Here is a 44815-nt window from a genome sequence, read left to right on the forward strand (position 1 = left end):
GAGGGCGAGCGCCGCGCGCTGCTATCGCGCCGCGGCCGCCCGCCCGGCATGAGGACTGTTGATGCAAGAAATATCCACTAAGCCGTACCTGTTGCGTGCGCTGTACGAGTGGTGCACCGACAACGGCTATACGCCGCACATCGCGGTGCGGGTCGACAACCGGACACGTGTGCCGCACCAGTTCGTGCGCGACAACGAGATCGTGCTGAATATCAGCTTTGAGGCGACCAGCCAGTTGCAGATGGGCAATGACTGGATCGAGTTCAGCGCGCGGTTCTCCGGCAAGTCGCACAAGATTGAAGTGCCGGTCTCGAACGTGCTGGCGATTTACGCGCGCGAGAATGGGCAGGGCATGGCTTTCCCGGTGGATTCGGCGGGCGGCGAAGCGACGGATTCCGAAACCGATGCTGAGCATTTGCCGGCGGAAGAGGCGGGTGAGCGGGTGCAGGCTGCGGTGAAACCGGAGGCGGAGGGTGATAAGGGCACGCAAGCGAACGCGCCGTCGGAACCTGAAGCACAGACCGACGAAGACCCGCGTCCCGACGACGACGGTGCAAAAGGTGGAAGGGGTCACCTCAAGGTCGTGAAATGAAGTAGAATCGCGGTCTTACGCCGGCTTAGCTCATCTGGTAGAGCAGTTGATTTGTAATCATCAGGTGGCGGGTTCGAGTCCTGCAGCCGGCACCAAACAATACAAAAAGGGTTACAGGCATTGCTCCTGTAACCCTTTTTGCGTTTCTGCGCGTCGGGTTCACCTACTACCTACCGCACGCCGCCCGAATCTCCCGGCTGCTCCTCGCACAAATACTCAACAATTCTCTCCGCCGCTTCTTCCGGCGTCAGCTTCGTCGTATCGATATGCAGCTCCGGCTGTTCGGGCGGCTCATACGTCGAATCAATGCCGGTAAAGTTCTTGAGCTCACCGCGCCGCGCCTTCTTGTACAACCCTTTCGGATCGCGCTGCTCGGCAACCGCGAGCGGCGTATCGATAAACACCTCGACAAACTCACCGTCCCCCACCAGCCCACGCGCAGTATCCCGTTCCGCCTTGAACGGCGAAATAAACGACACCAGCGTGATCAACCCGGCATCGACCATCAGCTTCGCGACCTCACCGACGCGCCTGATGTTCTCGACACGATCAGCCTCAGTGAACCCCAGGTCCATACAAAGGCCATGCCGCACGTTGTCCCCATCGAGCAGATACGTATGCCGGCCCAACGCATGCAGCTTCTTCTCGACGAGGTTCGCGATCGTCGATTTACCGGCGCCCGATAGCCCCGTGAGCCAGACCACCGCCGGCCGCTGTCCTTTGATCCTTGCGCGCGCATCCTTATTGATCTCCAGCGCCTGCCAGTGGACGTTCTGGGAACGCCGCAACGCAAAGTGCAGCATGCCGGCGCCCACCGTCGCGTTCGATAGCCGGTCGATGACGATAAAACCTCCGGTATCGCGATTCTGCTGGTAAGAATCAAACGCGATAGCCTGATCGACGTGCAGGTTGCACACGCCGATCTCATTCAACTCCAGCTTTTTCGCCGGCAAGTGCTCCATCGTATTCACATTGACCTTGTATTTCGGCTGCCCGATCGACAACCCGACGGTCTTTGCGCCCAGCTTCAACAGGTACTTGCGGCCGGGCAGCATCGGCTCGTCGCTCATCCAGACGATGTTGGCCTCGAACTGGTCGGCGACCGACGCGGGTTCGTCGGCGGCGCACAGCATGTCGCCGCGGCTGATATCGATCTCGTCCGCCAGCGTGACCGTGACCGATTGCCCGGCAACGGCCTGCGCGAGATCGCCATCGAACGTGACGATCCGCTCGACGGTGCTCTCACGTCCGGACGGCAAGACCCGCACCCGCGCGCCAGGCCGAAGTGCGCCTCCGACCACACGACCTGAGAACCCGCGAAAATTCGCATCCGGTCGGCTCACCCACTGAACCGGCATACGGAACGCACCCGAGCGGGCAGCATCATCGCCGATCTCGACCGTTTCGAGGTAAGCCATCAATGTCGGTCCGCGATACCACGGCGTGTGCTGACTCGGCGCTGTAACGTTGTCGCCTTTGAGCGCCGACATTGGAATCGCAACCACCTGTTCGATGCCCGTCGGTGCCGCGAACGCGCGATATTCGTCGACGATGCGATCAAACACGTCTTTCGAGTAGTCGACAAGATCCAGCTTGTTGATCGCGAGCACGACGTGTCGAATACCGAGCAGCGACACGATGTAGCTATGGCGACGCGTTTGCGTCAGCAACCCCTTGCGCGCATCGACGATCAGGATCGCGACATCCGCGGTCGACGCGCCGGTCACCATGTTGCGGTTGTATTGCTCGTGGCCGGGCGTATCGGCGACGATAAACTTGCGTCGATCCGTCGAGAAGAAACGGTACGCAACATCGATTGTGATGCCCTGTTCCCGCTCCGCCGCGAGCCCGTCGACGAGCAGCGCAAAGTCGAGTGCGCCGCCTTGCGTGCCGATCTTTTTCGAGTCGGCTTCGAGCGCCGTCAACTGATCGGCAAACAGCATCTTCGACTCATACAGCAGACGTCCGATCAGCGTGCTCTTGCCATCGTCGACGCTTCCGCACGTGATAAAGCGCAGCAGCCCCTTGTGCTGATGGGCTTCCAGATATTGCTCGATATCCTCGGCGATCAGGTTCGATACGTGTGCCATCAGAAATAGCCTTCCTGCTTTTTCTTTTCCATCGAGCCGCTCGAATCGTGATCGATCAGCCGCCCCTGACGCTCGGAGGTTCGGGTCAGCAGCATTTCCTGAATGATCTGCGGCAGCGTCGTCGCGGTGCTCTCGATCGCGCCGGTGAGCGGATAGCATCCGAGCGTACGAAAGCGGACGCTGCGCATCGTCGGCTGCTCGCCGGGCTTAAGCGGCATCCGGTTGTCATCGACCATGATCAGCAGACCGTCGCGCTCGACCACCGGTCGCACTGCGGCGAAATAGAGCGGCACCAGCGGGATGTGCTCCAGATAGATGTATTGCCAGATATCGAGCTCGGTCCAGTTCGAGATCGGGAACACGCGCATGCTTTCGCCGTGATTCTTGCGGCCGTTGTACAGGCGCCAGAGTTCGGGGCGCTGCATCTTCGGATCCCATCGGTGCTGCGACGAGCGAAACGAAAAGATCCGCTCTTTCGCGCGCGATTTTTCCTCGTCGCGGCGCGCGCCGCCGAATGCGAGGTCGAAGCCGAAGTGGTCCAGCGCCTGCTTCAACCCTTGCGTCTTCCAGATATCGGTGTGAATGGCTGAACCGTGATCGAACGGATTGATGCTTTTTTCCAGCGCTTCCGGGTTCTGCCACGTCAGCAACTCGAGACCCAATCGCGCCACCGCCTGATCACGGAACGCGTACATATCGCGGAATTTCCAGGTGGTGTCGACGTGCAGCAGGCGGAACGGCGGCTTCGACGGATAGAACGCTTTCATCGCCAGATGCAGCAGCACCGAGCTATCCTTGCCGATCGAATACAGCATCACCGGATTCTCGGCATCCGCGACTGCTTCGCGCATGATGTCGATGCTCTCGGCCTCGAGCCGCTGCAAATGCGTGAGGGTATTTGCCGCCTGCGTGCGCGATATCGCGTGATGTTCCGCCAATCGTTCGTTCATGAGCTTCACAACGTCTGGAGGGGTAAGGGTACGTGGTCTAAGGAAAATACTTTGTGGGTCCCGATTCGATCTTGCGCTGTCCATCTTACGCCGGGCTAGTCAGACCGCGCCGGTCGAAGAGAGCTTACGTTTGGCCCTAATTCCTGAAATAGCCTTACATGCGGGTTCGCCTGCGCTAACCCTTGACCGCATTGCTGCATAATGCGTTGCGTTGCTCCGGTATAGCCATGACCCCATCCTCCGAAATTCCTCCGTTTCCCGTCATCAGCTGGCCCGAGGCCGATGGCCCGCAATCCGCCCGCTGGCGCTCCGAGGCCGGTGTGCCGCCGCCAAAGCGCGTCGTTATCGCCGACGACCGCACAACGGCCGATTCCGCCTACCGTCTTGCCTGCGAGGGCACGGCTTTGCTCTGGCGCGGCGACTTCCAGAACGCGCGTCAACTCTTGCAAGCGATGTCGCGCCGCCTCGAACGCAAGCCGCCGAAGCGCGCGACGTCGCCGCTCGACGCGTTCAACCTGCATCGACAGGCGCAATCGCAACGCGCGCGCACGCTCGGCATGCTGCTGATTCCGCTCGATGCCGATTACACAATCCCGCTGCGTCGCGCGCCGAATGTGCAGGACGCGTGTGCCGAAACCTACGGTCCTGCCGGTGCGGACACATCGGTGGTCTCGTTGCGTGAGGTGCTCGGACTGATCGGTGCGCACGAGTGGCGCAAGAAGGGCGTCGAAATTCCTGCGCTCGGCGAGCGCATTCACCCGTACTACGGCGTGTTTTCGCCGGTGCGCGGCGAATATATCGACCTCGTTGCGCGCACACCGTTGCCTTCGCAAGGGCTCGCGTTCGATGTCGGCACCGGCACGGGCGTGCTTGCCGCGGTTCTTGCGAAGCGTGGCGTCCAGAAAGTCGTCGCTACCGACCAGGACCCGCGTGCGCTCGCGTGTGCCCAAGAGAATCTTGCGCGGCTCGGCTACGCGGACAGCGTCGAGATTCTCGACGCGGATCTGTTTCCGCCGGGCCGCGCGCCGCTAGTCGTGTGCAATCCGCCGTGGCTGCCGGCGCGGCCCGCGTCGCCGATCGAGTACGCAATTTACGACCACGAAAGCCGCATGCTGCTTGGTTTTCTGAATGGTCTTGCCGATCATCTGGAGCCGGGCGGCGAGGGCTGGCTGATCCTGTCGGATTTCGCAGAACATCTCGGCTTGCGCACGCGCGACGATCTGCTCGCGGCAATCGATCGCGCGGGGCTTATCGTTGCCGGACGCGAAGATATCCGGCCGCGTCATCCGAAGGCCGCCGATGCGTCCGATCCGCTGCATGCGGCGCGTGCGGCGGAAGTGACGTCGCTATGGCGGCTGAAGGCGCGTTGAGCTGAGCGCGCTGAGTCGCGGGAGGTGGCAGCGAAAACCCGTCAGCGTCCCACACTCGCAAGGTGATTCAACGCGCCAAGCCCCGCTGCCAGTCCGCTCGCGAAACACGCGGTCAGCAGATAGCCACCGGTCGGCGCTTCCCAGTCAAGCATTTCGCCGGCGCAGAACACGCCGGGCAATTCGCGAATCATCAGGTGCGAATCGAGCGCCTCGAAGGGCACGCCACCTGAACTGCTGATCGCTTCTTCAATCGGCCGCGCGCGCACCAACCGTAGTGGCAACGACTTGATCGCATATGCGACGCGTTCGATATCGAAGAAATCCTTCTTCGACAGGCACTCATGCAGCAAGCCGAGCTTCACACCGGTAATGCCAATGCGGCTTTGCAGATGGCTCGACATCGAGCGCGAGCCACGCGGCCGCACCACCTCGTCGATCACACGCTCAGTGCTCAGCCCCGGTGCGAGATCGAGCCGGATGACCGCGGCGCCATCGGCGGCCACGCGCTCGCGAATGACGGAGGAAAGCGCATAGACGAGGCTACCTTCGATGCCCGTGGTTGTGATCACGAACTCGCCTTGCCGGCGCAGCACCTGGTTGTCGGCGTCCGTCACGGCGATCGCGACCGCCTTCACCGGCTGGCCGGCGTAACGCTCGCGAAACGGTTCGGTCCAGTCCGCGTCAAAGCCGCAGTTCGACGGACCGAGCGGAACGACCGGTACGTTGCGTTCGGTCAGCAGCGGCACCCACGATGCGTCCGAGCCGAGCCGTGGCCAACTCCCGCCGCCGAGCGCGAGTATGACCGCATCCGTGTGCAGTACCTGTTCGCCGCTGGGCGTAAGCAGACGCAGCGCGTGCCGCGCGGGGCCGTTTTCCGTACTCCAGCCGACCCACTTGTGCCGCATATGAAAGCGCACGCCGGATTCGCGCAAGCGATGCAACCATGCACGCAGAAGCGGCGCGGCCTTCATGTCGGTCGGAAACACACGCCCCGAGCTGCCGACAAAGGTATCCACGCCGAGTTCGCTGGTCCATGCGCGCAACGCGTCGGGCGCGAAGCGCTCGACGAGCGGCGCAATCTGCGCGCTGCGCTTGCCGTAGCGTGTCATAAACCGCTCGAGCGGCTCCGAATGCGTGATGTTCATGCCGCCTTTGCCGGCCATCAGAAACTTGCGGCCGACGGAAGGCATTGCATCGTAGACGTCGACCTGCACGCCGTGCTGCACCAGCGCTTCGGCGGCCATCAGTCCGGCGGGCCCGCCGCCGATCACGGCGACGCTATGACGGTCGTACAAAATCGACATGCGTGGCAAACGATCGAGAGAGTGATATTGAACGGATGTTCGGTCACCGGTTACATGGTTCCATGGGAGGCCCAGGTCCGGCGGCGCCCGCATTTTCCCATAGGTCCGTGATGCGGCCGAAGCATCCGCAAGACGAGCGTATTGTGCAACGTTCGCCTTTCGAAGCCCTTCGTCGACTTCCGTACGCGCGATGCATCCTTTTATCGCACCACGACCTATAATTTTTGACACCCCTGTTCGACGCGCTTCGCGTCAGATCCCCGCACGCGCATTGCCTGCTCGCCAATCGATCCGCTTGATCGATCGGCTCGCCTGTCGAATCACCGACGCATGAGGCGCGTGCGCCTTCATTGATGTGAGGAGTATTGCCATGAGCCGCGTATACATCGATTGCCGTGAATACCCGAGCGACATCGCATGTTCGGTCGCGCTATGCGCCGACTCGGAAAAAGAACTGCTCGAAGCCGCGGTGCAGCACGCGGTCACGGTGCACAAGCATGCGGATTCGCCCGAACTTCGCTCGCAGTTGAAGACGATGTTCCACGCAGGCACGCCGCCCGCCGACATGCAACGCAACGCGTGACAACGCGCCGCGCCCGGACGCTTCAGGTCACGACGCCGACTTGCCACGGCACGAATTCGTTTTGCCCGTAGCCGTGCAATTCGCTTTTCGAGCGCGTGCCCGACGCGCAGTCGAGCATCATCTGGAAGATCGCTTCGCCTAGCTGATCGATTGACGCGGTGCCGTCGATCACGCCGCCGCAGTTGATGTCCATATCGTCCTGCTGGCGCTCCCACAGCGCGGTATTGGTCGCGAGCTTCAGCGAGGGCGACGGCGCGCAGCCATACGCGGAACCGCGGCCAGTCGTGAAGCAGATCAGATTCGCGCCCGACGCGACCTGGCCGGTCGCCGACATCGGGTCGTAGCCGGGCGAATCCATAAACACGAAGCCTTTCGCGGTGATCGGCTGCGCGTATTCGTAGACGTCGACGAGATTCGTCGTGCCACCTTTTGCGACCGCGCCGAGCGATTTCTCGAGGATCGTTGTCAGGCCGCCGACCTTGTTGCCGGCCGACGGATTGTTGTCGAGCGCCGCATGGTTGCGCGCGCAATAATCCTGCCACCACGCAATGCGCGCGAGCAGCTTCTCGCCGACCTCACGGCTTACCGCACGCCGCGTCAGCAGGTGCTCGGCGCCGTAAACCTCCGGCGTCTCGGACAGGATCGCGGTACCGCCATGCCGCACCAGCCGGTCGACTGCCGCGCCCAAAGCGGGGTTCGCCGAAATGCCCGAATAGCCGTCGGACCCGCCGCACTGCAGCCCGACGTTCAGATGCGATGCCGGCACGGGTTCGCGCATCACGCGGTTCGCATCGGCGAGCATCTCGCGCACCATCGCGATGCCGCGTTCGATCGTCTTGCGCGTGCCGCCGCTGTCCTGAATCGTGAAGCTGCGCAGCTTCGGTTGATCGTCTTTCAGACCGCTGGACTCGAGCACACCGCCGATCTGGTTGGCTTCGCAGCCCAATCCGACGAACAGCACCGATGCGAAGTTCGGATGCACCGCGTAGCCCGCCAGCGTGCGGCGAAGAATCTTCATGCCTTCGCCGAGCGTGTCGATCCCGCAGCCCAGGCCGTGCGTGAGCGCGATCACGCCGTCGACGTTCGGATAGTCAGCGAGCGCTTGCGGGTTCACGTCGCGGCGAAAATGATCGGCGATTGCGCGCGCAACCGTCGCCGAACAGTTGACGCTGGTCAGCACGCCGATAAAGTTGCGCGTCGCAACGCGGCCGTCGGCGCGGCGGATGCCCATGAAATGCGCGGGTTCGGCGACGTAATCGGTCGGATGCACGTCGACGCCGAACTCATGTTCGCGCGCAAATTCGGCCATGCTGACGTTGTGCACGTGCACATGCTGGCCGCGCGCGATCTCGCTGCGTGCGATGCCGATGATCTGGTTATAGCGCTTGACCGGCTCGCCCTTTGCAATCGCGCGTGTCGCGACCTTGTGGCCGGGAGGAATCAGCCCGGTGACGACGAGGTCCTCCGCGTCGATGCGCGTGCCCGGCACAAGCTGTCGGGTCGCGATGATCACATCGTCGTTCGGATGAAGACGGATGATGGGATGAGCAACGGCTGATTCGGTCGACATCGGGCATGCCTCGAAAGGGGGCGTCTCGTAGGGAGCGGCCATCGTGTTACGCATGGGCGTTTCCATGCGCAACACGTAGCGCTTCTTCTGCAAACGATTCAAAGAATAGCCGATTGACGACGCGTACGCCGGCCGGCAAATCGATGCGGAGGGAATCGGATGCGGCGTACGCGCGGTGGCCGGATGTCGCGATGCCACGCCGTGCAGGATGGATGCGGGTTAGCGGAACGGACAGCGGGCCGCGTCAACCTGCGCGTCAACTAGTGCTTTGGCCCGCGCTTTGGTCGGCACATTAGCCCGCGCAACAACCCGCGCATTAACCAGGATAAGCCTCATCGACCTTCAGACCCGCCAGCTTGAAGATCACGCGCAGCGTCTGGGGTTTGATGTCACGCCGCGACGCGAGCGTCGTCATCACGAAGTCGAGCACTTTCGCGTACTTGAGCAGGATCAGAACGGTTTCGAGATCGACGCTGCCATCGCGCATCTCTTCAGCCAGGCGCAGCATTTCGACCGAGATGTCGCGCGCCATTTCCAGCTCGAGCTGCTGCTTCTCGGTCCATTCCGGTGTTGTCGTGAGCTTGGCGAGCAGTTCCTGAAACTTTTGTTCCGCGTTTCCGTTGGGTATCGTGTCCATTGCCGCCTCTTCTGATCCGAGCGCGCTTCCTGTGAACAGTCGCGGCACGCTTCAGGTTAGGTTACGTTCGGCCCCGTCGTGCTACGCATGATCGCATGCAATCGACAGGTACGACCTCCCCCATAGCTACCGGTTCACCGCGTCGTTCGAGCGGTCGGCAGCTTTCATTGTTATATCGCGTCGCCGGGCTGGCCTGCCCGAGCGCAATGCGTGACGCACGCTGTGCGGCTTATGCAGCGCCCGCGATGGGGTCCAACGCTGCATAAAGCGTTCCTTGCGGTTGTGCGCACACCGTTTCTAGCGCGATGACCAACGAGGTTGTCCGCGCTTTTCGGTAAACTGACAGCAACTTCTTCCTTTTTCCGTCACCTGTCGCACGTTTTTCATGCAATCGGTGGCACGTCACTTCGATGTCGAGTAAAACCTACGAAATCCGGCCGAACCAATCCGTCGAACTGCTAAAAGAACTACATATCCTGACGCGCGACGGCAAGATGAATCAGGATAGCCGCCGCAAGCTGAAGCAGGTCTATCACCTGTACCAGTTCATCGAGCCGCTGCTGAACGACGTAAAAGAAGCGAAAGGCTCGGTCTCGCTCGTCGATCACGGCGCGGGCAAGTCGTATCTGGGCTTCATTTTGTACGACCTGTTCTTCAAGGATCTGCGCGATAGCTCGCACATCTATGGGATCGAGACGCGCGAAGAACTCGTGACGAAATCCGGGGAACTCGCGGCGCGGCTGGGTTTTGCCGGGATGTCGTTTCTGAATCTGTCGGTGGCCGAGTCGACAGTGTCGGACCGTCTGCCACCGGCCATCGATATCGTCACCGCACTGCACGCATGCAATACCGCGACTGACGACGCGATCCGCTTCGCGTTGCAGAAGCGCGCGAAATATGTGGTTGTGGTGCCCTGTTGCCAGGCGGAGGTAGCCGGCGTGCTGAAGCGAAACAAGAGCAAATCGCTAGGCGACGCGTTGACCGAGATCTGGCGCCATCCGCTGCATACGCGTGAGTTCGGCAGTCAGATCACCAATGTGCTGCGCTGCTTGCAACTCGAGGCGCATGGATACCAGGTGAACGTGACGGAGCTGGTCGGCTGGGAGCACTCGATGAAGAACGAGCTGATCATCGCGCATTACAAAGATTTGCCGCGGCGCCGGCCGGCCGAGCGGCTGCACGAGGTGATGCAGAGATTCGGGCTCGATGAGCTGCGCGAGCGGTTCTTCGTCGACGCTTGAGCGGAAATGCGAGGGCCCGCGGCGCTCGTGCGGCTGCGCGGTACTCGTCAGTCGGTTTCGCGTTCCATCCATCGCCGCCAGCCTTCCGGTCCGAGCCGCCGCAGCGTCTGCTGATTGCGTTCGTAGATGTCGGCCGCATCGGGGAACGCATCGACCGCGCGTTCGATGCTCGCCTCGCGCAGCAGATGCAGGATCGGATAAGGCGAGCGGTTCGTATAGTTCTCGATGTCGTCCGGCTCGCTGCCTTCGAACCGATAGTTCGGATGAAAGCTCGCAATCTGCAGCGTGCCTTCCAGACGTAGTTGCTTGAGCAATTGGTCCGCGAAGTACAGGCAGTCGTTGTATTCGAGAAAGTCAGCGAGCGCGAACGGGAGAATCAGCAGCGTGGTGTCGATGACTTCAGGGTTCGCGTCCGTTAGCGTGCGCAGTTCGCTTTCGAGGTCGGCCAGCACGCCTTCGATGTCCGTCGCGTCGCTGATTGCGTAGCGAATCTGGTCTTTCACGTGGACCGCTTTCGCGAACGGACACAGGTTCAGCCCGATCACCGCGCGCGTCAGCCAGTGACGGGTCGCGGCGATGATCGATTCATCGGGATTCATCGGATGTGGCACGGGTAACGGCAGGCAGCGGAGAAAACGGCATAGCAGGTAGCGCGGCGAAACCGCTATTTTACCGGTGCATCCGCGCAGGCGGCCGCGATCAGTTGCGCGGCGACGACCGGGGCCGCCGCGATCGGTCCGCAGCCGGGGCCGTACGTCTGGCTCGCCGCGTAGACCCCTTCGATCAGCAACGCGAGCGCGTCGGCAAGCGCCGCCGGGTCACGCGCACCTGCCTGCACGGCCAGTTCGTTCAGTCTTGCGTTGAGCTTTGCCTTGTTGCGACTCACGCAGACCCGCGCGGGATGCGATGCGTCGGGAAACTCCGCCGACACATTGACGAACGGACAACCGCGATATTCGACTGCCGACGCGCGCCGCGCGAGGTCGCTGAAATATTCGTTCAGCTCCTTGACCGGTTCGCCGGGATACTTCTCGAAGTTGCGCTCGAAGCGAACGAAGAACTCGCGGTCCGCGCGCTCGAGGTACGCGACGACCAGATCGTCCTTCGACGAAAACTGCCGATACAAGCTCATCTTGTTGACGCCCGCCCGTTCGACGACCGCATCGACGCCGACCGCACGCACGCCTTCACGATAAAAAAGTTCGGCTGCGGCGCGCAGCAAATGCTCTTGCGCTTCGGCTCCGGCGGTGTGCGGGCGGCGTGCCGAGCCCGCCGGCCGGCGCGTCGCTGCCGTGGCCGGTGAACCCGCTTCAGGTGGCGTCTTGCCGTGCGGTTTGACCGCGCGTGAATCGTTCATGACAGTCCATGGATGCGAATGACTTGCCTTGACATGTTACTGACCAGTCACTACCATCGCAACACATTGTGACAGGGCAGTCACAAACGCTTTACGCGATTCGTAACAATCTCACCCTAAATCTATCCCGGCGGCGCGTGGGTCCGATATCCGCAGCGGCGTCCGTCGAAACGGAGAGCAACGGATGAACTGGGCTTCAAGACTTATCGGGGGACGCTTCCACTACGGCTGGCTGGCGGTCGCGGTGACGTTTCTCGTGCTGCTGGCGGCGGCCGGGACGCGTGCGACGCCGAGCGTGATGATGGTTCCGCTCGAGCACGAATTCGGCTGGAGCCGAGCGACGATCTCGCTCGCGATCTCCGTGAACATCGCGTTGTACGGTTTGATGGGGCCGTTTGCCGCGGCCGCGATGCAGCGCTTCGGTGTGCGGCCGACGCTGCTCACTGCGCTGGCGGTGATGGGAGCTGGTGTCGCGCTGTCGTCGACGATGACCGCGCCATGGCAAATGGTGCTTGTCTGGGGCGTGATGGTTGGCGGTTCGACCGGCGTCGCGGCGCTGACGCTATCGGCCACCGTGGTTAACCGCTGGTTCAGCGCGCGTCGCGGGCTGGTGATGGGCATTCTGACCGCGAGTTCGGCGACCGGTCAGCTGGTCTTTCTGCCGATGCTCGCCGCGATTGCCGAACATCACGGCTGGCGGCCGGTCGTATGGGTGGTCGCGATCGCGGCGGGCGTCGTGTTGCCGCTCGTCGCGTTCCTGTTGCCCGAGCGCCCTGCCGATCTGACATTGCGCCCCTACGGCGAGCCTGCCGATGCACCGCTGCGAACCGATCATTCGAAGCAGAACCCGCTTGCGATCGCGTTCGGCACGCTCGCGTCCGCGAGCAAAACGCGCGACTTCTGGCTGCTGTTCTTCAGCTTTTTCATTTGCGGCGCCAGTACCAATGGCTATGTCGGCACGCATCTGATCGCGATGTGCGGCGACTATGGTTTGTCCGAAGTGCAGGGCGCGTCGCTGCTTGCCGCGATGGGTATCTTCGATCTGTTTGGCACCACGTTGTCGGGCTGGCTGTCGGACCGCTTCAATTCGCGCGTGCTGCTGTTCTGGTACTACGGGCTGCGCGGACTCTCGTTGATCTATCTGCCGCACGCATTCGGCATCGATTTCTTCGGCCTGCCGCTGTTCGCCGTTTTCTACGGGCTCGACTGGATCGCGACGGTGCCGCCCACCGTGCGTCTTGCGACCGATGTGTACGGCAAGGAAGCGGCGCCCGTTGTGTTCGGCTGGGTGGTCGCCGGGCACCAGCTCGGTGCGGCGTTTGCCGCGCTCGGCGCGGGGATGTTGCGCGCGAGCCTCGGCACGTACACGGTCGCGTCGATGATTTCCGGCGGGTTGTGTCTGATCGCCGCGGTCATTGTGTTGCGTATCAATCGACGCCCGCGCGAGGCCGCAATTCAGGCGGTCTGACGCACGCGGCATGATGTTGCAGTGATGCGCTCTCGCAGTTGAATCTGTCATTAAGCGAGTCGAGTAGCGGTATAGCGCCCAAGTCCGGGTTATCCTATCCGGCCGTTGGGCAACGACCGATCGTTCATGTACTTCGACTGCGAGACGCCGATGATCAAAAAAATCGCCGCTACTGAAGTCCCGATTCACGAACTGCTGGCGAGCCGCTGGAGCCCGCGCGCGTTCTCGAGTGAGCCTGTGAGCCACGAGCACCTGCACGCGGTGCTCGAAGCGGCGCGCTGGGCGCCGTCGTCGTATAACGCGCAGCCATGGCGCTTCGTCGTGTTCGATCGAAGCGTCGATGAAGTCGCGTTCAAGAAGGCATTCTCGACACTCGTGCCATTCAACCAGGGCTGGAATCGGCCTTTGCCGGTGCTGATCGCCGTGACGACGCAGACGTTGACTCACAAGGGCGACGTCAATCGTTGTGCGTCGTATGATGCGGGCGCTGCGGCGATGGCGCTGGTTCTGCAGGCGCATGCGCTTGGCCTCGGCGCGCATCAGATGAGCGGTTTCGATGTCAAGGCGTTCCGTCAGGCGTTCGAGATTCCGGGCGACGTCGAAGTCATTGCGATGATCGCGCTCGGTCATTATGGCGAGGCCGAAAAGCTCGATCCGGTGCTGCGTGAACGCGAGAAATCGGTGCGTGCGCGCTTGCCGCTTGCGGAGATTGCCTTCGCCGGTGCGTGGAAGAAAGCGTTCTGAGCGCGTGACTGCGCGGCGTGGCGTGCGTGGGCATGGCATGCGCGTCTGACGAATAGCGCACGGCGAAACGGTTGCGAATACGCTAACGCGATGTCAGTCGCTTTCGTTATCACCGACCGCCGATAGCGGCGCGGCCACGCTTTCGAGTGAGCGCCGCTCCGCGTCGACACCCCAGATCGCGGCGATCAGTGCCGCAATCAGCATCAGCGCCGAGCCGACCAGATAGCCTGAAAACACTTCGCTGCGTTGATGCGTGTCGATCAAGCGTCCGAAGAATGCGGGTCCCGCGATGCCTCCAAGTGCGGTGCCGAATGCATAGAACACCGCGATTGCGAGCGCGCGAATTTCGAGCGGGAACGACTCGCTGACGGTCAGATACGCGGAGCTCGCGGCGGCCGAAGCAAAGAAGAAGATCACCATCCACGAGATCGTCTGCGTCGTGACGGTCAGCCAGTGCTGCTGGAACAGATAGCCGCTGATGGTCAGCAGCACGCCGGATAACGCATAGGTCGCCGCGATCATCTTGCGCCGGCCGATCACATCGAAGAGCCGGCCCAGCAGCAGCGGACCCAGAAAATTGCCTAGCGCGAACGGCAGCAGATACCAGCCGACATGGTCGCCGGGCACCCCGTAGAAGTCGGTGAGCACTAGCGCATAGGTGAAGAAGATCGCGTTGTAGAAGAACGCCTGCGCGGTCATCAGTGATAACCCGACGAACGCGCGTCGACGATGCCGGACGAACAGCGTGCTGAACACTTCACGTAACGTCGTACGTTCGCGCGTGCGCAAGCGTAGGCGGTTGAGTGCGTCGTCATCCGTGAGCTCGTGTCCATGCTCGCGAAAGCGCGCCTCGATCGCGTCGACCACCGAGTGCGCCTCGTGCGCTTCGTTGTGTGTCAGCAGCCAGCGAGGGCTTTCGGGAATCCATGCGCGCATCGGCAGGATCGCGAGCGCGAGCAACGCGCCGATCAGAAAGCACGCGCGCCAGCCCCAGTCAGGTGGCATCAGCCCGGGGTCGAGCAGCACGATCGAGCCCGCGGCGCCGAGCCCCGCGCCGACCCAGAACGTGCCGTTGATCGCCAGATCGGTCCAGCCACGCACGCGTGCCGGCGTGAACTCCTGGATCGTCGAATTAATCGCGGTGTACTCGCCGCCGATACCCGCTCCGGTCAGGAAGCGGAACAGCAGAAACGTCGCGAGGTTCCACGACAGCGCGGTCGCCGCGGTTGCGGCGAGATACAGCGCGAGCGTGATGAAGAACAGTTTGCGCCGGCCGAGGCGGTCGGTCAGCCAGCCGAAACCAAGTGCACCGAGCACGGCACCCGCGATATACGCACTGCCCGCGAGGCCGACTTCCGTATTGGTGAAGCGCAACGCCGGGCTCGCCTTCAACGCGCTCGCGACGGCGCCGGCCAGCGTCACCTCCAGTCCGTCGAGCAGCCATGTGATGCCGAGCGCAACGACGATCAGCGAGTGAAAGCGGCCCCACGGCAGACGGTCGAGCCTGGCCGGCAAATTCGTTTCGATGATCGCGGACGCTTCAGCGCGGGCTGTTGCGGCGGGCGGGTCGGACATGACGGCTGTCTCCTGTTTTTCGCGAACGGGGCAGCCGATGGCTGCAAGCGCCGGCCACGCGAGGCGGTCGGTGAAATTGGCTGGGCACTATTCATCATTCAAATGAAGTGCCACCGGCGCTGCGCAGACTCGCATTTCGTGCAAATTCCGTTCCGCGTTTTCCCGCGACTGACGCGATGCAAGCCCGCGCTTTGCGCAGCCGGCGGCGTATGCGGGTCCGCCGGAACCGCAGCGTGCGTCGCCTGGCGCCGCCGCTTGAGCCCGAACTTCGGCATAGGTTGCCGCGCGTTGCGCTTTCGTGCTAAAAAGCCCGTCCTTCCCCTTGCTCGCGCCGGCGTCGGTGGCGGCACGCCGCCTCCAGCCAGCGATGTCCTCATGACCTTTTGCGCGATTGACTTCGGTACGTCGAATTCGGCTGTCGCGGTGCCCGACAACGGGGCGCTGCGGCTCGCGCCGGTCGAAGGCGCGTACACCACGCTGCCGACCGCGGTGTTCTTCAATGTCGACGAAAACACCCGCGAATTCGGGCGCGCCGCGCTCGAGGCGTACATCGACGGCTTCGATGGCCGGCTGATGCGCTCGATGAAGAGCATTCTCGGTTCAGCGCTCGCCGAAAGCACGACCGACCTCGGCGACGGCACCGCGATCAAATACACCGACGTGATCGGAATCTTCCTCACGCATCTGAAGCGCCATGCGGAGGCACGCGCAGGCGTCCCGCTCGAACGCGCGGTGCTTGGTCGCCCGGTGTTCTTCGTCGATGACGACCCGCGCGCCGACCTCCTCGCCCAGCAGCAGTTGGAAGCGGCCGCGCATGCGGTCGGCTTTCGCGACATCCGCTTCCAGTATGAGCCGATTGCGGCGGCATTCGATTACGAATCGCATCTGACTGAAGAAGGGCTCGTGCTGGTCGCGGACATCGGCGGGGGCACCTCGGACTTCTCGCTGGTGCGCGTCGGGCCGCAGCGGATGGCGCGCGTCGAGCGCAAGGACGACGTGCTAGCGCACCACGGCGTGCATGTGGCGGGCACTGATTTCGACCGGCGCGTCGAACTGACGACGATCCTCACCGAGCTCGGCTATCGGTCAATCGATCCGGAGGGGCGCGAGGTGCCGAACCGCGTTTACTTCGATCTGGCGACGTGGCATCTGATCAACACCGTCTATGCGCCGAAGCGCGTCGGTGAACTGGCGCTGATGCGCCATCTGTACGCGGACACCCGCCATCACGACCGGCTGATGCGCGTGGTCGAGCAGCGCTTCGGTCATGCGCTGGCTGCGCGCGCTGAGGAGGCGAAGATCGGCGTCGCGGCAGGCGGCGAGACACTGATCGATCTTGAGCTGGTGGAAGACGACCTGCGCGTTGCGTTTGACGAGGCGCAGCTGATCGAAGCAGGCAAGGACGAAACGCAGCGCATCGTGCAGGCCGCGCGCGACACGGTACAGGCAGCCGGTGTTGCTGATCGGGACGTGAGCGCGTTGTATTTCACCGGCGGCTCGACCGGCCTCGGGTTTCTTTCCGGCGCGCTTTGCGCGGCATTCCCGGCTGCGCGGCCGGTGTTCGGCGATCGGCTCGCCAGTGTTGCGACTGGCTTGGGGATCCACGCACAGCGGGTGTTCGGCTAGGCGTCAGCCGCCGTCTCGCTGCCGAACTTTCTTTGCGCTGCATGCATAAAAAACCCCGCTGAAGCGGGGTTTTTTTATGCCCCGAGGGATTTCCCTCGGGAAAGCGCGGCTTATTAGGCCGGCTTGATGTTCGCGGCTTGCTTGCCCTTCGGGCCAGTCTTCACTTCGAACGTAACCTTCTGGTTTTCTTGCAGCGTCTTGAAGCCTTCGATGCGAATTTCAGAGAAATGCGCGAACAGATCTTCGCCGCCGCCGTCCGGGGTGATGAAGCCAAAGCCCTTTGCGTCATTGAACCACTTGACGGTACCGGTTTCCATATTACTTTTTCCTAAGAGAGGTAAATAAGGCCGAAGCCTGATAGGGGGTGCATGAAAATCAAGGAAGGGGTAATAGGACCAACCGGAGTACCGTGATGGGCGAACTACGAAAGACCAATTCACTCGCCACTTGAAATCCTGCACGATCTTTATACGGTCATTTCGAGAGAAGGTCAATAGTGTCCCTATTTTCTTCACGGCGATTAACGTTTAAGCCGCAAACATCATTACAAAGCTTGCAAATCGGCTGATTTTTTTGTAGGGACACAGGCTTCCGGTATTCGCAGCGCGGGTGCAACCGTTACACTACGACCCCTCGCGCGGGTTGCACCTCGTCAGAGGGGCGCATGTGCAAACATGCTGGCGCAGAGCATGCGTGTCACAGCCGGCGAACGACGGCCAGTTCGGCTGCGGGCGCATCGATACAGAGTCAGACAGAGGAGAAGACGTGAAGAGTTCTATTCAGCGGAACGTCGGGCCGATTGCATTGCTATTGACGGGCCTCGGTTCCATCATCGGATCGGGCTGGCTATTTGGCGCGTGGAAGGCGGCAAAAATTGCAGGGCCTGCATCCATTTGTGCATGGGTAATCGGTGCGGTCGTGATCCTCGCGATTGCGATGACCTATGCGGAGCTCGGCGCAATGTTCCCCGAGTCAGGCGGGATGGTGCGCTACGCACGGTATTCGCATGGTGCGTTAGTGGGGTTCATCAGCGCGTGGGCGAACTGGATTGCAATCGTATCGGTGATTCCAATCGAAGCCGAGGCGTCGATCCAGTACATGAGCACCTGGCCGTACGACTGGGCACATGCGCTGTTCGTGAACGGCTCATTGACGACCAACGGGTTACTGCTGTCCGCGGCGCTCGTGATCGTCTATTTCCTGCTCAACTATTGGGGCGTGAAGCTGTTCGCACACGCGAATTCGACGATCACGATATTCAAGTTCCTGATCCCCGGCGCGACCGTTCTCGGCCTGATGCTGACCGGTTTTCATCGCGAGAACTTCGGCGACGCGAGCACGTTCGCACCCTACGGATGGTCGTCGGTGCTGACGGCGGTTGCGACGAGCGGCATCGTGTTCGCGTTCAACGGATTTCAGAGCCCGGTGAATCTGGCGGGTGAAGCGCGCAATCCAGCGAAGAGCGTGCCGTTCGCGGTGATCGGCTCGATCCTGATCGCGCTGGTGATCTACGTGCTGCTGCAGGTCGCTTATATCGGCGCGGTCAATCCCACCGACGTGCTGAAGGGCTGGAGCCACTTCACCTTTGCGTCGCCGTTCGCGGAACTGGCGATCGCGCTGAATCTGAACTGGCTGGCGATTCTTCTGTACATCGACGCGTTCGTGAGCCCGAGCGGCACCGGCACCACGTATATGGCGACCACGACGCGGATGATCTACGCGATGGAGCGCAACAACACGATGCCGAAGATTTTCGGCGTCGTGCATCCGGTCTACGGCGTGCCGCGTTCGGCGATGTGGTTCAACCTGTTCGTGTCGTTTCTGTTCCTGTTCTTCTTCCGCGGCTGGAGTTCGCTCGCGGCGGTGATTTCGGTCGCAACGGTGATTTCTTACCTCACCGGGCCGATCAGTCTGATGGCGCTGCGGCGCACCGCGACCGATGTCGAGCGGCCGCTGAAGATCGCGGGCATGAAAGCGATCGCGCCGTTCGCATTCGTCTGCGCGTCGCTTATCCTGTACTGGGCGAAGTGGCCGTTGACCGGCGAAATCATTCTGCTGATGGTCGTTGCGCTGCCGGTGTATTTCTACTTTCAGGCGAAGGTCGGGTTTGACGGCTGGAGCCGCGATCTGACCGCTGCGTGGTGGCTGGTTGCGTATCTGCCGACGATGGCGGTGCTGTCGCTGATCGGCAGTAAGCAGTTCGGCGGCATCGGCGTGTTGCCGTATGGATGGGATATGGTGGTCGTGATCGCCTGCGCGCTGGTGTTCTACTACTGGGGCGTGCATACCGGCTACCGCACCGGGTACCTTGACGAGCGCGAGTCGCATGACGAGGTCCTCGAGGGGATCGGCGCTTAAGTTGCGTCATGCGTTCGCGTGATCGCTGGACAAGGCCCGCCCGATGCTTCGCATCGTGAGCGGGCTTTTTGTCGAGCCGGCACCGCGGTGACGCTCAGGCGTCGGTGAACACGTAGTTCGTCATCGCCAGTACGCGCTGATACGTGCCGAGCGGCTGGATCCGCATCTGATAGTCATCGCCGGCGGCGCCCAGCGCGGCGAACACGGGCAATAGATGCTCGTCAGTCGGATGCATCGACACCGCGTGTGGCGCCTGGCGTCGATAGTCGAGCAACGCGTCGATGTCGTGCCCGGCCAGACGCGTTTCGAACCAGTCGGTGAACTCTGTCACGCGCGGGTCCGCCTCTTCCGGGCGCGCGGAAAAGTCGGCTTCGCGCAGGTTGTGTGTGATCTGCCCCGAGCCGATCACCATCACGCCATCATCACGCAGTGTGCGCAACGCGCGGCCGACGCGAAAGTGATGCGCGGGGTCTCTACGTGGCTGAATGGAAAGCTGCGCGACCGGCACGTCTGCGTCCGGGAACATCAACAGCATCGGCACCCAGGCGCCGTGATCGAGCCCGTGCGATTCACTCGACGTCGCGATTCCCGCGGCGTCAAGCAGTTCTGCCGCGCGGCGCGCGACGTCGGGCGCACCGGGCGCCGGGTACTGGATCTCATAGAGCTGACGCGGAAAGCCGTAGAAATCGTGAATCGTATCGGGTTTCGCTGCGGTGCTCGCAACCGGCTGCGCGGTCATCCAGTGCGCTGACAGCATCAGGATTGCCTTTGGACGCGGCAAACCTGCCGCGAGCGACGCAAACTCAGCGGACGGCAGCGACGGGTCGATCGGCAGCGTCGGAGCGCCGTGAGAAAGGAATAACGATGGCAAGCGGGTCATGGCGGCGGAGGTCGCGCGCGGGCGCGACGGTGGTGGCTTTGGTGAAACGACTATATAGCCGCATTAGCACTTGATAAACGGCGCAAAAGGGAATTTATTGCGTCGCCGTTGTTGAGAATCGCCAGACTGTTGCCTCGCCTATGCGGCCCCGTTCAACCCTTCCCACGCTGGCGCAAGCGACGGGCCGAGCGCAAGCAAGTCCATCGCGCGCGCGACGGTGTGATCGACCATTTCATCGAGTGACGCGGGCTTGCTGTAGAACGCGGGCACCGGCGGAAACACGATCCCGCCCATCTCGGTCACGGCCGTCATATTGCGCAGATGCGCCAGATTAAGCGGGGTTTCCCGCACCATCAGCACGAGCCGGCGACGCTCTTTCAATGTGACGTCGGCCGCGCGGGAGATGAGATTGTCCGATAGCCCATGCGCGATGCTTGCGAGTGTCTTCATCGAACAGGGCGCGACGATCATTCCGTGTGTCGAAAACGAACCCGATGCGACACTCGCGCCGATGTGGCGCACGGAATGGACGACGTCCGCGAGCGGATGCACGTCGTCCTTGGTCAATTGCAGTTCGTGCTGGATGTTGAGCCATCCGGCGCCCGATACGAGCAGATGGCTCTCGATGCCGCCGACGCGTCGCAGCGCGTGCAGCAGCCGGATGCCATAAATGGCGCCGGATGCACCGGTAATCGCGACGATCACCCGACGCGGCGCCGCAACGCGTGTGTTCATGACATGAGGCGCCTCCCGGGCGCCCGAGTGCCCTTGGCGCGCAAGGGCTTTGCTGCGATGTGCTTTGTTATGCCGCGGCAAACAGCTGCTGGAGTTCGCCGGATTGATACATTTCCATCATGATGTCCGACCCGCCGACGAATTCGCCCTTCACGTAGAGCTGCGGGATGGTCGGCCAGTTCGAGAATTCCTTGATGCCCTGGCGGACTTCGTCATCTTCGAGCACGTTGACGGTCTTGAACTCGTCGACGCCGCATGCCTTCAGAATTTGCACAGCACGGCCGGAGAAGCCGCACATCGGGAATTGCGCGTTGCCTTTCATGAAGAGCACGACGGAGTTTTCGTCGACGATTTGCTTGATGCGCTGTTGCGTGTCCATGACTGACCTTGCGGTTCCGGAAGTAAGTGGGATGACTTGAAATGATAGCGGATTTCGCGGGGGTAGGCCGACGTTGCCATTGGCAGAGGGTTCGCGGTGACGCGCATCGGGAAAGGGCAACACCGCGCACACAGCTTCGCGTGCCGACCGGCCTGATCGCGAGCTTCATCACGCGTTCAGGCCTCGCTGTGCGTTCACGCGTTGATATGCACGGACGGATTCGCCCGTTCACCACCACTAATGCGCTCAATGCCCGCCAGGTCGCGTTCCGAGCGCACCGACTGGAATCCGCGCGCGCTCATCAGCTCGCGCACTGCTGCCGCCTGATCGTAACCATGCTCGACCCACAACACGCCGCCTGCGGCGAGCCATGCCGGCGCATCCGCGACGATCTCGCGGATCGCGGACAAGCCATCCGCTTCGTCGGTCAGCGCGCCACGCGGCTCGAAGCGCAGGTCGCCTTGCTCAAGATGCGGATCGTCGCTCGCGATATAGGGAGGGTTGCTGACAATCGCATCGAAACGCAGCGATGGGTCCAGCGCGGCGTACCAGTTGCCTTGCAGCAGACTCAACGCGCCGCCGGGCCGTCCCGCGTCGACGAGGCGCGTCGCATTGCGCGTCGCCACCTGCAACGCTTCGACGGAGCGATCGACAGCCCAGACTGACGCGTCCGGTCGCGCGGACGCAATCGCGACTGCGATCGCGCCGGTCCCCGTGCCGAGATCGAGTATCCGCGGCCGCGCACAGCCGGCGACTGCCTCGAGCGCCGTTTCGACCAGCAACTCAGTCTCCGGACGCGGAATCAGCACGTGCGGCGTCACGTCGAATTCGAGCCCGTAGAACTCACGCGCGCCAACCAGCTGCGCAACCGGCTCTCCAGCGAGACGCCGCGCTTCCAGTTCGCGCCAGAGCGCGACCCGCTCGGCATCGAGCGGTTGGTCCGCGCGCATGATCAATTCCGTGCGACGCCAACCGAGCGCGTGACCGAGCAGAATGCGCGCTTCGAGCGGCGGCAATGCCGACGTGCGAAGCAATGCTGCAACCGTATCGGAAGCCGCGGTCATGCCGTCACTCACTCCGCGTCGCCGAGCGATGCCAGCAACTCAGCCTGATGCTCGCTGACCAGCGAGGCGATCAGTTCGTCGAGATCGCCTTCCATGATCGCTTCGAGCCGGTACAGCGTCAGGTTGATCCGGTGATCGGTCAGGCGCCCTTGCGGGAAGTTGTACGTGCGGATGCGTTCGGAGCGGTCGCCGGAGCCGATCAGGCTCTTGCGCGTCGCCGCTTCCTTCGCGTGCTGCTCGTGGTATTGCTTGTCCTTGATGCGCGCGGCGAGCACTTTCAGCGCGCGATCCTTATTCTTGTGCTGCGAGCGGTCGTCCTGGCACTCGACGACAATACCGGTCGGCAAGTGCGTGACGCGTACCGCGGAATCCGTCTTGTTGATGTGCTGGCCACCTGCGCCGGACGCGCGAAATGTATCGATCCGCAAATCCGCCGGGTTGATTTCGACCTCGCCGATTTCATCGGCTTCCGGCATTACCGCGACCGTGCACGCGGACGTGTGGATGCGGCCCTGCGTCTCGGTGGCCGGCACGCGTTGTACGCGGTGGCCGCCCGATTCGAACTTCAGTTTCGAGTACGCCGCCTCGCCCGCGATGCGCACGATCACTTCCTTGTAGCCGCCGAGGTCCGATTCGCTCGCCGACATCATTTCGACCTGCCAGCGATTGCGCTCCGCATAGCGCAAATACATGCGCAGCAGGTCGCCCGCAAATAGTGCGGACTCGTCGCCGCCGGTGCCCGCGCGAATTTCGAGGAAGATATTGCGGTCGTCGTTCGGGTCCTTCGGCAGCAACATCCGCTGCAATTCGCTTTCGAGCTGCTCCATCCGCTCGCGTGCGGTGCGGATCTCGTCTTCAGCGAACTCCTTCATCGAAGGGTCGGACAGCAGTTCCTGCGCAGTGGTGGAATCATTCACCGCCTGGCGCCACAGCGCGTAGTGCTCGACCACCGGGCCGATCTCCGCGTGCTCGCGCGTCAGCTTGCGGTACTGGTCGAGATTCGCGGTGATGTCCGCGCGGCTCAACAGGTCGTTCAGTTCGGCCAGTCGTGTGGTGAGCTGGTCGAGCTTGCTTTGCATGCTCGTTTTCATCGGGCGTTCATTGTGCGATCCGGAGCAGGCTCCGGAAGGGGTAACGAATAGTTCTGGATGCGGGCCGGAACGGCCGCGGGGCAGCGGCGTCGCACAGGACCGCGCGGCAACCGCCGTTGGACCGTCGACGCGCGATAAGCGTGAGCGCAGCTAACGCTCGGACGTGTGATTGTGTTTGTAGAAGCCGCTCATCAATTCGATGAGTGTCGCGCGGTTGTCGCTGTTCGCGCGGTTCAGCGCATGTGTCGGACCATGGATCAGCTTGTTGGTGATTGCCTGCGACAACGCTTCGAGCACGACCGCCGGGTCGTCGCCGCGCGCGAGCATCTTCAGCGCTTTTTCGACTTCGACGCGACGCAGTGAATCCGCCTGCGTGTGCATATGACGAATCACCGGCACGATGCTGCGCGCGTCGAGCCACTGCATGAAGTTCTGCACGCGCGTTTCGATGATCGCTTCGGCCTGCGCGACCGCCGCCTGACGCGATGCGTTGCCTTCGCGGACAATTGCGCCGAGATCGTCGACGGTGTACAGGAACACGTCTTCGAGCATGCCGACTTCGGGTTCGATGTCGCGTGGCACGGCCAGATCGACCATGAAAATCGGCCGGTGACGGCGCGCCTTGACCGCGCGCTCGACCGCGCCGAGACCGATGATCGGCAACGTGGACGCAGTGCAGGACACGATGATGTCGAATTCGTGCATCCGCTGCGGCAGCTCGCTAAGTGGAATTGCGCGGCCATTGAAACGTTCGGCGAGGCGCTCGCCGCGCTCCGCGGTGCGGTTCGCGATCACCAGTTCGCGCGGTTGCTGCGCGGCGAAATGCGTCGCGCACAGTTCGATCATTTCGCCCGCGCCGATAAACAGCACTCGCTGGTTCGACACCTTGTCGAAAATACGCTGCGCGAGCCGCACGGCCGCCGCGGCCATCGACACCGACTGCGCGCCAATTTCAGTCGTGCTGCGCACTTCCTTCGCGACCGCGAAGGTGCGCTGGAACAACTGGTTCAGATAAGTGCCGAGCGCGCCGGCCTCGGACGCGGTGCGCACCGCATCCTTCATCTGACCGACGATCTGCGTTTCGCCGAGCACCATCGAATCGAGCCCCGACGCGACGCGAAATGCGTGCCGAACGGCTTCGGACTGTGGCAGCGCGTACACATGCGGCGCGAGCTCGTCGACGGGAAGATTGTGGTACTTCGACAGCCAACGGATCGCGGCCTCGCGGGCCGCGTGGTCGTCAGTGACGCAGTAGAGTTCGGTGCGGTTGCAGGTGGACAGAATCGCGGCTTCAGGCGCGTTGGGCGCGGCGCCGTGCCCGAGCCAGATGCCTTTGAATGCGTCGAGCGCGGGTTTGACCTGTTCGAGCGGAAACGCCACGCGCTCGCGCAGAGCGACTGGCGCAGTGTGGTGGTTGATTCCGATCGTTAAAAGCTGCATAAGTGGGGACAGCCCAACAAGTAGGGCTATGGTTTAGCCCCATATTATAGCGTTTCCACGATTGTTTCAGTCCGGGGCGGCTCGTCCCGGCCGCCATTGCCGCTTCCGGTGGAAACCGGGTCGAGCCGGTAGCCGTAACCATACAACGGCGTCAGCGCGTAGCCTTGCTCGGGCCGCAGTTCCAGCTTCGCGCGGATGCGGGAAGCATGCGTATCGAGCGTGCGCGACTTGATGTCGCGGCGGCCCCAGACGGTTTCAAGGATCTGCGCGCGAGAAACCGGCCGCGACATGTTCGAAAACAGCAGAAGCGCGAAGCGTAACTCTTTTGGCGTTAACGGGATGATCTGGCCCCTAAACGTGACGATCGAGCGTCCGCCGTCGAACGCATACTCGCCGAACATCTCGCGCGAGCGGCTGCGCGGCCGGCGAAAGCCCGCGCGCCGGATCAGCGCGTCGACGCGGGCGAGCATTTCCGGGCCGCGCACCGGCTTCGCGAGGCAGTCGTCGGCGCCCGCATGCAGCGCGGCGACCAGTTCGCTTTCGCGCGGCGCCTTCATCGTGACGATAACTGGCAGGCCGGGCAGCACGTCGCGTGCGCGGGAAATGACGTCTTCCGCGCAGCGATCGCCGGCCCAGGCTTCGGTGACGAGAAGATCGAAGAAAAGCTGCTTCGCGCTGCAGAGAAACGGCTCGCTGGCGCTGAAGTGCTGGCACGCGTGTCCCGCGGCGAGCAGCAGGCGGGCGACGAGTTCCGCGTGGCGAAGGTCCGGCTCGATGAGGGCGATTCGCATGGGACGCGTTGCAGACCGGCGCCATGAGGTGCGCGGGCGTCGGCGTTGCGGCTTGCCTAACGTTTATCCCGCCCCTAAACTCAACCGCTACTCATCGCCGCGCGACTACTGGCGAACCGCCGATGAACAGCGGCGCAAAAAAGCGCCGTGCTGACCTTCTGGTTAATGAGAGAAAAATGCTAGCTAACCTCGTCATGTCGGCCTATGGGATAAATCCGAATCTGTGGACGAATGCGTCCGCGCCGGAGGTGTGCCGCTGATGGGATGGCCTGGTATTGTCGTGCTCGGGGTAGCGGTGGGGCTAGCTGGCTGGTGGCTGCACCCGCTGCGGCGGACTCGCCACGCGCGGCTATGGGTCGCCGTGCTGGCCGGTGTGCTCGGCGCGGCGTTTGCGCGGATGGCCGGCAACGTCACCACGCTTTTTCACGATGGCTATACGCTCGAATGGCCGGTTTGCACGGCGGTTGCGCTGGTCGCGGTAGCCGCGGCCGTCGGTATGCTGTCACGGCGGCGATAAAGTCGCCGCTCGATATTATTTCCAGGTGAACACGATGAACGTCCGACTCCCCGAAACCGCGTCGATTCCCGAGCGGATTGCGCAATTGCGCGATGCGATGACGCGCGAAGGCCTTGCCGCTTATCTGGTGCCGTCCGCGGATCCGCACCTGTCCGAGTACCTGCCGGGTCGGTGGAAAGGACGCGAGTGGCTGTCCGGCTTCACCGGCTCGGTCGGCACGCTTGCCGTGACGGCCGACTTTGCCGGACTGTGGGTCGATAGCCGCTATTGGGTGCAGGCCGAAGCGCAACTGGCCGGCACCGGCATCCAGTTGATGAAGATGATGGGCGGCCAGCAGACGCAGCCGCACATCGAATGGCCTGCGCAGAATGTGCGGGCGGGCGGCACGGTCGGCGTCGACGGCGCGGTGCTGGGCGTTGCAGCGGCACGTGCGCTCAGCGACGCGCTGATCGCGCGCGGCGTCAAGCTGCGCACCGACGTCGATCTGCTCGACGCGATCTGGCCGCAGCGTCCGTCGTTGCCGACCGACGCGGTCTACGAACATACGCCGCCGCAGGCAAGCGTGACGCGGGCGGAAAAGCTCGATCGGCTGCGCCGCGCAATGAAGGAGCAGGGCGCGCAGTGGCACTTCATCTCGACGCTCGACGATCTCGCGTGGCTGCTGAACCTGCGCGGCGCCGATGTGAACTACAACCCGGTGTTCGTCGCGCACGCGTTGGTCGGGCTCGAGCACGCGTCGCTGTTCGTCGTCGAAGGCAAGGTGCCCGCGACGCTCGTCGACGCGCTCGCACGCGACGGCATCCGCGTCGAGCCGTATCCGATGGCGGCTGATGCGCTTGCCGCGCTGCCCGCCGGCGCGACGCTGCTGGCCGATCCGCGGCGCGTCACGTTTGGCATGCTGAAGTCGGTGCCGGCGCATGTGAAGATCGTCGAAGGGGTCAATCCGACGACGTTCTTCAAGTCGCGCAAGACCGAGGCCGAAGCCGAGCACGTGCGCGCAACGATGGAACAGGATGGCGCGGCGCTCGCAGAGTTTTTCGCATGGTTCGAGGGCGCGCTGGGTCGCGAGACGATCACCGAACTCACGGTCGACGAGCGGTTGACCGCGGCGCGCGCGCGTCGTCCGGGCTATGTGACGTTGAGCTTTTCGACGATCGCCGCGTTCAACGCGAACGGCGCGATGCCGCACTACCGGGCGCTGCCGGAATCGCATGCAACGATCGAAGGCAACGGTTTGCTGCTGATCGATTCAGGCGGTCAATATTTGAGCGGCACCACTGACATCACGCGCGTCGTGCCAATCGGTAAGATCGACGACGCGCACCGCCGCGATTTCACGACGGTGCTCAAAGGCACGATCGCGTTGTCGCGCGCGCGCTTTCCTCGCGGTATCCGTTCGCCGATGCTCGATGCGATCGCGCGGGCGCCGATCTGGGAAACCGGCGCGGACTACGGTCATGGGACGGGCCACGGCGTCGGCTACTTCCTGAACGTGCACGAAGGGCCGCAGGTCATCTCGCACTACGCGCCCGCCGAAGCGTGGACCGCGATGGAAGAGGGCATGATCACGTCGATCGAGCCGGGTATCTACCGGCCGGGCAAGTGGGGCATCCGGATCGAAAACCTGGTGTTGAACCGCGCGGCCGGCAAAACCGAGTTTGGCGACTTCCTCGAGTTCGAAACGCTGACGCTGTGTCCGATCGACACGCGCTGCATCGCGTTGCCGCTGCTGCGCGACGACGAGCGCGCGTGGCTCAATGCGTATCACGAGACAGTGCGCGCGCGCGTGGCGCCGCATGTGTCAGGCGATGCGAAGGCGTGGCTCGAAACGCGTACGAAAGCGATCTGATTGAACGAAACACAACGGAGCTTGCATGACCATCAAGGCAGTCGTGTTCGATTTTGGCGGTGTGTTGATCGACTGGAGTCCGCAGTACCTGTACCGCGTGCTGATTCCCGATGAAGCCGAGCGCCAGTGGTTCCTGTCGCATGTATGCACGATGGACTGGGTGATCCGGCAGGACGGCGGCCAGCCGATTGCCGAAGGCACCGCGGAGCTGATCGAGCGGTTTCCGGACCACGAAGCCTTGATTCGCGCGTTCTACGAACGCTGGCACGAAATGATCGCAGGCGTGCTGCACGATGGCGTGGCGACGGTCGACAAGCTCGACGCGGCCGGCGTGCCGCTATTCGGCTTGACGAACTGGTCGGCGGAGACGTTTCCGTATGCGTGGGAGAACTTCCCGGTGCTGCGGCGCTTTCGCGATATCGTCGTGTCGGGGCGGGTCGGGCTGGTGAAGCCGGACCCAGCGATCTTCGGCATGATGCGCGAGCGGATCGATGCACACCTGCCCGGCCTCGCGCCACATGAGCTGGTTTTTATCGACGACAACCTGAAAAACGCGGAGGCTGCGAACGCGCTCGGTTGGCATGGCGTGCATCACACGAGTGCGGCGCAGACCGAGGCGAAGCTGCGCGAACTGGGGTTGCCTGTGTGAGCGCGTGGCGTCGGCGTTGCTGCTTCCCGGATGAACTTGTGCGGCGCGACGAGTGACGCATAGCGTCACCCGATCGCCGACGCGAGGCAAAGGCCCAGCGCTTCTACTCACTGCCCAAGCAGATTCTTCAGCGCATTACCGAGGCCCTTCACCGTCTCTCCCGCGCCCTTCGCGACGCCCTCCGCGCTGACGCCCAGCGCCTTTGCAAAATTCGCGCGCAGTTCGGTCATCAGGCTTTCGTTGAGCTTGAATTTCGGGTCGCGCAAATTGCCGTCGAGCACGAAATGCAGCGTGATTTCATCGCCACGGTTCTTCAATGCGGCGACCGCGGCGCGCGTTGGAATCGACAGGAACGTGTCGAGCGGATTATCCGATTCGGCGAGTTGCAGATGATGCAGTGTCATCGTGCCGGGCGCGTGAAGGTGATAATCGCGCACCGTCGATTCGACGTTCAGGTCGAGCGTGCCGCCGGTCACACGTGCTCTTGCGCCGGCCTTCTTCAGCAGATACGGATCGAGCATTACGATGTCGACGCCTCGTAATGTGGTGCTCAGTTGTGAGTCCTTGTTCGCGATCTTCATCCAGCCGCCGAAGGCGACCTTGCCCGTATGTTCGGGTCCCTTGATCGAGCCCGCGACCGACACGGAGGTCGGTTCGTTGAGATCCGGAAGATGAATGTGATCGACTGTGGCATTCGCGTCGGTCACGCTGACCTTATACGGCGGCTGGCTGACCATCTGATCGTAGAAGTCGAATGCGCCGCGTTCGAAGCGGATATGGTCGATCAGTTTTTCAGCGGGCAATGGGGGCGGCGCGCCGGGCGCGCTGGCGGCGGGCGAACTGCGGCTCACCGACTGCTTGAGGTTCGGCAGCAATTCGATCGTGCCGTTCGGCGTGCGCAGCGCAGTCAGCGTGAAATCGCTGACCACCACTTCGCGCATATGGACTCGCCGCCGCGTCAGTGTGTCATGCAGATCTGGAACAAGCGTGATTTGCGCGGCGCGCAGGGTGTCGGAAGTGGGCCAGCCTTTCGGTGCGATCAGCCGCACATTCGTCAGGCGGATCGACGTGAAGCCGACATCGATCTGTTCGGCGCTACCGAGCGGCCCAAGCGCGGCGATCACGCGCTCTCTTACTTCCCGTTGCACGAAGTGCAAGCCAGCAAGCGCGACGATCGCGAGCACAACCACGATCGCGACGACGCCGACCGCTACGCGCTTGCCCACCGACATCGTCATGCCGCCTCCTCGTGGCCGTGCGCTGCACGGCGAAACGCGCTTGCTGTGAGTTCGTTGTGCGCTGGCCGCAAGTGATGCCACATAGCGCATCGTGCAGCAAACGGCATGCCGTCGCTGGGGCGAAATGCGGCGCGGTGTTTCGCGCCGCGACCGCGGACATTGGTTGAAGCGAAGGCGCGGGCTTCATCGATAGACGGGCGATAGACACGTGGTAAACACACCGCCCACCGCCCACCGCCCACCGCCCACCGCCCGCGCGCGCGACCCGCGCCAGCGCGAATCGACCCGCGGCCAACCGCCTGGCGTTACCGGCTGATCGGCTTATAGCGCAGACGCTTCGGCCGTGCCGCTTCTTCGCCGAGCCGATTGCGCTTGTCTGCCTCGTACTCCTGGTAGTTGCCATCGAAGAACGTCACTTGCGAGTCGCCTTCGAACGCGAGGATATGCGTCGCGATCCGGTCGAGGAACCAGCGATCGTGCGAGATCACCATCACCGAACCGGCGAACTCGAGCAACGCGTCTTCGAGCGCTCGCAGCGTTTCGACGTCGAGGTCGTTCGACGGTTCGTCGAGCAGCAGCACGTTGCCGCCTGCGATCAGCGTCTTCGCCAGATGCAGCCGGCCGCGCTCACCGCCCGACAGCGAGCCGACGTTTTTCTGCTGATCGCCGCCCTTGAAGTTGAAGCGGCCGATATACGCGCGCGACGGCGTCTCGTACTTGCCGACCGTCAGCACGTCGGCGCCGCCGGAGATTTCCTCGAACACGGTCTTGGTCCCGTCGAGCGCGTCGCGGCTCTGATCGACATACGCGAGCTTGACCGTCGGCCCTTGCACGATCTCACCTGAATCCGGCTGCTCCTTGCCGGTCAGCATGCGAAACAGCGTCGACTTGCCGGCGCCGTTCGGCCCGATGATGCCGACGATCGCACCCGGCGGAATCCGGAAGCTCAGGTTGTCGATCAGCAGGCGATCGCCGTACGACTTGCTGACGTTCTTGAACTCGATCACTTCATTGCCGAGTCGTTCGCCGGCCGGAATGAAGATTTCCTGCGTCTCGTTGCGCTTCTGGTATTCCTGGCTGCTCAGTTCCTCGAACCGCGCGATACGCGCCTTCGACTTCGCCTGACGGCCCTTCGGGTTCTGCCGCACCCATTCGAGTTCTTTCTTGATCGCTTTCTGGCGCGCGGACTCGGATGCCTCTTCCTGCTTCAACCGGTCTTCCTTCTGATCGAGCCAGCTGCTGTAGTTGCCCTTCCACGGAATGCCGTGGCCGCGGTCCAGTTCGAGAATCCACTCGGCGGCGTTGTCGAGGAAGTAACGATCGTGCGTGACCGCGACCACCGTGCCCGGGAAGCGCGTGAGGAACTGCTCGAGCCAGTCGACCGATTCCGCGTCGAGGTGATTGGTCGGCTCGTCGAGCAGCAGCATGTCGGGCTTCTCGAGCAGCAGTTTGCATAGCGCGACGCGGCGCTTCTCGCCGCCCGACAGATGCTCGATCTTCGCGTCCCACGGCGGCAGGCGCAGCGCATCGGCGGCCACTTCGAGCTGCTGCTCGGGGCTGCCGCCGTCGGCCGTCGCGAGGATCGCTTCGTACTTTGCCTGTTCGGCGGCGAGCTTGTCGAAGTCCGCATCCGGCTCGGCGTACGCGGCGTAAATCTCGTCGAGTTTCTTCTGCGCCTGGAACATGTCGCCGAGACCTTCTTCGACGGCCTCGCGCACGGTCTTTTGCGGATCGAGCTGCGGCTCTTGCGGCAGATAGCCGATGTTCAGGTTCGGCATCGGTGTTGCTTCGCCTTCGATGTCCTTGTCGACGCCGGCCATGATCTTGATCAGCGTCGACTTGCCCGAGCCGTTCAGGCCGAGCACGCCGATCTTCGCACCGGGGAAGAACGACAGCGAAATGTCCTTCAGGATTTGACGCTTGGGCGGCACGATCTTGCCGACCCGGTTCATGGTGAAGACGTATTGGGCCATTTGCTTGCAATTGGGCGTTGGTGCCGCTGGCCAGTATTGCGCGTGGCGGGCGGCGTGGGGTGGATGGCACAGCCTGTTCGCTTCGAGCCCGACGACGTGGCAGCGCGCGTTGACCGGCTGGGACCGGCTCCCGCGCTGCGCTGGTGCATGGTCGGTACGTGACGCGACGGTTCGTACGATGCAGCGGCCTGGGCGTGCGGCGGGAGGAGGTGCCATTGTACTTCGCGACCGGAGGCGCGCGTGCGGCGAGGGCAGCGCGCGATGCTGCTGATGCCCGGACAGCGTCGATGCGTAGTGTGTCAAAGCCAGGCTTCTACGCCGCCATGGCGTGAACAGGTGCCGCTGCGATGCCGGCTGAAGCTGTATGTGCCGTCGCCGCAACGCGCCGTCGCGCCTTGGGGCGCGCTGCCCGAGCGCGAGCGCGCGGGTGCGTGCACGGTTTCGCCGTCGCTATTGCGATAGGTGTTGTGGTTGCTGAGATCCGCTTCGTCAGGCGTGCTGGCCGGAGGTTGGTACGCGAATACCCCGGTCGAGAAGAGCAGCACGCAGGCTGCGATCAAACCTTGCAAAGGGCGCGTCGATCGACACGCGGTCCCGATGGTCATTTTTCGTGTTGTTTGAGTGAGTGTGGCGCCAGTAATGATATACAACGACCCGCCGGCGTTCGCGCCTCATAGACTCGTACTTACTCTTTCGACGCTCAAAGCGAGAATTCACGTGTTCAGAACGATCTGCGCGGCCTCCGCGCTGTCAGCGGTACTACTGGTATCGGCGTGCGGAGCGGGCTCCGCGGCGCAGCCGTCGGACGCGATGGCGGCGTCGACGCTGCCGCGCATCGTGGCCCATCGCGCCGGCACCGCGGATGCACCGGAAAACACACTCGAAGCGATTCACGCCGCTATCGCTAACCGTGCCGATGCGATCTGGCTAACGGTTCAGCTGAGCGCGGACGGCGTACCGGTGCTGTATCGTCCGGCCGATCTGTCGGCGTTGACGGACGCGAGCGGGCCGGTCGCGTCGCGCACCGCGGCGGAACTCGCGCGTATCAATGCGGGCTGGACCTTCAAGGTTGGCGATGCGTATCCGTATCGCGCCGCGCCCGTTCCTGTGCCGACGCTGCGCGACGCGCTGCGTGCGATTCCGGCGGGTATGCCCGTCATCCTCGATATGAAAGCGTTGCCGGCCGGGCCGCAAACCCTGGCCGTCGCTCGCGTGCTGACCGATGAAGACGCGTGGTCGCGCGTGACGCTCTATTCAACCGACGACGCGTATCAGCGCAGCTTTGCCGTCTATCCGCAGGCGCGTCTTTTCGAGTCGCGCGATGCGACGCGGACGCGTCTCGTGCACACGCTGCTGGCGGGCAGTTGCGGCGATGCGCCCGCCGCGCACACGTGGACCGCGTTCGAAATGCATCGCGCGTTGACGGTGACTGAGAAATTCACCCTCGGCGAAGGACGCTCGGAAGTGAGCGCGACATTGTGGACGCCGGCAACCGTCGCGTGCTTCCGTCAGCAGCCCGATGTGCGGATCGTCGCGATCGCGGTGAATAACGCCGACGACTATCGCGCAGCGGCATGCCTGGGCATCGATGCGGTGTTGTCCGATTCGCCGAGGCAAATGTCGGCGATTCGCGCGGCGCTCGGTGCGGCGCTTGTTACGACTTCACGCGGCGCGCAATCCAAAGCGATCGATTGTGGCGATGTGAAAGCCGAACACGGCTGACGTCGGACAGGCATCACGCGGCGTGCGTGACTGGGTCCGCGCAAATTGACGAGCTACAACGCTGAATACTTGGTGGATTTGCCTTTTGCTTTTTCCACCGGATAGCGCGTCTCGTTGAGTTTCAGCTTGTCGGCGGCAGCTTCGACGAGGTCAAAGCCGGCCTTGTCCGCAATCAGCATCAGATACATCAGCACGTCCGCGCATTCGTGCTCGAGATGTTTTCGTTGAGCAGGGTCGGCGACGAGCGCGTCGATCTCGTCGTCCGTTTTCCATTGGACGGTTTCGAGCAGTTCGCCGGCCTCGATGCTCGCCGACACGATCAGGTTGCGCAGCGTATGAAACTGCCGCCAGTCGCGCGCGTCGCGGAAGGCGAGCAATTCTTTGTGGAGATCGTCGAGGGTCATCGTGTCGGCCGGCATCGGGGTGCTGGCATGCACTTAAAAGCGTGCACGCTCAAACATTGAACAGGAAGTTCATCACGTCGCCGTCGTGCACCACATACTCCTTGCCTTCAGCGCGCATCTTGCCGGCTTCCTTCGCGCCCTGTTCGCCCTTGTATGCGATGTAATCATCGAAGCTGATGGTCTGCGCACGGATAAAGCCGCGCTCGAAATCGGTGTGAATTGCCCCGGCGGCTTGCGGCGCGGTATCGCCGATATGAATGGTCCACGCGCGCACTTCCTTCACGCCCGCGGTGAAATACGTCTGTAGACCGAGCAGCTTGAAGCCCGCGCGAATTACGCGGTTCAGCCCCGGTTCGTCCATGCCCATGTCGGCGAGGAACACTTCCTTGTCTTCGTCGGCGAGGTCGGCGATCTCCGCTTCGATTGCCGCGCATACCGCGACCACCGGCGCCTTCTCACCTTCCGCGTACTTGCGCACCGCTTCCAGATGCGGGTTGTTTTCGAAGCCGTCTTCCTTCACGTTCGCAACGTACATCGCCGGCTTCGCAGTGATCAAACAGAACGGCTTGATCAGCGCCTGTTCTTCGTCGTTCAGATCGAGTCCACGTACGGCCTTTGCCTGATCCAGTTGCGCGCGCACCTTTTCGAGCACTGCGGCCAGCTTCACCGCTTCCTTGTCGTTGCCCGATTTCGCGGCCTTCGCGTAGCGCGTCAGCGCCTTTTCGACGGTCGCGAGGTCGGCGAGCGCAAGCTCGGTATTGATCACTTCGATATCCGACAGCGGATCGACTTTGCCCGCGACGTGAATCACATTGTCGTCTTCGAAGCAGCGCACCACGTGCGTGATCGCATCGGTTTCGCGGATGTTCGCGAGGAACTGGTTGCCCAGCCCTTCACCCTTGCTCGCGCCGGCAACGAGGCCCGCGATATCGACGAATTCCACCACTGCGGGCACGATGCGCTCGGGCTTCACGACTCCGGCAAGCGCCTGCAGGCGCTTGTCCGGCACTTCGACGATGCCGACGTTCGGTTCGATCGTGCAGAACGGATAGTTTTCGGCGGCGATGCCCGCCTTGGTCAGCGCGTTGAACAGGGTGGACTTGCCGACGTTAGGCAGGCCGACGATGCCGCATTTCAAGCTCATGGAAAACCTTTCTGGATTAGCGTTTTACGGCTTTGTGGCGCATCTCGCACGATCTGGCGGAAACGGCGTGGTGGAAGTCGTAAAGGGAATTCGGGGACGAGACAGGCAGTACGGATTCGGGCGTTCGCGAATCACGATTTTGTACCGGATTTCTGCTCGATAGGTCGCAATTGTAGCGCGTTCGGGGGCCTTGATTGGTAAGAGGCGGGTGGGGCGCGACCGGTCCCACGTCCTCCGACGCCAGGCAACTGCGATTCTTCGCCCAGCTTGCTGCAACCGCAGCGTGCTGTGTAGGTTGGGCTTATTTCTGTCACCATTCCTCGCCGCCAGCAAGCATGCGCGCGTGATACCTCCGGGCTTTTTGTGCAATCTCTTCCCATTGTTCGACAGTTAGCGAAACGCTGCTTTTCGTTGGGTAAATGGAGAGTTTCAAGTTGTCGCCTTTTTCGACCGCTAGTTCCATAAATGGCTCGAAGCAACCTGGCCGGTGCGTCTCCGCGTCGCCCAGAAGCCCAACCAGTACGTAGGGATGCGCCGCATTTACGTCGCTCAGAAGGTCAAACGCCAATTTCATTTTTGCGATCCTCTGAAACCAGGAAACTCGCCGTTAGCTCTGGACGATGCCACCGCCCCGCCCTCAATTCCCTTCCGTTCGCGATCGCATTGCGCGCAGTCGTCGAGGCGGCACGATCATCCATAAGGTCCAGTAACTTGCACTCGCGAACAGCAGACTGCTGGTGAGCGGGACATCGGGGGTACCTTGTTGTCATGTCGTCCCATAATCTTTACCGCCGCAATTTCCATGAACAGATCGAAGTATCCCGATACATGCAGACTTTGGGCATCGCAGCCTCATCTTGTTTGCAGCCATGGAAGCTTGTCCTTGTCGTCAAAAAAATACGGATAGTGCCGGCGACTGAAATCGATAACCCTTTGCTCGGCAACGAGCCGTCCAGTTTCCGATCTTCGATTACCCAAGACATACCAGCTTCCTGAAACCGGTGAAGTGCGTATTCCTGAGCGTTATAAGCCAACGCATCCGCAGGGCTGTCGCCAGGATCGGCATGCAAAAAGGCGTAGTAGTCGTCAAGTGAGTGTTCGTTCCGAACCAGGAATGCTGGGTATTTATGGAAGTGGGGGTAAAAATACGAGAAGGGGTCGGGGCTAAGCGCGAGTACAGCGAACTCGGTACCCCCTTCGAAGCGAAGTAGCGCTCTAACCCATTCGAAAAAATTGGGAAGGTCGATGTCGGTCGCGTCGAAGTAAAGCGTTGACCAGGATGGTGGCAGGCAATCGAGTGCCTTTTGGGCGTCGGTCGCCCGCGTCCACAGTGGCAAAAAATCATCCCTCTCGCCCAAGAAAATCTTGCTTTTCACGAACTCAATCATCCGGGTCGCGGCCGCTTGCGCCCTCAGTTCTTTCTCCATTCTCAATTGCATTGAGCACGCAACCTCCGATGCGGCAGGATCATCTGTGCGACGTCTTGATTGCTGTGGGAATGGGCGCCATGTGGGAAACCGGGCGCACTGCTTATGCGGCTGACTGAATTCTCAGCGCCACGTCTACCATAGAACGATGCACTGCATCGGAACGATACTGGCCTGTCTATTCCAACTTCGACGGGGGCGGAAGATCAGATTCCCCGTACACCGACCGCCAATCTGCTCCGCCGACCCTTTTGCCAGCCTCCATGATCATCAAGCCATTGCCAGCTTCCGGGTACGCCGTGAGTGGTTCTCCGTCAAGCCTGTCCACATTAAAGATGTCGACGATCCAATGCGTGGGCGTTTTCATCAACACCACGTATATCAAGACCGGAACGCCTTGGTCGAGCGCAATCAACTCTCGTCCCAGAGTGACTGCTCCGCAGCCACTTTGTTCGACCTCGTCGTCATGACATACGGCGAGAAAGTACGGCGTGTCGATTTCGCGTACGCGGCATGTTGCGATTTGCCTCTTCCAGAGCGTGACGCGCTCACCGTACAACGGTCGATTAACGTCGAGCAAAAAGTCCAATAGCTCGTGTTCGCGAATTGATAATGAACGGGACATCGAGATACCTTGTTGTCTGTCCTTACAAGATAGGGCGTAGCGACCCGACTCGAATCAGATCCGGCGATTGTCGATACGCTGAATATTCGATGACAGTGCCGTCAACAGTAACGCTGAATGTACGTCCTTGTCCGACACCGAGCTGTGCACCGCTATTTTCTGCGACATCTTTTTCAATCGCCTTTGTCACCGGTCCGCGTGGAATTCCTGCCTTGCATCTCTCAGGTAAATGCCCGCCGTCCGGCCGCTGACGGAGTCGAGCCAGTCGCGACTATTGCCCGTCGCGTCAGTGGTCATCCGCCAGTTCGAACTCATCACGCCGTTCGTGTACACCTGCATCGTCTTCAGGTGATTGAATGAGTCGTACGTCATTCCGTACGTACGCTTCTGGCCACCAGCCGTCGACGCATCGAGTCCGCGTGCGCCGGTCGGATCATCCGTCGTCAGTTCACTGATGCCGGTCGCGTTGCCTGCGGTGTCATAGACGAAAGCGCGAATCTTTCCCGGCATCGCCACCAGCGACGGGCGCAGGCTCGTGCTGTCCGCATATCGCATGGTGGTGATCTGCGTGCCTTGATCATTGCGTCGTACCGATCGCACCGGACGGCCAATTGCGTCATAGGTGAACTCGGTGTTGCTACCGTCCGCTGCCGTGTCTGTGAGCAGATTCCCCGACGCATCCCATGTGCTACTCGTTGATCCCGCAGTAGAACTGCTGCTTACCGGATGCTGTACGCCACCGATTTGCGCAAAGTTCAGCGTGGTGCTTTGTCGGTTATCGGTGACCGTTGTCTTCCCGTCGCCGTACGCGAACTGCATGTTGCGCGTCGTGTCCGGATGGCTGACCGCGATTGCCCGGCCTTTGGCGTCGTATGTCCACGTGGCGATGCGCGAACCGGTTTCGTCGATTACGCCTGTCAGCAAGGTCCAGAACGCCGTGTTCTCGTATGCGAATCGCCGCAGATAGCCGTCGGGCCATGTGACCGAAACCAGGTTGTCGTGCTGGTCGTATCCGTAGCGCGTCACCGCACCGCCCGGCGCAGTCAACTGCGTGATCCGCGACTTCGCGTCGTACGCGAAGCGCAGCACGAGGTCGTAATAAGGCACGGAGTCGTCCGCGTGCCTGGTCACTTCGATCAGCAGGCCGGGTTCGGGCGCAACGGAAGTTGGCGTGTTGGCGTCGCTATAGGTCAGCGTCGTCACGCGCCGCTCGTGCGTGCGCACTGTCTGTAATACGCCCTTCGCTGAATAGGTTTCGCTGGTGTCGGTTGTGAGGTCCGTCACCATCCAGCCCGACGCGCTTTCAGTGAGCGTGAACGGCGTGCCGCCCGTTGCTCTCCATTGGCCGGCATCCTTGATGAACGTCAGTTTGGTCCCGTCGTCGCGATACGCGATAACCTGCGGCGAGACTTCACCTGCTTTCGCCAGGTTTAGCTGCCGTTGCCAGTTATGAAACCAGTTGGTGCCGAACCCAGCGTCGGTCCGCACGAAAGGCGAAGAACGATAGGTTCGCTTGAATACCAGCGGTGTATCGCCACCGCTGACAAAATCCGTTTCACTGAGCGTCGTGACGCCCGTTGCCGGATAAACAGGATCGCCAACCGGACAACTCGCCTCGGGTGCCGACGCCGTGGGCGTGTTGCAGAAGCTGTCGATCAGGTCAAGCCTGTTGATACAGCTATAGTTGCCCATCCCGCCTGGCGTGCCACCGGCGACGCTGATCGCGCATCCGCGTGTACCTGGTACCGCACGCGAGCGCGAGTACAGTCCAAAGCATGAAGCATCGCCGCCGCTCGCATAGGCATCCGTTGCAAGAGCAACGATGAGCCCCATGAGGAGCACGCGAACAACGCGTACACATGCCGCGCTCGACCAACCCTGTTTAGGCATAAGTTCTCCGGATCGAATGTCTGATGCGACCTTTCAAGAAGGTCTTTTCAAACATATCCAGTGAAACGGCGCTTGACTCTACGAACGCGCTGATTCGGGTTGCAGGAATTTCTGCAATTTGCCTATGCACCACCTTTTGCTTGGTGCACGCAAGTCGACCACGCCGTATTCCACGCTCACGAGTTTCTGTAAGAATCAGAAGGTGACATGCCGCGCAGAACCCGGCGGCCCGATGCGCGCCGGCATCATAGAGATTGCTTTGCGCACAGGAGCGTGGACGGAGCCGTGCAGGCGCTTGCGCCCGCCGCGCACCCCGATCCAGCAACCCCGCGCGGCTATAATGCGCGGATGAATGCTCACCACCAGACCTTCGACGCCGCGGTGATCGGCGGCGGGCTCGTCGGCAAGACGGCCGCGCTCGCGCTGACGCAGGCCGGCTTGCGTGTCGCGCTGCTCGCGCAGCACTGTGCCCCGCTTGCACGCGACGCTGTATTCGACTCGCGCGTGTACGCGCTGTCGTCGAGTTCGCAGGCATTGCTCGAACGGCTGCGGGTCTGGCAGGCGCTCGATACGTCCCGGCTGTCGCCGGTGTACGACATGCGTGTCTACGGCGACGCCCACGCGGAACTGCATTTCTCCGCGTTCCAGGCCGCAGTGCCGCAACTGGCGTGGATCGCCGAATCGTCGCTGATCGAACAGGCGCTCGATTCCGCGCTGCGCTTCCAGCCGAACGTCACGTGGTTCGACGCCCGTGCTCAAGGACTCGACGTTGAGCCGCGCGGCGCGACAATCGGGCTCGCGAACGGCAACGTGCTCGAAGCGGATCTCGTGGTCGGCGCGGACGGTGCGCATTCGTGGGTGCGCGCGCAGATCGGTTCAAAGGCCGACCGGCGCGATTACCGGCAAACCGGCGTGGTCGCGAACTTCAAGGCGGAACGGCCGCATGGCGAAACCGCATACCAATGGTTCCGCGACGGCGAAATCATCGCGTTGCTGCCGCTGCCTGACGGCCATGTGTCGCTAGTCTGGTCCGCGCATACCGATCATGCTGAAGAGTTGATCGCACTGGCGCCGGCGCAGCTCGCAGCCGAAGTCGAACGCGTGACGATGGGCGCGCTTGGCGCGCTCGAATGCGTGACGCCGGCCAAGGGCTTTCCGCTCGCGCTGCAGACGGTCGACCGGCTCGCGGCGCCGCGCGTCGCGCTGGTCGGCGACGCCGCGCATCTGATCCATCCGCTCGCGGGGCAGGGGATGAATCTGGGGCTGCGCGACGTCGCGTCGCTTGCCGATGTGATCGCGAAGAAAGAGGCATTCCGCGATCTCGGCGACATGGTGCTGCTGCGTCGCTACGAGCGCTCACGCAGCGAGGACATCCGCGCGCTGATGATCGCCACCGACGGTTTGCAGCGGCTCTTCGCGGTACCCGGTTTCATCGCACGCGCGGTGCGCAATGCGGGGATGGCGGTGGTCGGCGGGCAGCCTCTGATCAAGCGTTGGCTTGTATCGGCGGCGCTCGGCTGACGTCGCGTCCCGGAACAGGTGTCAAGCCGCGGGCCGGCAAGCCGTAAACGGAAACAGCGGGTGCGTGCGGTCGAGCCTGACCAGGCGCATCCGATGCTATAAGCACAATGAACAGCGCGACGACCGGTGCCGGCACCGGCCGATCTCAACAGTATCCACCGCGTGCGCGATCGCGCATGTGAACGCCAGGTACTTCGTGTGCAATGGCGGCATCGAACAGGGAGTTCAGACATGAAGAAACGTATTCGCATAGCCGCGCTCGCGTTGGCGGTCGCCGCTGTCACGCTCGGCTGCTCCGCGCAGGCCGACCAGACCACCGACAAGCTGAAGTCGACGTTGCAGTCGCGCCTGGGTGCCGACGTCGCGATCAAAGGCGTGTCGAAGTCGCCGATCGCCGGGCTTTACGAGGTGAACCTCGGCACGCAAATTCTGTATAGCGACGCGAACGGCGACTATATCGTGCTCGGCGACATCGTCGATGCGAAGTCGCGCAAGAACCTTACCGAGGCGCGCCTCGCCGACCTGAACCGGATCGATTTCGCGAGCCTGCCGTTCGGCAACGCGGTCAAAGTGGTGAAAGGCGACGGCAGCCGGAAGATCGCGGTGTTTTCCGATCCAAACTGCCCGTACTGCAAGCAGCTTGAAAACACGCTGAAGTCGATCGACAACATCACCGTGTACACGTTCCTGTACCCGGTGCTGTCGCCGGACTCGACGTCCAAGGCCAAGTCGATCTGGTGTTCGGCCGATCGCGCGAAGGCTTGGGAATCGTGGATGCAGGAGCGTCAGCAGCCGACCGCGGCCGGCACGTGCGACACCGCGGCGATCGACAAGAACCTGTCGCTTGGCCAGTCGATGAACGTGAACGGTACGCCCACGGTGTTCCTCGCCGACGGCCGGCGTTTGCCGGGGGCGGTCCCTGCCGACCAGCTGAACAAGGAACTGGCCGCAGTGCATTGAACGTGCGGCATCGGGTGCTGGCCGATGGATGCTGACGTAGCATTCGGCCGGCTGCCCCGAGCGTTCCGAGCGCCGCATCACATCTGCATCACTCCCCCCCGACCGTCCCCCGCCGATGAAGCCGATCCGCTACACCATCGTCCCGAAGCAACCCGCCGCCCATCTTTTCGAAGTCACCGTCACCGTAGCCGACCCCCATCCCGACGGCCAGCGCTTCATGCTGCCGGTGTGGATTCCGGGCAGCTACATGGTGCGCGAGTTCGAACGCAATATCGTCACGCTGCGCGCGTTCAACGACGCGGGCCGCAAGGTGCGTCTCGACAAGACCGACAAGCATACGTGGCGCGCCGCGCCGGTGAGCGGTGCGCTGACCTTGCGCTATGAGGTCTACGCATGGGATATGTCGGTGCGGGCCGCGCATCTGGATGACACCGTCGGCTTTTTCAACGGCACGAGCGTGTTTCTGTCGGCGCTGGGCCATGAAGACGCGAAATGCGTGGTCGACATCCGCCAGCCCGATGGTCCGGCGTACCGCTCATGGCGTGTCGCGACCGCGCTGCCGGAAGCGCGCGGCACAAAGCGTTATGGCTTCGGCGAATACCAGGCGCAAAACTACGACGAACTGATCGACCATCCGGTCACGCTCGGCGAGTTCGAACTGGCGACTTTCAAAGCGCATGGCGTGCCGCACGATATCGTGATCGCGGGGCGCGTGGTCGGGCTCGATATGCGGCGGCTCGCGGCCGATCTGAAACGTATCTGCGAAGCGCAGATCGCGCTGTTCGAGCCGAAGTCGAAGAAGGCGCCGGTTGATCGCTACGTGTTCATGACGCAAGCGGTCAGCGACGGCTACGGCGGTCTCGAGCACCGCGCATCGACTGCGCTGATCTGCAATCGCACCGATCTGCCGGTCGCGGGCCGCGCGGAAATGACCGATGGTTACCGCACGTACCTCGGCCTGTGCAGCCACGAGTACTTCCATACATGGAACGTGAAGCGCATCAAGCCGGCCGCGTTCGCGCCGTACGATCTGACGCGCGAGAACTATACGTCGCTGCTATGGCTGTTCGAAGGCTTTACGTCGTACTACGATGACCTGATCCTCGTGCGCAGCGGTGTGATCAGCGAAGACGACTACCTGACGATGGTCGGCAAGACGATCGGCAGCGTGCTGCGCGGCAGCGGGCGGCTGAAGCAAAGCGTCGCCGAAAGTTCGTTCGACGCGTGGGTCAAGTACTACCGGCAGGACGAGAACGCGACCAATGCGATTGTCAGCTATTACACGAAGGGCTCGCTCGTCGCGCTGGCGTTCGATCTGACGATTCGTGCGCAGACCGCGCATCGCCGCTCGCTCGACGATGTGATGCGCGCGTTGTGGCAGCGCTACGGCCGCGATTTTTACCGCGGCAAGCCGGTGGGCGTCGAAGAGAGCGATGTCGAAGCGCTGTTTGCCGAAGCGACCGGCGCGGATCTGGCGGACCTTTTTGCGCACGGTGTGCACGGTACGCGGGACTTGCCGCTCGCGCAGTTGCTGGCGCCCGCCGGCATCGAGCTCGTGCCGGATGCCGGGACGAACGCGAAGCCGTCGCTCGGCGCGCGTGCGCGCAGCGGCGCGGAATGCGCGCTGGCCGTCGTGTACGACGGCGGCGCCGCGCAGAAAGCGGGGTTGTCGGCCGGCGACGTGCTGGTTGCGCTCGATGGCCTGCGGGTCACCGGATCGAACCTGGATGCGTTGCTTGGGCGTTACGTGCCGGGTGCGAAGGTCGAAGTGCACGCGTTCCGGCGCGATGAGTTGCGCGTCGTGCAGCTGAAGCTGGATGAGCCGGACGTGCTGCGTTACAGGCTCACGGTGAAAGAAAACGCGCAGGGTAAATCCGGGAAGGCGGGCAAGTCCGGAAAACCGGTGAAATCAGGGAAACGCGCGGATGAAGCCAGCGGTCGCGGGTCCGACGCTTCGCGCGGCTGGCGCACGCGCTGGCTGGGAAACTGATCCGTTCTCCCCGCTGCCGCAGCGGGAGCCGGCGCATACGGCGCCGTCGCGCACGTCTCGCCGCAGTCGCCATGCTCGGTCCGAGTGCCCGACGGGATTGTTCCAATCTTGCAACAATCCGTCGCTGCGACACTACTTTTTCAGCTGACGTTGAGCATTCAGAATGCCTCCACTCGCGCAACATTGCGCCCCTAAATGGAGTCACTCGGATGACCACGATCCTGCAAATCAATTCCGCGGCCCGCTCGCAAGGCGCTCACTCGACGCTGCTCTCGAACGAACTGACCGAAAAATTGCAACAGTCGACGTCGGGCGCGCGGGTCGTCGTCCGTGATCTGTATAACGATTCGCTGCCGCACCTCGACGACCACATTCTCGGTTCGTTCTTCACGCCGGCTGACAAGCGCACGCCCGAGCAGCAAGCCGTTGCGGCGCGCAGCGATGCGTTGATCGCCGAGTTGCAGGCCGCCGATGTGATTGTGATCGGTGCGCCGTTGTACAACTTCGGCATCTCGTCGCAACTGAAGACGTACTTCGACTTTATCGCCCGCGCCGGGGTCACGTTCAAATACGGTCCGACCGGTCCGGAAGGCCTCGTGAAGGGCAAGAAGGTGTATGTCGTGTCGGCCCGCGGCGGCAAGTATCTCGGCACGCCTGGCGACTCGCAGACGCCTTACCTGACCACGTTCCTCGGCTTCCTCGGCATGACCGACGTCACGTTCATCTATGCGGAAGGGCTGAACATGGGTCCGGACGCAGCGGAAGCGGCGTTGGCTGCTGCGCGCGACGCGATCGCGGCTGCTGCTGTGCGAACCGTTGCGGCCTGACACGAAGGCAATGGATAAAACGCCGGTGTAGCAGTGAGTGAAGCACGCGAGCGTTCACCCAAAGTTCAGGATGTGACACGACATCATCGGTGTCGTCTCTGAACGCAAACGCCGCGGAACACAATTCCGCGGCGTTTTCCTTTGTGCGCCCAGCATGGGCGCACTCCTGCGGGTGCAAGTCCCGCCATAAGCTGGTCATAGCGAGTGAAGTGAAGCGCAACTGCATGAGGGCGA

The 44815-nt window shown here is 62.5% G+C and carries 41 protein-coding genes and 1 tRNA gene; 17 read left to right on the top strand and 25 right to left on the bottom strand.

Annotated elements, in window-relative coordinates; translation table 11 throughout:
* Positions 1-61 precede the first annotated feature (61 nt).
* Together BX592_RS27625 and BX592_RS27630 are read left to right on the top strand one after the other, a co-directional pair.
* Positions 62-592, top strand: coding sequence for a ClpXP protease specificity-enhancing factor (locus BX592_RS27625; protein ID WP_134196467.1), 531 nt, complete (start codon positions 62-64; stop codon positions 590-592).
* Positions 593-611: 19 nt separating this feature from the next.
* Positions 612-687: transfer RNA gene (locus tag BX592_RS27630), tRNA-Thr, on the top strand.
* A gap of 75 nt (positions 688-762) precedes the next feature.
* On the opposite strand, the gene cysN is transcribed toward BX592_RS27630, so the two are convergent.
* Positions 763-2682, bottom strand: a complete 1920-nt coding sequence (gene cysN / locus BX592_RS27635; RefSeq protein ID WP_134196468.1) for a sulfate adenylyltransferase subunit CysN — start codon at positions 2680-2682, stop codon at positions 763-765.
* Positions 2682-3632 (bottom strand): sulfate adenylyltransferase subunit CysD, encoded by a 951-nt coding sequence (gene cysD, locus BX592_RS27640; protein ID WP_134196469.1) that lies wholly within the window; start codon positions 3630-3632, stop codon positions 2682-2684. Before cysD ends, cysN begins: the two co-directional genes overlap by 1 nt.
* 227 nt (positions 3633-3859) lie before the next feature.
* Between cysD and BX592_RS27645 the strand changes: the two genes are divergently transcribed.
* Positions 3860-5002: a methyltransferase gene (locus BX592_RS27645; RefSeq protein WP_134196470.1), complete on the top strand. Its 1143-nt coding sequence runs from the start codon at positions 3860-3862 to the stop codon at positions 5000-5002.
* 41 nt (positions 5003-5043) lie between these two features.
* Here BX592_RS27645 and BX592_RS27650 read toward each other — a convergent pair whose 3' ends face one another.
* On the bottom strand, positions 5044-6306 hold the full coding sequence (locus BX592_RS27650; RefSeq protein ID WP_134196471.1) for a TIGR03862 family flavoprotein: 1263 nt from the start codon (positions 6304-6306) through the stop codon (positions 5044-5046).
* Positions 6307-6676: 370 nt separating this feature from the next.
* Between BX592_RS27650 and BX592_RS27655 the strand changes: the two genes are divergently transcribed.
* Positions 6677-6889, top strand: a complete 213-nt coding sequence (locus BX592_RS27655) for a DUF1059 domain-containing protein (protein WP_134196472.1) — start codon at positions 6677-6679, stop codon at positions 6887-6889.
* A 22-nt stretch (positions 6890-6911) separates the two neighbouring features.
* Here the strand turns inward: BX592_RS27655 and BX592_RS27660 are convergent, their stop codons facing one another.
* On the bottom strand, positions 6912-8459 hold the full coding sequence (locus BX592_RS27660) for a UxaA family hydrolase (protein ID WP_134196509.1): 1548 nt from the start codon (positions 8457-8459) through the stop codon (positions 6912-6914).
* Between the two features lie 316 nt (positions 8460-8775).
* The gene (locus BX592_RS27665) at positions 8776-9096 is read right to left on the bottom strand and encodes a type II toxin-antitoxin system HicA family toxin (RefSeq protein ID WP_134196473.1); all 321 of its coding nucleotides are present in this window, start codon (positions 9094-9096) and stop codon (positions 8776-8778) included.
* Between the two features lie 410 nt (positions 9097-9506).
* Between BX592_RS27665 and BX592_RS27670 the strand changes: the two genes are divergently transcribed.
* Positions 9507-10337, top strand: a complete 831-nt coding sequence (locus BX592_RS27670; protein ID WP_134196474.1) for a class I SAM-dependent methyltransferase — start codon at positions 9507-9509, stop codon at positions 10335-10337.
* Positions 10338-10384: 47 nt separating this feature from the next.
* On the opposite strand, the gene BX592_RS27675 is transcribed toward BX592_RS27670, so the two are convergent.
* Positions 10385-10936: a DUF1415 domain-containing protein gene (locus BX592_RS27675; protein ID WP_134196475.1), complete on the bottom strand. Its 552-nt coding sequence runs from the start codon at positions 10934-10936 to the stop codon at positions 10385-10387.
* 65 nt (positions 10937-11001) lie between these two features.
* Entirely contained in the window at positions 11002-11694 is a 693-nt protein-coding gene (locus BX592_RS27680; RefSeq protein ID WP_134196476.1) for a TetR/AcrR family transcriptional regulator, read from the bottom strand.
* A 184-nt stretch (positions 11695-11878) separates the two neighbouring features.
* Here BX592_RS27680 and BX592_RS27685 point away from each other — a divergent pair, with 184 nt between their 5' ends.
* Both BX592_RS27685 and BX592_RS27690 read left to right on the top strand, forming a co-directional pair.
* Complete coding sequence (locus tag BX592_RS27685) at positions 11879-13162, top strand: MFS transporter (RefSeq protein WP_134196477.1); 1284 nt, start codon at positions 11879-11881, stop codon at positions 13160-13162.
* A gap of 150 nt (positions 13163-13312) precedes the next feature.
* Positions 13313-13906 (top strand): nitroreductase family protein, encoded by a 594-nt coding sequence (locus BX592_RS27690; protein WP_134196478.1) that lies wholly within the window; start codon positions 13313-13315, stop codon positions 13904-13906.
* A gap of 93 nt (positions 13907-13999) precedes the next feature.
* Here the strand turns inward: BX592_RS27690 and BX592_RS27695 are convergent, their stop codons facing one another.
* Positions 14000-15481, bottom strand: a complete 1482-nt coding sequence (locus tag BX592_RS27695; RefSeq protein WP_134196479.1) for an MFS transporter — start codon at positions 15479-15481, stop codon at positions 14000-14002.
* Positions 15482-15856: 375 nt separating this feature from the next.
* Between BX592_RS27695 and BX592_RS27700 the strand changes: the two genes are divergently transcribed.
* Positions 15857-17107, top strand: a complete 1251-nt coding sequence (locus tag BX592_RS27700; RefSeq protein WP_134196480.1) for an Hsp70 family protein — start codon at positions 15857-15859, stop codon at positions 17105-17107.
* A 113-nt stretch (positions 17108-17220) separates the two neighbouring features.
* On the opposite strand, the gene BX592_RS27705 is transcribed toward BX592_RS27700, so the two are convergent.
* Complete coding sequence (locus BX592_RS27705; RefSeq protein ID WP_075158275.1) at positions 17221-17424, bottom strand: cold-shock protein; 204 nt, start codon at positions 17422-17424, stop codon at positions 17221-17223.
* A 448-nt stretch (positions 17425-17872) separates the two neighbouring features.
* On the opposite strand from BX592_RS27705, the gene BX592_RS27710 reads away from it, so the two are divergent.
* The gene (locus BX592_RS27710) at positions 17873-19465 is read left to right on the top strand and encodes an APC family permease (protein WP_134196481.1); all 1593 of its coding nucleotides are present in this window, start codon (positions 17873-17875) and stop codon (positions 19463-19465) included.
* A 94-nt stretch (positions 19466-19559) separates the two neighbouring features.
* On the opposite strand, the gene BX592_RS27715 is transcribed toward BX592_RS27710, so the two are convergent.
* From BX592_RS27715 to BX592_RS27745, 7 genes are all read right to left on the bottom strand, one after another.
* Positions 19560-20345, bottom strand: coding sequence for a DODA-type extradiol aromatic ring-opening family dioxygenase (locus tag BX592_RS27715; protein WP_134196482.1), 786 nt, complete (start codon positions 20343-20345; stop codon positions 19560-19562).
* Positions 20346-20483: 138 nt separating this feature from the next.
* On the bottom strand, positions 20484-21080 hold the full coding sequence (locus tag BX592_RS27720; protein WP_134196483.1) for a UbiX family flavin prenyltransferase: 597 nt from the start codon (positions 21078-21080) through the stop codon (positions 20484-20486).
* Positions 21081-21147: 67 nt separating this feature from the next.
* Complete coding sequence (gene grxD, locus BX592_RS27725) at positions 21148-21459, bottom strand: Grx4 family monothiol glutaredoxin (RefSeq protein ID WP_134196484.1); 312 nt, start codon at positions 21457-21459, stop codon at positions 21148-21150.
* 194 nt (positions 21460-21653) lie between these two features.
* Positions 21654-22523 carry a peptide chain release factor N(5)-glutamine methyltransferase gene (prmC, locus tag BX592_RS27730; protein WP_134196485.1) on the bottom strand — a complete coding sequence of 290 codons (870 nt, stop codon included), beginning with the start codon at positions 22521-22523 and terminating at the stop codon, positions 21654-21656.
* Positions 22524-22531: 8 nt separating this feature from the next.
* Positions 22532-23614 carry a peptide chain release factor 1 gene (gene prfA / locus BX592_RS27735; RefSeq protein ID WP_134196486.1) on the bottom strand — a complete coding sequence of 361 codons (1083 nt, stop codon included), beginning with the start codon at positions 23612-23614 and terminating at the stop codon, positions 22532-22534.
* A 150-nt stretch (positions 23615-23764) separates the two neighbouring features.
* Positions 23765-25054, bottom strand: a complete 1290-nt coding sequence (hemA, locus tag BX592_RS27740; protein WP_134196487.1) for a glutamyl-tRNA reductase — start codon at positions 25052-25054, stop codon at positions 23765-23767.
* Between the two features lie 44 nt (positions 25055-25098).
* Positions 25099-25845: a response regulator transcription factor gene (locus BX592_RS27745; RefSeq protein ID WP_134196488.1), complete on the bottom strand. Its 747-nt coding sequence runs from the start codon at positions 25843-25845 to the stop codon at positions 25099-25101.
* A 259-nt stretch (positions 25846-26104) separates the two neighbouring features.
* On the opposite strand from BX592_RS27745, the gene BX592_RS27750 reads away from it, so the two are divergent.
* The 3 genes from BX592_RS27750 to BX592_RS27760 are packed head-to-tail and all read left to right on the top strand — an operon-like array spanning position 26105 to position 28860.
* Positions 26105-26362, top strand: coding sequence for a hypothetical protein (locus BX592_RS27750; RefSeq protein WP_134196489.1), 258 nt, complete (start codon positions 26105-26107; stop codon positions 26360-26362).
* Positions 26363-26396: 34 nt separating this feature from the next.
* Positions 26397-28211 (top strand): aminopeptidase P family protein, encoded by a 1815-nt coding sequence (locus BX592_RS27755; RefSeq protein ID WP_134196490.1) that lies wholly within the window; start codon positions 26397-26399, stop codon positions 28209-28211.
* Between the two features lie 25 nt (positions 28212-28236).
* Positions 28237-28860, top strand: a complete 624-nt coding sequence (locus BX592_RS27760) for an HAD family hydrolase (protein WP_134196491.1) — start codon at positions 28237-28239, stop codon at positions 28858-28860.
* Between the two features lie 107 nt (positions 28861-28967).
* Here the strand turns inward: BX592_RS27760 and BX592_RS27765 are convergent, their stop codons facing one another.
* The 3 genes from BX592_RS27765 to BX592_RS27775 form a co-directional block, all read right to left on the bottom strand.
* Positions 28968-30098 (bottom strand): DUF748 domain-containing protein, encoded by a 1131-nt coding sequence (locus tag BX592_RS27765; protein ID WP_134196492.1) that lies wholly within the window; start codon positions 30096-30098, stop codon positions 28968-28970.
* Positions 30099-30403: 305 nt separating this feature from the next.
* Entirely contained in the window at positions 30404-32071 is a 1668-nt protein-coding gene (ettA, locus tag BX592_RS27770) for an energy-dependent translational throttle protein EttA (protein WP_134196493.1), read from the bottom strand.
* 299 nt (positions 32072-32370) lie between these two features.
* On the bottom strand, positions 32371-32676 hold the full coding sequence (locus tag BX592_RS27775) for a DUF3761 domain-containing protein (RefSeq protein WP_134196494.1): 306 nt from the start codon (positions 32674-32676) through the stop codon (positions 32371-32373).
* A gap of 112 nt (positions 32677-32788) precedes the next feature.
* Here BX592_RS27775 and BX592_RS27780 point away from each other — a divergent pair, with 112 nt between their 5' ends.
* Positions 32789-33793 carry a glycerophosphodiester phosphodiesterase family protein gene (locus tag BX592_RS27780; RefSeq protein ID WP_377681645.1) on the top strand — a complete coding sequence of 335 codons (1005 nt, stop codon included), beginning with the start codon at positions 32789-32791 and terminating at the stop codon, positions 33791-33793.
* Positions 33794-33846: 53 nt separating this feature from the next.
* Here BX592_RS27780 and BX592_RS27785 read toward each other — a convergent pair whose 3' ends face one another.
* The 6 genes from BX592_RS27785 to BX592_RS27810 all read right to left on the bottom strand — a co-directional run bounded on the left by BX592_RS27785 (position 33847) and on the right by BX592_RS27810 (position 39226).
* Positions 33847-34230 carry a nucleotide pyrophosphohydrolase gene (locus BX592_RS27785; RefSeq protein WP_243849757.1) on the bottom strand — a complete coding sequence of 128 codons (384 nt, stop codon included), beginning with the start codon at positions 34228-34230 and terminating at the stop codon, positions 33847-33849.
* Between the two features lie 16 nt (positions 34231-34246).
* A complete protein-coding gene (gene ychF, locus BX592_RS27790) occupies positions 34247-35341 on the bottom strand; it encodes a redox-regulated ATPase YchF (RefSeq protein ID WP_134196496.1) in 1095 nt (364 codons plus the stop codon).
* Positions 35342-35651: 310 nt separating this feature from the next.
* On the bottom strand, positions 35652-35915 hold the full coding sequence (locus tag BX592_RS27795) for a hypothetical protein (protein WP_134196497.1): 264 nt from the start codon (positions 35913-35915) through the stop codon (positions 35652-35654).
* Between the two features lie 211 nt (positions 35916-36126).
* A complete protein-coding gene (locus BX592_RS27800) occupies positions 36127-36768 on the bottom strand; it encodes a hypothetical protein (protein ID WP_134196498.1) in 642 nt (213 codons plus the stop codon).
* Positions 36769-36946: 178 nt separating this feature from the next.
* Complete coding sequence (locus tag BX592_RS27805) at positions 36947-37393, bottom strand: hypothetical protein (protein ID WP_134196499.1); 447 nt, start codon at positions 37391-37393, stop codon at positions 36947-36949.
* Between the two features lie 186 nt (positions 37394-37579).
* On the bottom strand, positions 37580-39226 hold the full coding sequence (locus tag BX592_RS27810) for a DUF6531 domain-containing protein (RefSeq protein WP_166676483.1): 1647 nt from the start codon (positions 39224-39226) through the stop codon (positions 37580-37582).
* 405 nt (positions 39227-39631) lie between these two features.
* Between BX592_RS27810 and BX592_RS27815 the strand changes: the two genes are divergently transcribed.
* The 4 genes from BX592_RS27815 (at position 39632) to BX592_RS27830 (ending at position 44581) form a co-directional block, all read left to right on the top strand.
* Positions 39632-40804: a UbiH/UbiF family hydroxylase gene (locus tag BX592_RS27815; protein ID WP_134196501.1), complete on the top strand. Its 1173-nt coding sequence runs from the start codon at positions 39632-39634 to the stop codon at positions 40802-40804.
* 231 nt (positions 40805-41035) lie between these two features.
* The gene (locus tag BX592_RS27820; RefSeq protein ID WP_134196502.1) at positions 41036-41764 is read left to right on the top strand and encodes a DsbC family protein; all 729 of its coding nucleotides are present in this window, start codon (positions 41036-41038) and stop codon (positions 41762-41764) included.
* Positions 41765-41879: 115 nt separating this feature from the next.
* Positions 41880-43754: a M61 family metallopeptidase gene (locus BX592_RS27825; RefSeq protein WP_134196503.1), complete on the top strand. Its 1875-nt coding sequence runs from the start codon at positions 41880-41882 to the stop codon at positions 43752-43754.
* A 209-nt stretch (positions 43755-43963) separates the two neighbouring features.
* On the top strand, positions 43964-44581 hold the full coding sequence (locus BX592_RS27830; protein ID WP_134196504.1) for an FMN-dependent NADH-azoreductase: 618 nt from the start codon (positions 43964-43966) through the stop codon (positions 44579-44581).
* The last annotated feature ends 234 nt before the right edge of the window (positions 44582-44815 follow it).

The organism is Paraburkholderia rhizosphaerae (genome assembly GCF_004366595.1).
GTDB lineage: Bacteria > Pseudomonadota > Gammaproteobacteria > Burkholderiales > Burkholderiaceae > Paraburkholderia > Paraburkholderia rhizosphaerae.

Bases quoted from the DNA above. Each gene is read 5' to 3' on its own strand.
- ychF (WP_134196496.1), bottom strand. From the start codon at position 35,341: ATGAGCTTGAAATGCGGCATCGTCGGCCTGCCTAACGTCGGCAAGTCC.
- BX592_RS27685 (WP_134196477.1), top strand. From the start codon at position 11,879: ATGAACTGGGCTTCAAGACTTATCGGGGGACGCTTCCACTACGGCTGG.
- hemA (WP_134196487.1), bottom strand. From the start codon at position 25,054: ATGCAGCTTTTAACGATCGGAATCAACCACCACACTGCGCCAGTCGCT.
- BX592_RS27690 (WP_134196478.1), top strand. From the start codon at position 13,313: ATGATCAAAAAAATCGCCGCTACTGAAGTCCCGATTCACGAACTGCTG.
- BX592_RS27810 (WP_166676483.1), bottom strand. From the start codon at position 39,226: ATGGGGCTCATCGTTGCTCTTGCAACGGATGCCTATGCGAGCGGCGGC.
- BX592_RS27660 (WP_134196509.1), bottom strand. From the start codon at position 8,459: ATGTCGACCGAATCAGCCGTTGCTCATCCCATCATCCGTCTTCATCCG.
- BX592_RS27760 (WP_134196491.1), top strand. From the start codon at position 28,237: ATGACCATCAAGGCAGTCGTGTTCGATTTTGGCGGTGTGTTGATCGAC.
- BX592_RS27650 (WP_134196471.1), bottom strand. From the start codon at position 6,306: ATGTCGATTTTGTACGACCGTCATAGCGTCGCCGTGATCGGCGGCGGG.
- BX592_RS27625 (WP_134196467.1), top strand. From the start codon at position 62: ATGCAAGAAATATCCACTAAGCCGTACCTGTTGCGTGCGCTGTACGAG.
- BX592_RS27820 (WP_134196502.1), top strand. From the start codon at position 41,036: ATGAAGAAACGTATTCGCATAGCCGCGCTCGCGTTGGCGGTCGCCGCT.
- grxD (WP_134196484.1), bottom strand. From the start codon at position 21,459: ATGGACACGCAACAGCGCATCAAGCAAATCGTCGACGAAAACTCCGTC.
- BX592_RS27655 (WP_134196472.1), top strand. From the start codon at position 6,677: ATGAGCCGCGTATACATCGATTGCCGTGAATACCCGAGCGACATCGCA.
- BX592_RS27705 (WP_075158275.1), bottom strand. From the start codon at position 17,424: ATGGAAACCGGTACCGTCAAGTGGTTCAATGACGCAAAGGGCTTTGGC.
- BX592_RS27720 (WP_134196483.1), bottom strand. From the start codon at position 21,080: ATGAACACACGCGTTGCGGCGCCGCGTCGGGTGATCGTCGCGATTACC.
- BX592_RS27675 (WP_134196475.1), bottom strand. From the start codon at position 10,936: ATGAATCCCGATGAATCGATCATCGCCGCGACCCGTCACTGGCTGACG.
- BX592_RS27750 (WP_134196489.1), top strand. From the start codon at position 26,105: ATGGGATGGCCTGGTATTGTCGTGCTCGGGGTAGCGGTGGGGCTAGCT.
- BX592_RS27700 (WP_134196480.1), top strand. From the start codon at position 15,857: ATGACCTTTTGCGCGATTGACTTCGGTACGTCGAATTCGGCTGTCGCG.
- BX592_RS27825 (WP_134196503.1), top strand. From the start codon at position 41,880: ATGAAGCCGATCCGCTACACCATCGTCCCGAAGCAACCCGCCGCCCAT.
- cysN (WP_134196468.1), bottom strand. From the start codon at position 2,682: ATGGCACACGTATCGAACCTGATCGCCGAGGATATCGAGCAATATCTG.
- BX592_RS27645 (WP_134196470.1), top strand. From the start codon at position 3,860: ATGACCCCATCCTCCGAAATTCCTCCGTTTCCCGTCATCAGCTGGCCC.
- BX592_RS27695 (WP_134196479.1), bottom strand. From the start codon at position 15,481: ATGTCCGACCCGCCCGCCGCAACAGCCCGCGCTGAAGCGTCCGCGATC.
- prmC (WP_134196485.1), bottom strand. From the start codon at position 22,523: ATGACCGCGGCTTCCGATACGGTTGCAGCATTGCTTCGCACGTCGGCA.
- BX592_RS27755 (WP_134196490.1), top strand. From the start codon at position 26,397: ATGAACGTCCGACTCCCCGAAACCGCGTCGATTCCCGAGCGGATTGCG.
- cysD (WP_134196469.1), bottom strand. From the start codon at position 3,632: ATGAACGAACGATTGGCGGAACATCACGCGATATCGCGCACGCAGGCG.
- BX592_RS27765 (WP_134196492.1), bottom strand. From the start codon at position 30,098: ATGACGATGTCGGTGGGCAAGCGCGTAGCGGTCGGCGTCGTCGCGATC.
- BX592_RS27680 (WP_134196476.1), bottom strand. From the start codon at position 11,694: ATGAACGATTCACGCGCGGTCAAACCGCACGGCAAGACGCCACCTGAA.
- prfA (WP_134196486.1), bottom strand. From the start codon at position 23,614: ATGAAAACGAGCATGCAAAGCAAGCTCGACCAGCTCACCACACGACTG.
- BX592_RS27815 (WP_134196501.1), top strand. From the start codon at position 39,632: ATGAATGCTCACCACCAGACCTTCGACGCCGCGGTGATCGGCGGCGGG.
- BX592_RS27800 (WP_134196498.1), bottom strand. From the start codon at position 36,768: ATGGAGAAAGAACTGAGGGCGCAAGCGGCCGCGACCCGGATGATTGAG.
- BX592_RS27830 (WP_134196504.1), top strand. From the start codon at position 43,964: ATGACCACGATCCTGCAAATCAATTCCGCGGCCCGCTCGCAAGGCGCT.
- BX592_RS27670 (WP_134196474.1), top strand. From the start codon at position 9,507: ATGTCGAGTAAAACCTACGAAATCCGGCCGAACCAATCCGTCGAACTG.
- BX592_RS27805 (WP_134196499.1), bottom strand. From the start codon at position 37,393: ATGTCCCGTTCATTATCAATTCGCGAACACGAGCTATTGGACTTTTTG.
- BX592_RS27745 (WP_134196488.1), bottom strand. From the start codon at position 25,845: ATGCGAATCGCCCTCATCGAGCCGGACCTTCGCCACGCGGAACTCGTC.
- ettA (WP_134196493.1), bottom strand. From the start codon at position 32,071: ATGGCCCAATACGTCTTCACCATGAACCGGGTCGGCAAGATCGTGCCG.
- BX592_RS27775 (WP_134196494.1), bottom strand. From the start codon at position 32,676: ATGACCATCGGGACCGCGTGTCGATCGACGCGCCCTTTGCAAGGTTTG.
- BX592_RS27715 (WP_134196482.1), bottom strand. From the start codon at position 20,345: ATGACCCGCTTGCCATCGTTATTCCTTTCTCACGGCGCTCCGACGCTG.
- BX592_RS27795 (WP_134196497.1), bottom strand. From the start codon at position 35,915: ATGAAATTGGCGTTTGACCTTCTGAGCGACGTAAATGCGGCGCATCCC.
- BX592_RS27665 (WP_134196473.1), bottom strand. From the start codon at position 9,096: ATGGACACGATACCCAACGGAAACGCGGAACAAAAGTTTCAGGAACTG.